Genomic DNA, 57,671 nt, shown 5'->3' with positions numbered 1-57,671 from the left:
TTGTTATCGCTTACGCATAAAATATATATTGCAATAATAATTAAAATAATCCATAAAGTATCATTGTTTCTATTAGAAGAATTATTACAACCACAATTATTAAACATATAAAAACCTCCTGTTATCTTAAACAACACTTACATTCTTTATGACATTCGCAATCAAAGTTGTTTGAACTGTTGCAACCACAATCATTGTTATTATTGCAACAGTTATCGTTATTGTTATCATTACATGAGCAGATTAAGATTATAAATAAAACTATCACCCAAACCCATGTATCATTTCTGCTACCAAAAAATGACATATACTTCACTCCTTAATATATAATATACTTCTGCAAACAAGTAAACTTATTTACAGTTGAAAGGGAAAATATATGTAATCCCCTTCATTTTCAGTATTCAATAATAATTTATGTGCAAATTAAAAAAGTGTTACTATTTGACTTTATATGTTTTTTATGGTTTAATATAGTAAAAGATAAATATACTTCTTAATAAGATAAAAAAGGTGATTTAATGAATATATTGATTCTTACCATAACAACGGGGCATGGGCATAATCAGGTTGCCGCTTCTGTTAACCAGTATGCTAAAGATAAAGGGCATAATGTGGATGTACTTGACGCACTTCTTCATATTAATCCATTTTGCCAGAAGGCACTTGATAAAGGCTTTTTGCTTTCTTCTTCCCTTACCCCTGCGGCATATAACACAGTTTATAATTTACTTGATAAAAGAAAGCCTAAAATAAAAAAATATATGCCATATTCTCTAACATATCAGGAATTTGACAAAAAGATTGTAAACTATATCAAAGAAACAAAGCCTGATGCTATAATCTGCACTCATGTTGTTGCGGCGCATTTTGTATCAAACCTTAAAAAAGTAGGCATAAATATTCCTACATTCGGTATTGTTACAGATTATACTATTCATCCTTATTGGAACAGAACTGATATTGACTATTACATTATCCCGAATGAAGAGTTAATTTCTGAGGCTGTAAACAAAGGCATAGATAAAGAAAAAATACTGCCTTTTGGAATTCCTATAAACCCAAAATTCAATACTTCTACTGATAAAAAAGAGGCAAGAAAAATTCTTGGTTTAGAAGACAAGCCAACTATTCTTATGATGAGCGGCTCAATGGGATATGGAAATTTATTTAAACAACTGGAAAATTTATGTGAATCTTCTTATGATTTCCAGATTGTTACCATATGCGGAAATAACAAGCGAATAAAGAAAAAGATTGATGAACATTCTTTTTCCAAAAAGATATACAATATAGGCTTTAGTAAGAATGTTCACTTATATATGGATGCATGTGATATTGCAGTTACAAAACCTGGTGGAATTACTGTATCCGAAGCGCTTGTTAAGTGCTTACCTATAATTTTAATAAACCCTATTCCAGGGCATGAAATTAAAAATATGGACTTTCTTGTAAAAGGTCAAGTTGCTTATGCAGTATCAAAAGATATCAGTATATGCGATATAGTAGATAAACTTTTTAAATTTGATGATGAAATAAACTGTATGAAGGAAAAGATAAACTTAATCAGAAAGCCTGATGCTTCAAAGGATATAATTGAGTTTATTGAAAAATTCAGATGATTAAAGGCGCAGAATATATAATAAAAAAACTTAATGAAAACGGGCATAAAGCCTATCTTGTTGGTGGATGCGTAAGGGATATTATAATGAATAATATCCCTTTAGATTATGATATAACAACATCGGCTACACCTTACGAAGTTATAAGCCTTTTTCCTCACACTATTCCCACAGGTTTAAAACACGGCACGGTTACAGTTAATGAGAACGGGAATTTTTTTGAGGTTACAACTTTCAGAATTGACGGAGAGTATGAAAATTTCAGGAAGCCAAAAAATGTTAAATATTCTTCCTCTCTTTTAGATGATATAAAAAGGCGAGATTTTACTATTAACGCTATTGCCTATCACAAAGACTCTGGCTACATAGATTATTTTAACGGAATAAATGATATTAAAAATAAGATTATAAGAACGGTTAATGACCCATATGATCGTATAAGCGAAGATGCTTTAAGAATACTTAGAGCAATAAGATTTTCTTCAAGGTTTGATTTTATAATTGAAGAAAACACATTAACTGCTATAAAAAAACTTATGCATCTTACTCTTAATATTTCAAAAGAGAGAATATTTGATGAACTTAATAAGATGTTTTTAACAAACCCTTACAGTGCAGTTTTAATGCTTTATGAAACAGGTTTTTTTGATATATATAAAATACCTGTATATAAAGAAAAAATTAAATATTTAAAAAATCTTAAGATAAAAAGATTTGAAACTGTTTTTGCTATTATTTTAAAAGACAGTGATGTTTTAAAAGATATAAAATGTTCAAATAAAATAAAGAGTAATATTAAAAAAATAAGAGAATCTTTTTCATACAGTTTGGATGATGAAACTTCTATTAAAAAAATGCTTTACAATTTAAAATGTCAGGATATTATAGATTTGATTTTTGACACACATATAGTTTGTGGTTTAGCTAAAAATGACATTTATAAAATATATGAAGAGATAGAAAAAAACAAAGAATGTTATCTTTTATCGCATCTTGCTATTAACGGAAATGATTTAATTAATTTGGGAATAAAAAAAGAAGAAATAAGTAAAGTGTTAGATTATCTTTTAAATCTTGTAATTTCTGATAACTCGCTTAACAAAAAAGAAATTTTAATTAAAAAAATACAAACTCTATAAGAGTTTGTATTTTTTTATTTTAGTCTACTTTAATTGATTTTATTATTACTTTATTAAGAGGTCTGTCAGAAAAGTCTACTCTTTCTGCGGCAATTCTGTCGACTACTTCATAGCCTGATACAACCTTACCAAAAGCGGCATACTGACCGTCAAGATGAGGAGCATCAAGATGCATAATAAAGAATTGAGAACCTGCAGAGTCATAACTCATTGCTCTTGCCATGGAAATAACCCCTCTTAAGTGTTTAAGGTTATTTTCAACTCCGTTTGCCAAAAATTCTCCTTTTATATTATATCCTGGGCCACCTGTACCTCTTCCCTCAGGGCAACCACCCTGAATCATAAAGCCTTCTATTACTCTGTGAAAAATAAGTCCGTCATAAAAACCTTTATTGGCAAGGTATTTAAAATTAGAAACTGTTATAGGCGCAATATCAGGATAAAGTTCTAATGTTATAACTTCATCTGTATCAAGCAAAATTTCACAATTTATCTTTTCTTTTGTTGTAATTATTTCAAAAGGATAATTCATACTTTTTTCTCCTGTTATTTTATAATAATAGTTTTAATAACTATATCTTCTAATGGCTTATCATTTGAATCGGTCATAACACTTGCAATTTCATCAACTACATCCATACCCTCTGTTACTCTGCCAAATGCTGCATATTGCCCGTCAAGTGATGGATAATCTCTATGCATTATAAAAAACTGAGAACCTGCAGAATCGTATGAATTTGATGTTCTTGCCATTGAGATTACGCCTCTTGTATGATTTAGAGGATTATTAACGCCATTATCTTTAAACTCGCCCTTTATTCTGTAATTAGGGCCACCTGTACCTATTCCGTTAGGGCAGCCACCCTGAATCATAAAGCCACTGATTACTCTGTGGAAAATAAGCCCATCATAAAAGCCTTCATTTGCAAGATACATAAAGTTAGATACTGTTACAGGTGCAATTTCAGGGTACAACTCAAGTTCAATTACCTTATCGTTTGCAAGTTGAATCTGCGCCTCGATAATATCCTTACTTGTTAAAACTTCAAAAGGATAGGATAAACTTAAATCATCTTTAGCACCTGAGCAACCTGAAAGCATCAAAACTATAAGCAAAAGAATGGATATTAGTTTTTTATTCATATATTATCTCCCTGTACTTCCGTATCCTCCGGTTCTTTCTCCTTCGGCTTCGTCTCCGTCTGCTATTAAATATTTCTGGAATATTCCCTGACCTATTTTATCCCCTTTTTTAATTGTTATATCAAAAGGATAAAAATTATAGAATGCAAACATAATATGCCCGTCATTATCAGGGTTTTCAAAATAATCACTGTCAATAACACCAACGGAATTTGCAAGTACAATACCCTTTTTCATAGGGTTGGATGAACGGTTATAAATATATAAAACTTCGTCATCCGGCATATAAGATTTTATACCGGTTTTTACAAGGGTTGGTTTAACAGGATTTTCTTCTTTATTTGTAATTAGTTTTATCAGTTTTTTAAAATATGATTCAATAACTGTATCTTCTGCAGCACAAAAATCATAACCTGCGCTGTTTTTTGTGCTTCTTTGAGGTAATGTAATGCCCTGGTCTTCAAAGCCTTTACATACCATAAATCCTCTGATCTTCATTTTTATTTCTCCCCTGTTACATACATTTAGACCAACCACAAACACACTGAACGCAACCTGCTTCATGACGAAGTTTTTCGCCACATTCAGGACAGTTTGTCAAAGTTGAAACATCATCTTCTAAGTTGAAAGAAACCTGGTCTTTATCTTCTTTTGGCTCATTGTCTTTACCTTTTCCGCCAACAAAAAGTTCTGTATTATATTCTTCTTTTAATGCTTTTGCAATAATATCAGGACAAGAAATACCGTCTAAGTATTCTCCCTTTGTTTTATATCTTACACATGCAGGGCAAGTGATATTTGTCAACTGGTCAATAATTTCGTCAACAAGCACTCCACCTCTTAAGCAAAGTGAAATCATTCTGTTAAGACCGTCGATATTAGATTTACAGATACCGTTTTTAGAAGTGTTAACGAAAGATTCAACTATATTACCGTTTTTATCTCTGTTGATAGTAACATAAAGATTTCCACAAGCAGTTTTATACTTGGTAGTTGTTCCGTATGTTTTACCTAAAACAGCACGACTGATAGGTTTAACAGAGTCAAATTTAAACTCGTCTTTCTTTTCGTCTTTTGGCATACTATTAACCAATATTCCGCTTCTTCTGCAGTTATCTCTGTAAATTGTTATACCTTTAAGACCTTTTTCCCACGCTTTGATATATAAGTCAAATACATCTTTTGTAGTGAATTCTTCAGGAACATTAACAGTTGAACTGATAGATGCATCAATATGTTTCTGCCATACTGCCTGCATATTGATTCTTTCTTTATAATCAAGAGTCATAGCAGTAACAACATATGGAGGAAGATTTTCTTCGTCTTTTATTTCTTTCATTTCCATAAGTTCAGAAACGATAGGTGTATATACTTTATAATATCTGTCTTCCCCGTGAAGAGACTGTGTTCTTCTCATATAGGAAATATTATATATAGGCTCTATACCACCACTTATTCCAAGCATTGTTGAAATAGTACCTGTTGGTGCTATTGTTAAAAGTTGGCTGTTTCTTAAACCGTTTTCTTTAACTGCTTTTTTAGTCGCTTTAGATGTGTTTGCTATAAAGTAAGGAGAATTCATAACAGCGTTTTCATCATACATTGGGTATGTTCCGAACTTTTTAGCAAGTTTTGCACTTGTAAGTATCGCTCTGTCTGCCATTACAAAACCAATTTTATCACATATTTCTACTGCAGCATCAGTACCATATTTTATACCTAACTTAATAAGACAGTCGCCAAGACCCATAATACCAAGACCGATTTGTCTCCAGTTATTAACGCTTTCTCTTTGTTCTTTCAAAGGATGAAGTGGTAAACCTTCTTCTAATACTTCGTTAAGGTATATAACTGATTGTTCAACTGCTTCTCCAAAACCTTCGTAGTCAAATTCAGCACTAACCTGATATGCATTGTCAACAAATTCTGCAAGGTTGATACTTCCAAGTAAACAACTACCCCCTGCAGGAAGTGGCTCTTCTGCACATGGGTTAACCCCTGCAAATTTAAAACGGTCATCTTCGCTAAGAAGATTCCAGTTTTCTATTCTGTCCCAGAACAGTGCACCAGGTTCTGCCATATCCCAGTTATTAAATACAAGTTTATTGAATAAATCTCTTGCTTTAACTTTCTTTTCGATTACTTCTTTTGTTTCATCTCTTACATATGACATTGTCCAGTAATCGTCAGTTTTAACTGCTTCCATAAAAGCATCTGTAATTCTTATTGAAATGTTTGCTTTTGTAACTTTATCAAGGTCATTCTTTATATCTATAAATGATTCAACATCAGGGTGGGAACAGTCAAGAGAAATCATAAGCGCTCCTCTTCTTCCAGACTGGCCTATAAGTTCGGTTACAAGCGAATAAAGGTCCATAAATGAAACACTACCTGTAGTTTCTTTGGCAGCATTGTTTATTTTAGCACCTGCAGGAGAAAGTTTGGATATATCTATACCACAACCTCCACCGTATGAAAATGTTCTTGCAAGTTTAGATGCACATTCAAAAATACTTTCTATATTATCCTCAGGCGGAGTAATAACATAACAGTTTGAATATGTAATCTTTCTGTTCTTTTTATTAAGTCCGCGGCTTGCTATAATTCTTCCGCCAGGAAGGAATTTTTTTGCCATCATAAATTCTTTGATTTTTTTGTTTCCACCGCTTACTCTTTCAAAAAATTCGTCAAATGATTCGTCATTATGCTGATACTTTTTAAGCCAGATATCTCTTTGTAAATCGGTACTGAACCAATTTTCCATTGTGTAGTTTTCCATTTTTTTCTCCCTTTCCCTTAATTTATTCCTTTTCATTCGTATAAATAGTGTTAAAAAGTGCTTGGTTATGCGATTTTCCCACAGAACCAAAACACAATATAAGCGTCAACATTGAAGATTATACACCATATATAGTGTTATGTCAAGGGGAATTAAGTATATTTGAAAAAAATTTTTTATTTGGTTTGTAAGTGTTGAAATTCAGGGAAAAATAAGGTATAATGCATAGTAGATTATTATGTATAAAGGAATGATTTTAGTATGAAATTAGGTATAGTAGGCTTACCTAATGTTGGTAAGAGTACACTATTTAATGCAATAACAAAAGCAGGTGCTGAATCTGCCAACTACCCTTTTTGCACTATTGACCCAAATGTCGGAATAGTTACTGTTCCTGACGAAAGGCTGGATGTGCTTACTAAGATGTATAACTCTAAAAAAACTATTCCTGCTGCTATTGAATTTGTAGATATTGCAGGGCTTGTTAAGGGTGCATCAAAGGGCGAAGGCCTTGGAAATAAATTCTTATCTCATATAAGAGAAGTTGATGCTATTATTCACGTTGTAAGATGTTTTGAAGACCCTAACATTGTTCACGTTGAAGGAAGCATTGACCCTAAAAGAGATATTGACACAATCAATATAGAACTTATACTTTCTGACCTTGATATAGTTGAAAAAAGGATAGACAGAACAAGAAAAATGTTAAAGGGAGACAAAAAGTATCAGGCAGAACTTGATGTTCTTTTAAAAATTAAAGAAGCGCTTGAAAACGAAACCTGTGTTCGTCTTTTAGATTTATCAGCTGAAGAAAAAGAGGCTATAAAAGAGGTTGCACTTATTACTGCAAAACCTGTTATATATGCTACAAATGTTTCTGAAGATGATTTTATTGACGGAATTGACAATAACGAACTTGTTAAAAAGGTAAGTGAAATTGCAGATAAAGAAAATTCTTTGGTACTCCCTATTTCTGCAAAGATAGAATCTGAAATTGCAGAACTTGACGATGAAGAAAAGAATGCATTTTTAAATGAACTTGGAATTAACGAATCAGGTCTTGACAGACTGATTAAGGCAAGTTACAAATTACTTGGTCTTATGAGTTTTCTTACTGCAGGTGAAACTGAAACAAGAGCGTGGACAATTAAAATAGGAACAAAAGCACCTCAGGCAGCAGGTAAAATCCATTCAGATTTTGAGAGAGGATTTATCCGTGCAGAAGTAATTTCTTATAAAGATTTAATAGAATGTGGAAGTATGGCTAATGCTAAAGAGAAAGGGCTTGTTCGTTCTGAAGGAAAAGAATATGTATTCCAGGACGGAGATGTAGTTTTATTCAGATTTAATGTGTAAAAAATTTTAAAAAACTATGGACAAGTATACTAATTTTAAGTATAATAAAATTTGAAATAATTAACTAAGGAGGATTATCATGAGCGAATTAACACATGAAGTTCAAAATATGATATGCCTTGCAAAAGGCGTTAATCATGGTCCTGCTCCTATTCCTGAAGAAGGCAAATGGGTTCAGGCAAAAGAAATCAAAGATATTTCCGGTTTTACACACGGTATCGGCTGGTGTGCACCTCAGCAGGGCGCATGTAAGCTTAGCCTTAACGTTAAAGACGGTATTATCAAAGAAGCATTGGTTGAAACAATCGGTTGTTCCGGTATGACTCACTCTGCTGCTATGGCTGCTGAAATTTTAGCAGGTAAAACTTTACTTGAAGCAGTTAACACAGACCTTGTTTGTGATGCTATAAATACTGCTATGAGAGAATTATTCCTACAGATTATCTACGGTAGAACTCAGACTGCTTTCTCTGAAAACGGTTTACCTATCGGTGCTGGTTTGGAAGACTTAGGTAAAGGGCTTCGTTCTCAGGTTGGTACAATGTATTCAACTACTGAAAAAGGTCCAAGATACTTAGAAATGGCTGAAGGTTATGTTACAAAACTTGCTATTGACGATAAAGATTTAATTATCGGTTACGAATTCATCAACTTCGGAAGAATGATGGATATGATTAAAGCAGGTACAGATCCTAAAGAAGCTATGGATAAGGCTACAGGCAGATACGGTAGATTTGACGATGCTGTTAAATATATCGATCCAAGAAAAGAATAATCAGGAGGTGAGTTGTTATGCCATTATTTGAAGGTTACGAAAGAAGAATTGATAAAATAAATGTTGTTCTTAAACAATATGATATTGCAAGTATTGAAGATGCAGTTAAAATCTGTAATGACAAAGGCATTGATGTTTTAAAATTAGTTAAAGACATTCAGCCAATCTGTTTTGAAAATGCTTGTTACGCATACGCACTTGGTGCTGCTATTGCAATTAAAAAAGGTTGCAAAGTTGCTGCTGATGCTGCTGAAGCAATCGGTGAAGGTTTACAGGCATTCTGTATTCCTGGTTCAGTTGCTGAACAGAGAAAAGTTGGTTTAGGCCACGGTAATCTTGCTGCTATGCTTTTAAGAGAAGAAACAAAATGTTTTGCATTCGTTGCAGGACACGAATCATTTGCTGCTGCTGAAGGTGCTATCGGTATCGCAAGATCAGCAAACAAAGTTAGAAAAGAGCCATTAAGAGTTATCTTAAACGGTCTTGGTAAAGATGCAGCTCAGATCATTTCAAGAATTAACGGTTTCACATACGTTAAAACTGATTATGACTATGCTACAGGCGAACTTAAAGTTATAGAAAAAATTCCTTACTCAAACGGAGACAAAGCAAAAGTTAACTGCTATGGCGCAAACGATGTAAGAGAAGGTGTTGCTATTCTTCATCTTGAAGATGCAGGCGTTGGTATCACAGGTAACTCTACTAACCCTACAAGATTCCAGCACCCTGTTATGGGCACATACAAAAAAGAAAGAATTGAAATGGGTAAAAACTTCTTCTCCGTTGCTTCAGGCGGAGGTACAGGAAGAACTCTTCACCCAGACAATATGGCTGCAGGTCCTGCTTCTTACGGTTTAACAGACACAATGGGAAGAATGCACTCTGATGCTCAGTTTGCAGGTTCATCTTCAGTTCCTGCTCACGTTGAAATGATGGGACTAATCGGTATGGGTAATAACCCAATGGTTGGTGCATCTGTTGCAGTTGCTGTTGCTGTTGAAGAAGCGATGAAATAAATTGCAATAAGCAATTTATTTTAATAAAATTTGCACAACTAATATTGAAATGATTAAACAAAAATGCACTGTGAAGATTATCTTCACAGTGCATTATTTTTTATTATATATTAGTTTTCCTGAATACTGTTTGTAATTGCTTTTTTCTTCCATCTACCTGCTTTATAGAAAAGTAAAGTTATAATTGCATTCATAACCCATGATATAAGAAGAGAAATCTGGATACATTCTTTTACACCATATGGAAGAAGGGGTGTTCTTGTCATATATGATATACCATATGCAAGAGGAACACGCAGAAATACGATTGTAATAAGAGAAATCCACATAGGGGTTAATGTATCCCCTGCTCCTCTCATAATACCTGACAAGCTTTGTGTTACAGCCATAGCAATATATCCAACTGCAAGAATCATCATAAGATTATAACTCATATCAACAAGTTCTTTGGTATCTGTAAATAACATCATAAGGTATTTACCGAATATTAAAATAACAAGTGTTATAAATGTTGAACATAAAACCGCAAGAAGTGTTCCCTGCTTTGCACCTTTTGTAACCCTTTCATAATTACCTGCGCCTACATTCTGCCCTGAATAAGTTGTAAGGGACATTCCGAAAGAGAAGTTTGGCATCATGGCAAAACCGTCAACACGCATTATAATTACATTGGCTGCAATAAAAAGTTCGCCAAAACAATTTGTAAGCGATTGAACAACAATCATAGCAGAAGATACTATTGCCTGAGTTACTCCTGACGGAATACCAAGCCTTATTATAGTTTTTAAATATGTGCCGACAGGTTTTATATATTTTAAGCCAAAGTCAAAATATTCGTTCATTTTAGAAAGTTTAATAAGACATAAAGAAGCAGAAACAACCTGTGAAATTACAGTAGCATATGCAACACCTGCTACCCCCATTTTTACATAGGCAACAAAAACTATATCTAAAACAATATTTATAACTGTTGCAACCAGTAAATAAATCAGGCAGGAAAAAGAATCTCCCATACCTCTTATAATACCACTTAAAATATTATAAAAAGCCATACCCGCAATACCTATGAGAGAAATTGTAAGATAACTTGTACAGTCATTAAGTATAGACTGCGGAGTATTTAACATTATAAGAATAGGCCTGATAAAAGGTGTTGCAACAAGGATAAGACCTATACAGCAAATTATGGTTATTGTTATAGAGTTACCTATTGTATAAGAAAGGGCATCCCTGTTTTTAGCACCGTAATACTGGGACACCATAATATTAGCACCTGCAGATATACCGATAAATAAAACAAGAAGCATATTAAGAATAGGCATTGCACTGCCGACTGCGGCAAGGGCATTATCCCCTATATATTTACCAACAACAATACTATCCACCGTACTGTATAATTGCTGGGCTATATTACCAATTAACATTGGCAGAGTAAACATCAATATACCTTTCCACGGTGTCCCTTTTGTTAAGTCTGTGGGAGCAGAAAGTTTTTTTACCATTAAATCACCTCGTAATAAATATACATCTTTTTTATTATAATACAAAGTGATTAAAAAAGCAAAATATTTTTTATATTTTTACAAATTAAAAAGGATGCAAAATAAATTTTGCATCCTTTTAGTTTAATTTATTTTTTGGACTCTGCAATTATTTTTTCTGCTACCATATTTGGTGCTTCTTCATATCTTTCAAAGTCAAATTCAAAACTTCCTCTTGCATGAGTCATTGAACGAAGGTCAATTGCGTATTTGTGCATTTCAGCCATAGGCACTTCGGCAGTAACTTCCTGCAACCCGTCGCCTATTGGGTTCATACCAAGAATTCTTCCTCTTCTCTTATTAACATCGCCCATAATATCGCCCATATAATGATCAGGAACTATAACAACAAGTTTACCGATTGGTTCTAATAAAACTGGGTTTGCCTGTTCCAAACCGTTTTTATATGCTATATGCGCTGCCATTTTAAATGCCATTTCAGAAGAGTCAACTGGATGGTAAGAACCGTCAAGAAGTGTTGCTTTTAGGTTAACAACAGGGTAACCTGCAAGAACACCGTGTTCAATACTTTCCTGAAGACCTTTTTCAACTGCAGGGAAATAGTTCTTTGGAACGCTTCCACCAAAAATCTGTTCTCCAAATTCTAATCCTTCGCTATGTCCAGGTTCAATTTCGATTTTAACATGACCATACTGACCATGACCACCTGATTGTTTCTTATGTTTACCTTCTGCAGTAACCTTTTTCTTAATTGTTTCTCTGTATGGAACTTTTGGCTCTGCTAAAGTAACTTCTGCACCGTATCTTGATTTTAATTTACTGATAATAACATCAATATGCTGTTCGCCCATACCTGAGATTATAAGCTGATGAGTTTCTGTGTTATTATAGAAGTTAAAACTTGGGTCTTCGTGTCTTAATTTTGAAAGACCTGAACTGATTTTTTCTTCATCGCCTTTTTCTTTTGGAAGAATTGCTAATGATAATGCAGGTTTAGGGAAAACAAGTTTTTCAAATTCTACAAGACACTTACTGTCAGAAAGTGTATCCCCTGTTTTTGTGATATTAAGTTTATTAACTGCACCTATATCCCCTGCAGAAAGTTTTTTAACTTCAATCTGTTTTTTACCACACATTGTAAAAATTCTTGAAATTCTTTCATCTTCATTTTTTCTAATGTTTTTAAGAGTTGTATCAGGAGTTAATGTTCCTGACATAACCTTAAAGTAACTTAATTTACCAACATATGGGTCAACCAATGTTTTAAATACAAATAGTGATAAAGGTTCTCCATCTTCAGTTTTAACTTCGATAACTTCTTCTGTACCAGGTTTATATGCTGTTCTTTGTTTTATTTCGTTTGGTGCAGGGAAATATTCTGCAACTGCATCAACTAATGCTTTAATACCGATATTTTTAAGAGCAGAACCGAATAATACTGGAACGATAGAACATTCGTCAATACCTTTTCTAACTGCGCCAAGTATTTCTTTTTTAGTGAATTCTTCGCCGTTAAAATATTTTTCCATAAGTTCATCGCTTGTTTCAGCAACAGCTTCGCTTAACATATCAGTATTTTCTTTAACTTCGCTCTCATACTGAGCAGGTAAGTCCATTGCCTCGTTTCCGCCTGTAACATATTTTCTTGCTTCGGCATGGATAACATCATAGAAACCAACTACTTTACCGTTATCTCTTATAGGAATATATAAAGGAGCGATAGATTTACCGAATGTTTCTTTCAGACTGTTAACAACTGCAGTAAAATCAACATCTTCTTCGTCAATTTCATTAACGAATATTATTTTAGGGATATTATTTTTTTCTGCAACTTTCCATGCTTTTTCTGTACCAACCTGAACACCTGATTTTCCGCTTACCATAATGATAACACCGTCAGCAACAGATGTTCCTTCTATCATTTCGCCGACGAAATCAAAATATCCCGGTGTGTCAATTATATTTATTTTACAATCGTTCCATTCAAAACTTGCAAGTGCAGTATTGATAGAAATTTTTCTTTTTACTTCTTCCTGGTCAAAGTCCATAACGGTATTTCCGTCAAGCACTTTACCCTGTCTGTCGATAAGTTTAGCATTGTAAAGCATTGCTTCTGCTAAATTAGTTTTACCTGTTCCGCCATGGGCAACTAAGGCAATATTTCTGATTGAGCCAGTAGTATAATCTTTCATTGTGATTTATCCTCCATTTTTTTACTGAACTATTACGATAGTTGAAGCCTGGAATGCTCCGTTAACCATTCTGCCGATAACAACAACATAATCATCTACATAGATGTTTTTAATTGTTTTTGTTGCAGTAACTGCACCATCAGCAGTAATTTTTGTTGATGATGAAACAAAAATCTGTTTAGACTCACCATTTGCAGTTTTAACATTTATAAAACCGTAAGACGGATTAACAACTTCTACAACACCAGAAATCTGACTTACTTCTTCAACTGTTGAAACTCTGATTTCGGAAACCGCACCACTGTCTGTTGTGATTTTCGCTGTCATATCAAGTCTTAAATCATAGATTTCACATTCTTCATCGTCTAAGAATACTTTAATAGAATTGGTAAGAGGGTATCTTTCATCATCCCCGTCTTTAGTAACAACGATAGAAGATTGTTTTGCAATTAAAATTTCAGTAATTGTACCAGATAAACTACCGATTTCACTTGTTACCTGTAATTTACTGATCTTATTATATCTTACGATAACCTTAGATACTTTATCTCCAACAATAAGATTTGCTAAAGTTGAATCTTTACCATTTCTTATAACTGCAATTTCGTCTGAAACAAAATATGTTTCAATTATACCGTTTTTTCTCTGGATAACAACTTTTCTCTCATCGAAAGAAAGTTCTTTAATAACTCCGTCTGTAAATTCGTCTGTTGCGTCTAATACATCAATTCTAAATACTTTGTTATCTTCATCAAGATATAACTTAGCGTTATCTTTTGTTCTTAAAACTGAAAGTGTAGCATAAGAACCGTCAACATAAACTTCACAAGTTGGAAGAACAGAATAAATTTCTACTTCCCCTGTCTGACTGTTATCAATTTTAACAGTTTTAACTGATGTTAAAACGATTTCTTTAATTTCTCCTAAAACTAAAGTATGTACTTCTGGTTCAAAATAGATTGCTTCAACTCTTTTTAAGGTTGTGTCTTCAAATACCAAGATAACATCTATGCCTTCTTTTAATTCGTCGCTTTCTATTTCTTCTCCGTTTAGATAAAATACTGCATCGGAAACATCATAATCTCCGTCGCCACTTTCAAGTTCAACTGTTATTTCATCATTTCTTATTCTGTCATATTTACCTTCAACAAAAAGAAGTTCTGAAAGACCCATAACTCTGTAAAGCATAACTGCCATCTGGGCTCTGTTAACCTGGAATGAAGGCTCAAATGTTGTTTCGCTCATTCCCTGCATAATATTTTTGTCTTTTACATATTTAACAAATGCTCTTTTACCTGCAGGAATTTTATTTTCATCTTCATATCCTGTATCATCATCTGACAAATCAACTTCTCCGCCTAAAACTTTTGCTAAATATTCTGCTGCTTCATATCTTAAAAGAGGTTCATTAAATTCATCATTATCGGCTATATCTAAAATTTCGTCTAATGAGAATACACCTTTATATATTAAGAAAGCAACTTCGTTTTTATACTGAAGGTCTAAATCTTCAAGGTCATCTTCGTATATATCATATATATCCTCAAGTTTATCAGAATATACATCATTTTTAATTCCTAAAATTCTGGATATAAGAAGCATTGCTTCTACTTTTGTAATACCTTTATCAGGCTTAAATGTACCGTCAGGATAACCTGTGATAATTCCTTTATCTGCCATTTCGCTGATCTGACTTACTGCCCATGAATAATCTTCTTCTGATACATCAGAAAAAGCATTGGCAGCAAAACTAACTGCAGATAGGCTTAAAAACATTGTGATTACAAGTGTAATGGAAATTAATTTCTTCAACACTTTAAATTCCTCCTTGGTATATATATTTTTTATAGTTACATTTTAACATATCCTACAAAAAATATCAAGAAATATTATCATATATTTATGAATTTTTTATAAAAAATACACTACAAATTGTGTTTTTTTATAGAAAGTATATAAAATATACAAAAAAGACCAAAGTACATAATAAACTGCACTTTGGTCTTTAAATTAGTAATTAAAACCTGCTTCTATTGCTTTTGTATTTATTTCAAGCATTTCTGCTCTTTTTGGTGGAATAAGTTTTGATAAAGCAACAGATACATCTTCTAAGTTGAACATTCCTGTTTCTTTTAAAACTTTACCTGTTATAATCATATTGGCAAGTTTTGATGCATTCATATCATATGCCATTGTTGTAGCAGGTATACCCACATATTTTATATCATCTCTTTTATGCTCATTATCACAAAGAGAACTATCATAAAACAATGTTCCGCCCGGAAGAATAGAATTTTCAAATTTATCAAAAGACGGTTTGTTAAGTATTACTGCTTCGGTAGGGTTAACAACATATGGGGAACCAACTGAAGAATCATTTATAATAATATGACAGTTACAAGTTCCACCTCTCATTTCAGGCCCATATGAAGGAAGCCATGAAACTGCTTTGTCAAATATCATTCCTGTATATGCAAGTAGTTTTCCGGCAAACAGTATACCCTGACCGCCAAACCCTGCAAGAATTATTTCGTGATTCATAATTACACATCCTCCCTATCTTTATATACACCAAGAGGATAAACAGGCATCATATTTTCTTCCAACCATTTTAGCGCTTCCTGTGGAGAAAGCCCCCAGTTTGTAGGACAGGTTGAAAGAACTTCTACAATGGAGAATCCTTTTTTGTTTATTTGATTTTCGAATGCTTTTTTTATAGCCTTCTTAGCATTTCTTATATTTTTAACATTATTTACTGCAACTCTTTCTGCGTATGTTGTACCGTCTAAAGTAGAAAGCATTTCACATACCTTTATAGGATAACCCTGTGTTTCAGGTTTTCTTCCGAAAGGAGTTGTCTGGGTAATCTGGTCAACCAATGATGTTGGCGCCATCTGACCACCTGTCATTCCGTAAATAGCATTGTTTATAAATATAATTGTTATATTTTCGCTTCTACCTGCTGCGTGAACGGTTTCTGCTGTACCAATGGCTGCTAAATCCCCGTCTCCCTGATATGTGAAAACAATATTGTCAGGGTTGGCTCTTTTAACTCCTGTTGCAACTGCAGGTGCTCTTCCGTGAGCCGCTTCAACCATATCACAATTAAAATAGTTATATGCAAATACTGAGCAACCAACAGGTGCGATACCTACTGTTTTGCCTTCTATACCAAGTTCGTCAATAACCTCTGCAACAAGTCTGTGAACTATACCGTGAGTACAGCCCGGGCAGTAGTGAAGAGGAACATCTGCAAGGGCATGTGGTTTTTTAAATACTATACTCATTATTTTATACCTCCTGCAACTTCTCTTATTTTTTCCAATATTTCTTTAGGTGTAGGAATAACTCCGCCTGTTCTTCCTGTGAAGTCAACCTTTGCTTTTCCGTTAACAGCAATCATTACATCCTCTACCATCTGACCTGTACTCATTTCAACAGAAATAAATGCTTTGGCTGTATCTGCCGCTTTATTTATTATTTTAGTTGGGAAAGGCCATAGAGTAATCGGTCTTATAAGACCTACTTTGATGCCTTCTTCCCTTGCCATTTTTATAGCATTTTTTACTATTCTGCCGATTGTTCCGTATGCTACCATTATAATATCAGCATCTTCGATACCTTCGGCTTCATATTTAACTTCGTTTTCTTTGATTTCTTCATACATTTTATCTCTTGCAAGAACTGTTTTTTCCAATGTATCAGGATCTATGTATAAAGAATTGACAACATTATGTTCTCTTTTTAAACCTGTACCGTTTGTTGCCCATGTTTTTTCTTTTAAATCTCTTCCTTTATATTCGCCGAATGCAACAGGCTCCATCATCTGACCAAGCATACCGTCGCCCATAATCATAACAGGCATTCTGTACTGGTCTGCAATATCAAATGCTTCTAAAGTTAAGTCAACACATTCCTGAATAGAAGAAGGTGCTAAAACAACTAAATTAAAGTCTCCGTGTGCAAGACCTTTTGTAGCCTGGAAATAGTCAGACTGAGCAGGTTGAATACCACCTAAACCAGGGCCACCTCTAACTATATTAAGAATAACGCAAGGTAAATCTGCACCTGCCATATATGATATACCCTCTGCTTTTAAACTTATACCAGGGCTTGAAGAAGATGTCATAGCACGAACGCCTGCAGCAGCAGAACCGTAAACCATATTGATAGCGGCAATTTCGCTTTCTGCCTGCATAAATAATCCGCCTACTTTAGGCATATTTTTTGCCATATAGGCTGAAACCTCTGTCTGAGGTGTTATAGGATAACCATAGAAATGTCTGCAACCGGCTCTGATAGCGGCTTCAGCAATCGCTTCGTTACCTTTCATAAGAACTTTATCCATTATAATCAATCCTTTCTCACTTCTATTACACAATCAGGACACATTGTAGCACAAAATGCACAGGAAATACATTTTGACTCATCTGTCATTTCTGCAGGATGGTAGCCTTTAGAGTTAAGTTTATCCTTTGATAATATAAGTAAGTTCTTAGGACAAACTGTTGTACAAAGACCGCAACCTTTGCATAATTCTTCATTAATAGTAATCTTTGCCATTTTTTATAACCTCCATACTTAAATCTATAATTGCCATGGCATATTAAGATATTTCTTTATAGGAAACAACTTAGCAGATGACATTTTCTTATATTCTGATACATTCTCTTCTAAAAGAGATGTAAAAATAAAAGGCAGTTTTAATTCGTCGCACACAGTTTTAACAATTTTTTCGCCCTCTAATATATCGGCACATTCTGTTTCATACGATAAATTTGTATTATTTATAAGACCTGTTATTTTAAGCCTCGAATTATAATTTATTTCCTCTGTCATAATTATAATATTTTCCTTGTTGTCAGTCAATGGTCTTTTAGTATTTATTACTGAGTACATTTGGTAATTTTCTTGTGAAAAATAACCAAAAAATCTTCCAAGAGCAGTTGCTCCTGCATCGTCTCCCCCTACATCAAACACTATTTTCTTTGATTTATCGGCAAACACCTTAATTAAATGAGGTGGAAGCGACGGAATATCCACATTGGTATTTGCATAGGTTGGGGATATTACTTCAATGCCCATATCGTTTAGCATTTTTTCGTTATCTTTTGTTCTGTAATACGCATTTACAATGTCAAGGTCAACAATTATAACATCATTTCCCTCTTCTTTTAACTTTATTGCATAGTTGACTGCTACTTCAGTTTTACCGCTTCCGTAGTGGCCAACAAAAATCGTTATTCTTTCTTTCATTTAAATCAACCTTTATCTTTTTTATAACTTAAAGACTGAGAAAGCATTTCCTCCGCACTCTTTAGTGTATTCTGGGTTATTTTTACTCCGCCTATAATTCGCGCTATTTCGTTAGTCTTTTCTTCGTCATTCATTTTGATAACTTTAGTTTTAGTAGAATTATCATACACATTTTTTTCTATTAAAAAATGTGTGTCTGCCATTGACGCAATCTGCGCAAGGTGGGTAACACATAAAACCTGCCTATTTTTTGAAACATAGTAAAGTTTTTCTGCTATTTTCTGCGCTGCTCTTCCACTTACACCTGTATCAATTTCGTCATAAATCATAGTTGGAATATCATTAGTATCAAGAAGCGCACAATTTATTCCAAGCATTATTCTTGAAAGTTCGCCGCCTGATGCTATTTTTGTAAGTTTACCAGGCTCAATTCCTGCATTTGCACTTATTAAAAATTCGACTTTGTCAGTACCGTCTTTTAAGAATTTTTCTTCTTTTACAATATCAACTTTAAATATGCAGTTTTTCATATTAAGTTCGTTAAGATGCGCCATAACTTCTTTTTCAAGTTTTTTACCCGCAATTCTTCTTTTTTCGCCAAGTGCATTGCTTAAATTTGTAAGTTCTTCTTTTTTTAATGATAGTTCCTTTGTAAGAGTATCAATATATTCATCAGTTGACGATATAGTTTTAACTTCTTCTTTAATTTTTAAATAGTAAGACATAATATCATTATAATCTTTGCCGAAACGCCTTCTTAAATCATTTATCTCGTCTATTCTTTTTTCAGTTTCGTAAACATCATTTTCATTAAAAGAAAAGGAAGAAAGATAGTTTCTAAGAGAGTCTCCCACATCTGACAGATTATAGTATATTTCGTTTATTCTGTTATACATTTCTTCTATTTCGCCATCAAATGATGAAACTTCTGCGATCTGTTTTAATGATGATGATAAAAGTTCTTCTATCGATTCTTTACCATTACCTTTTTTTATCATATTATAGGCATAATAAAGATTATCGGATATCTTTTTACTGTTTGCCATCATCTTTCTTCTATCTAAAAGTTCTTCATACTCGCCCTCTTTTAGATTAACATTTTCTATCGTTTCAATTTCGTATGTAAGAAGACTTAGTTTTCTTTCTTTTTCGTATGAATCAATTGTCATCTTTTCTATTTTTTCTTTAATTTCTTTTGCTTTGTTAAACACTTCTTTGTATTCAGCCAAAAGGGTATCACACCCTGCAAATTTATCAAGAAGTATAATATGTTTATCAGAATTTGTTAAATCCTGATTATCGTTTTGCCCATGGATATTTATAAGTTCTTTACCTATTTCCTTAAGAATGGAAATGGTGGAAAGTTTACCATTAATGCGTATATTATTCTTACCGTCAACGCTTATTTCTCTTGAAATTAAAAGTTCGCCGTCTTCTATGTCTATTCCGTATTCTAAAAGCAAATCGGAAATATTTTTACAAACATCAAACAAAGCTTCAACTTTTGCACTGCTTTCCCCTGTTCTTACAATGTCTTTAGAAGCTCTGTTTCCAAGTATTAAATTTAAAGAATCAATTATAATAGATTTACCTGCGCCTGTTTCTCCTGTGAGAACATTAAGCCCTAAGTCAAAATCTATCATTGCCTGTTCAATAACTGCAATGTTATTTATGGACAAACTCTTAAGCATTATTTATTCCTCTTATTTATTATTTATCTTGTAAACAAGTTTTCTTGCGTGTTCTTCGGTTTTGGTAACAATCATTATGGTATCGTCTCCTGCGATAGTTCCCATTACTCCGTCCTGATGCAGATTATCAATAGCAAAGGCAACACCCTGAGCCATACCCTGAATAGTTCTTATAATAACAATATTGTTCGCATAATCAACACTTGAAACTGCTTCGTTAATAATAGTAAACAGTTTCATAGTGCTTTCTGACGAGTTTTTAGAAATTTCAGATGCTACTCTGCTGTACTTATTACCCTTTTTATCCGAATGCACTTTTATAAGTTTAAGTTCTTTAATATCTCTTGAAACTGTTGCCTGAGTTACCTTAAACCCTGCATTCTTTAATTTAAGAGTAAGTTCCTCCTGAGTGGAAATTTCTTCTTTTTCTATAAAGTCAAGAATTGCCATCTGCCTTTTCTGCTTCATTATTTAACACCCCTTTGAGACAATTTGTTATTTAGTATGGAATAAAAACTCTTGTTATTTATTCTTATAAGTTTAGTTTTATAATCTGATTTTTTAATAAAGATGCTTCCCTTTATTTCTATTGATTCCTGCCCGTCAGGAGATACAAAAACTTTCTTATTGTATTTTTCATTAACAGTTATTTCAAGTTCCCTGTCTGATGAAAATAATATAGATTTATTTTTTAAAGAATGAGGACAGATTGGGGTTGCAATTATTACATCAACACCAGGCTCAACTATCGGGCCTCCCGCAGACAGAGAATATGCAGTAGAGCCTGTGGAAGTTGCAATAATAAGCCCGTCGGCAGTATAGTTTTCTACATTTTCACTGCCTATCATTAAATTGATGTCTATCATTCTCGGATATGACCCTCTTGAAATAATAACATCGTTTAAACAGTTATAGTTTAGTTTATTGCCTGATATATCTGTAATGGCACAATTTATCATCATTCTTTCATCAATGGTATAATCTCCCAAAAGAAGTTTATTTAAGGTTGAAAGTTCATCCTTTTCCATTTCAGATAAAAAGCCTAAATTACCAAGATTTATTCCCATTACAGGCTTGTTGTATATTGCACAGTTTCTTGCTGCTTTAATGAGTGTTCCGTCGCCGCCAAGGGCAAGAATTATATCGCTTATCTTATATAACTCTTCGTTGGAACAGAATATAACAGGAATATTCTCAATAAATTTTTCGTATTTTTTATGAATAAAAACTTTTATATTTTTATCCGAAAGAATTTCGTATATTTTTTTTATAATATCAAGATTGATTTCTTCTGCGTTTTTAAGGACTATCCCTATATTTTTAATATCCATATTACAACTCCGAATGAGAAGCAGAAACAACATTTTCTATTATTTCGTTACCTACTTCAAAATCACTTTCTTTCTTTATATGCATAAGATATTCAATATTTCCCTCAGGCCCTTTTATAGGCGAATAATCAAGGTCTACTATTTTAAAGCCCATTTCTCTTGCAAATGAGAAAACTGTATATATAACTTCTTTATGAACATTTATATCTCTTACAACACCCTTTTTACCAACCTTTTCTCTTCCTGCTTCAAACTGAGGCTTTATAAGGGCAACACAGTCTCCTTTATCTATAAGTAATTCGCGTACCTTAGGGAGAACAAGTTTTAAAGATATAAACGAAACATCTATTGAGATAAAATCAACAGGCTCGGTAATAAGCGAATTATCAAGGTGGCGTATATTAGTTCTTTCCAAATTACAAACCCTGTCATCACATCTTAATTTCCATGCAAGTTGACCATACCCTACATCAACAGAGAACACCTTTTTTGCACCGTTCTGGAGCATACAGTCGGTAAACCCTCCTGTTGATGCACCGATATCCATACAAACCTTACCCTCTAAGTTTAAATCAAACTTATCCATTGATTTTTCAAGTTTCAAACCCCCGCGGCTTACATATTTTAAACCCTGGCGGACTATGATATTTGCATCGGTTGGTACATTTGTTCCAGGTTTGTCAATTTTTTGCTCGTCAATATATACCACACCTGCCATAACAAGGCTTTTTGCCTTTTCTCTGCTTTCGGCAAGACCTTTTTCAAAAAGCAACAAATCTATTCTTTGTTTTTGTTCACTCAAAAACCAAACACCTCTTTAATTTCACTGTAAATACTTTCAGAGTCTAACTTCAAATGTTTTAAAAGTTCATTATAACTGCCATGTTCAACAAACTGGTCTTTTATGGCTTTACTTAGGAACTTATATTCTACATCGTTAAGCAGGGCATTTATTCTGTCTCCAAGACCACCGTTTTGAATTCCCTCTTCTATAACAACTAATTTTTTAGTTTTAAGAACTGAAGTTTTTATAAGTTCAGTATCTATCGGTTTTACAAATCTTATATTTATAACATCTGCCTTAACACCAAAGTCCAAAAGCAATTTAGAAACTTTTAAAGCAACACCAACCATTCTGCCCTCTGCAACAATGGTGATATCATCTCCGCTCTTTAAAAGTGATGCTTTTTTATATTCGATAGAAGGAGGACTCTCAAGTTTAAAAGTTTCTCCCCCTCTCGGATACCTTATTGCAACAGGACCGTTATGTTTATTTACTGCATATTGAAGCATAAGTCTTAACTCGCAAAAATCGGCAGGAGATAAAACAGTCATATTAGGAATTAAGTTAAGATAAGACATATCAAAAAGGCCCTGATGAGTTTCTCCGTCTTCCCCTACTATTCCTGCACGGTCAATACAAAATACAACATGAAGGTTCATTGCACATACATCTGTAATAATCTGGTCAAACCCTCTTTGAAGAAATGATGAATACACTGCAAATACAGGAGTTAAACCTGACTGAGCCATTCCTGCACACATAGAAACTGCATGTTCTTCACATATTCCCACATCAAAAAATCTTTTAGGAAATTTCTTGGAGTATTCTATAAGCCCTGTTCCTGATGGCATTGCCGCAGTTAAGGCAACTATATTTTCATTAGTTTTAGAAAGTTTAATAAGTTCTTCTCCAAAAACCGAAGAAAAGTCTGCCTGTTTTACTTTTGTTTCCCCTGTTGTGATATTAAAGGAAGAAACTCCGTGGAATTTTTCAGGATTTTCTTCAGCAGGCTTGTACCCTTTTCCTTTTTGTGTAACCGTATGAATAACAACCGGCTTATTTATATTTTTACATACTTTAAATACTTCTATTAATTCTTCAATATTATGACCGTCATACGGGCCATAGTATTTTATTCCAAGATTTTCAAAAAATTCGCCATTGGAAACTGCTTTTCGTAATATTCCTTTGGCACCTGATACTATACTTTTAAAAATCGGGGTTTTATTAATTATTTCTCCCCATTTTTCCTTTGCGTCTATATAAGAACTGTTTATTCTTAATTTAGAAAGGTATTTTGAAATACTGCTTTGATTTTTGGATATAGACATTTCATTATCGTTTAGGATAATTATAACATTATCGTTATCCATATCCTGACCTATATCGTTCATCGCTTCATATACCATTCCGCCGCCAAATGCACCGTCTCCTATAAAGGCAATTACCTTACAGTTTTCGCCTTTGATTTCTGCGGCTCTTGTCATTCCAAGTGCAACAGATAACGAGTTTGAACTGTGGCCTGTATTAAAAAAGTCATACTCACTTTCTGCTACCTTAGGGAAACCTGAAATGCCTTTATATTTTCTTAAATTAAAAAACTCGTCTTTTCTGCCTGTTATAATTTTATGAACATAACTCTGATGCCCTACATCAAAAACTACTTTATCATAAGGAAAATCAAACACCTTATGCATTGCCAAAGTAAGTTCTACAACTCCTAAGTTTGATGCAAGATGGCCACCAGTTTCTGACACGGTTTTTATAAGATGATCTCTTATCTCACCAGACAGAGTTTTTAATTCTTCGATATTTAGTTTTTTAATATCATTGGATGAATGAATACCATCTAACAACATTTTTATCTCCTTTATTTATACAGGGAAAAATCCACCTACAAGACATCCTAAAATTGCGCCTATAATAACTTCAAACGGAGTATGACCTAAAAGTTCTTTTAAGTTTTTATCCATTTTAATATGTTCTTTTTCTTCCCATTCTTCTATAATAATATTTATTATTCTTGCGTGTTTACCCGCTTCCTGTCTTACATTTGCAGCGTCATACATTACTATAAGTGCAAAGGCTAATGTTATTGCAAACAATATACTTTCCACGCCCTCAATTCTTCCTACCATAATACAAAGGGTACATACCATTGACGAGTGAGAACTTGGCATTCCCCCTGAACCGAACATTCTTGAAATGTCAAACTTTCTGCTGGTAACAAGCACAAGAATTGTTTTTATAAACTGAGCAACAAACCAACTTAATAGGGTGGCAACAATTACTTTATTCATAAAAAAACTGTTTAAAAAATTCATCAGACACCTCTATTTATTTCTTACAATAAGATAGTTTATAAGGTCTTTTAAAAAATGGTTTTTACCTTCAAATCTATCTAAAATTTTATCGGCACGGGCAGTAAGATTTTTAATAATATCTTCACATTCTTCTATGCTCTTATAAGTAAGATATGTAGTTTTATTATTCTTTTCATCACTGCCGATAGGTTTTCCTAAATCTTTGGCATCCCCTGTTTTATCCAAAATGTCATCCTTTATCTGAAATGCCATTCCTATAAGGCTTCCGAACTCTGCCATAAGTTCTATAGTTTTATCATCTTCCCCTGCAAGTATTGCGCCTAATGCACAGGATGCTTTTAAAAGCGCACCAGTTTTTAGGGAATGAAGTGTATTAAGCAGGTCTTCAGATATTTTTTTATTTTCATTTTCTATATCTATAACCTGACCGCCAATCATCCCGTCTTTACCTGCACAGTTTAGGATATACCTTGCGCCTTTTAAAGTATCAGGCAAAGTGCAGGAAAGCATTTTTTCGTACGAATAATTAAGAAGCGCATCCCCTGCAAGTATTGCCATTGCTTCGGAATACTTCTTATGACAGGTTGGTTTCCCTCTTCTTAAATCATCATTATCCATAGCAGGAAGGTCATCATGAATGAGCGAATAGGTATGAATATACTCTATACCTGCCATAAAGGGCAAAATACTTTCATAATCACTTTTAAAAAGTTCATACACACTCATCATAAGAACAGGTCTTATTCTTTTCCCCCCTGCATTTACGCTGTATCTCATAGCAGAGAGTAGAGTTTTATAAGGAAGGTTATCTTCCTTTATATCTTCTTTAATATAATTTTCTATTATATTTTTTCTTTTCTCATACTCAATATTAAAAGTATTCATATATACACTTTCCTACTCTATATTAAAGTCTTTTAAGGATGAGCCGGTAACAATTTTTATCTTACCTTCTGCTTCATCCAATGTTTTTGAAAGAGTATTGGCAATTAAAACTCCTTCTTCAAACATTTTGATAGACTCTTCTAAAGGAGCGTCTCCCTTTTCAAGTTTTGAAACTATATTTTCTAATTGTTTAAGATTTTCTTCAAAGGTTGCCATCAATATTCCTCCCTGGATATTACCTTACATCTTGCTTTACCGTCTGCAAATTTAAGGTTTATAATATCTTCACTGATAATATTTTTTACACTGTCTAAAACTTTGCCATTATCGTCTTCGACAAATGTATATCCCCTTTTTAAAACTTTAAGGGGACTTAATCCGTCTAAAAGTGCAACATTCTTAATATATCTTTCTTTAAACTTTGAAATCGCATCAGAATATGTTAATAAAAGTTTATCCGAAAAGTTTGAAACATCCTGCTGATATTTTTCTAAAATTCTTTCAGGGTGTTTTAAAACATTGGAATTTTTATACATATTTATTTTATCATTTAAAAACTCTATCTTTTTTAGCAAGGATAAATACATTCTTTTTTCAGATGAGTTAATAAATTCCATTACTTCATATACAGATGGAACTGAGAGTTCTGCTGCTGCAGACGGTGTAGGTGCTCTTAAGTCTGCCACAAAATCTGATATTGTATAATCAGTTTCATGCCCTACTGCAGAAATTAAAGGAACAGTTGATTTAAATATTTCTCTTGCAACTTCTTCTTCGTTAAAACACCATAAGTCTTCAACCGAGCCGCCACCCCTGCCGATAATAATAACGTCAACTTTATTTTCGTTAAAATACTTTATCCCGCTTATAATGGATAAATGTGCATCTTCCCCCTGAACTTGCGCAGGATATATTATTATATCGACATTTTTCCAACGCCTTTTTAAAACGTTTATTATATCTCTTATCGCTGCACCTGTCGGCGAGGTTACAACCCCTATGGTTTTAGGAAAACGAGGAATCTGTTTTTTATACCTTTCATCAAAAAGGCCTTCTTTTGAAAATTTTTCTTTCAACTTTTCAAATTTTATATGAAGTGCTCCGATTCCGTCAGGCTGCATTTCGTTAACATATAACTGATAAACACCGTCTCTCTCATAAGAAGAAAGACGGGCATTAAGAATAACCTTCATACCGTTTTCCGGCTCAAATTGAAGGTTATATGCATTAAATTTAAACATCACTGCTTTTATAACGCTTTTTTCATCTTTTAGACTAAAATAGCAGTGCCCTGATGAATGCTTTTTAAAATTTGAAATTTCCCCTTTGACATAAAGGCTTGTGAACACAGGGTTTAAATCAAAATACTCTTTAATAAGAGAATTAAGCTCGGTAACCGAAATAATCATAGTTTATTTTTCTTCCTTATTTTTATTAACAAGATTGCCAAGCACTCCGTTAACAAATCTGGCAGTATTTTCTTCATCGTAGAGTTTAACTATTTCTATGGCTTCGTTTACAGAAACTTTATCAGGAATATCGTCTCTAAAAAGAATTTCATAAATACTTACTCTAAGAGCAGCAAGTGCCACTTTTGATATTCTTGAAATTTCAAAATCTTTAGAATACATAGAAATTGTATCGTCTATAACACCTATATTTTTATTGATACCGAATATTATATCACGAACAAACTCTAAATCTTTATCTGAAAATTTACCATTTTCTTTTTCGTAATCTTCCTTAAAGGACTCAAGATAATTCCCCAATGCTTCTTCAGGCGTATCAAAACTAAGAGACCTGCCAAATGTTATAAGAAAAGCATATTTTCTTAAATCCTGTCTTTTCATAGCGTACCTCCGATATATACTTTTGTAAATCTTATTCAGCAATAACCCCTTCGATAAACACATCAATATCAAGAACGTGCATACCTGCAATGCTTTCCACAGCATCTTTTATTTTTTCCTGAATAACTTTGGAAACCGAAATAAGATTTGTACCGTATTTTAAAACAACAAATACTTCAATATTAAGTTCATTATTTTCTTTAAACTCTACTTTAATGCCTTTATCTTTACCTGTTGCTTTATCGGAAATCATATCAAGAAAACTTTTGGAATTAGAACTTTCTCCAACAACGGAGTGAACTTCCTCAATTTCAGAAAGGGCATTTTTTGCAATAGATGCAATAACATTTTCGGAAACTGTAATATCACCTGTTTCTACTGTTGTGTTAATGTTTTCTTCTTCGTATTTTTTCATTGTTGTTGCCTCCTTAATTTTTCATAATTGAATTATATTATATTTTATCATTTTTTATAATATATTTCAATATATTTTGTAAACTTTATGCATTATTTTTCCCTGAAAATGCAACTTTTTTCATTAAGTTGAAAATTATTTTAAAAAAGGCAGTTTCACACTGTGCGAAACTGCCTTTTAAAATTAGTATAATGGATATTTATCAGTTAATTTTTTAACCTCTTCTTTGATTTCTTCTTTCTTATTTTCAAAATCTTCGCCTAAAGCCATTCCAATAAGTTTTGCTATAACTTTCATATCTTCTTCTAAAAATCCACGGGAAGTAGTCGCAGGTGTACCAATTCTTATTCCACTTGTAACAAACGGACTTTCAGGGTCATTAGGAATTGCATTTTTATTAACTGTAATATTAACTTCGTCAAGTCTTTTTTCTGCTTCTTTACCTGTAATCTTAAAGTTTCTTAAATCAACAAGCATAAGATGGTTGTCTGTACCTCCGGATACTAAGTCAAACCCTTCTTTACAAAGACCTTCTGCAAGGGCTTTGGCATTTTTAACAACCTGTGTCTGATAAGCCTTAAACTCATCTGACAGCGCTTCTTTAAAGCATACTGCCTTACCTGCTATAACATGCATTAAAGGACCACCCTGAAGACCAGGGAAAACTGCTTTATCAATAGCCTTGGCATACTCTTCTTTACACATAATCATACCACCTCTTGGACCACGCAATGTCTTATGAGTGGTAGTGGTAACAAAATCTGCATAAGGAACAGGGTTTGGATGAAGCCCTGCAACAACAAGACCTGCGATATGGGCAATATCAACCATAAGATATGCACCCACTTCTTTGGCTATCTGAGAGAATTTTTCAAAGTCAATAATTCTTGGATATGCACTTGCTCCGCAAACTATCATTTTTGGCTTATGCTCTAAGGCAAGTCTTCTGACTTCTTCATAATCTATTCTGTGAGTATCGTCATCTATACCGTATGGAATAACATTATAGTATTTACCACTGATATTTACAGGGCTACCGTGAGACAGATGCCCTCCGTGAGCAAGATTCATACCTAAAATAGTATCGCCAGGATTTAACATAGCAAAATAAACTGCAGTATTCGCTGCTGCTCCACAGTGAGGCTGAACATTAGCATGGTCGCAACCAAAAAGCATTTTTGCTCTTTCTCTTGCAAGGTCTTCTGCTATGTCAACACATTCACAACCACCATAGTATCTTTTACCAGGATAACCTTCTGCATACTTATTGGTAAGTGGTGTGCCAACTGCTTCCAAAACTGCTTCGGATACAAAGTTTTCCGATGCGATAAGTTCTATATTTCCTCTTTGTCTTGCAACTTCTTTGGAAATCGCCAAGGCAAGTTCAGGGTCAACTTTTGAAATTTTTTCTGTAAACATCTTGAATTTCTCCTTTAAATCATAATAATTTATTATATTATATACTATATTGTAGGTTATTGCAATGGTTTTTTACCTTTATTGACAAAAAATAAGGATATTTGTATAATATTAATGAGAGTTTTATTCTTAAGGAGTATAAAAATGACTAAAAAAGAAAGATATAAAAAGATAAAAGAAATATTTGATATAGAATATTATGACGCAGTATGTTCGCTGAATTTCAAAAAGCCTCACGAACTCTTAATTTCAACCATTCTTGCTGCACAATGCACAGATAAGAGAGTTAATCAGGTAACCGTTTCTTTATATAAGAAATATCCTGATATCTATGCTTTTGCAAATGCCGATTATGATGAACTTTGTATGGACATAAAATCCACAGGTTTTTATCATTCAAAGGCAAAAAACATAATTCTTGCCGCTAAAAAAATAACAGAGGAATTTGGCGGAGAAGTACCAAATGATTTTGATAAATTAACATCACTCAACGGAGTAGGAAGAAAGACTGCAGGAGTTGTTATGGGGGACGCATTTGGTAACCCTCATCTTGTTATTGATACTCATGCAAAACGTCTGGCAAAAAGAATGGGGTTTACAAAATTTGACGACCCGTACAAAGTTGAAATGGACCTTGCAAAGATTGTTCCCAAAGATGACAGGGCTACCTTTTGCCACCAGTTGGTTTTTCACGGAAGGGCTGTTTGCAACGCAAGAAAACCTAAATGCGATATATGTAAGATAAAAGATATATGTTTAAAAAAGATATAACAAAAGGCTTTATTTAAAGAGTTAAACTTTTTAAATAAAGCCTTTTCTTGAAGGGATAGGTAAAAATGTTTGGAATGGACAAACTTAGCCAAAGCATTGCTTTGGGTTACCCGACGCTGTATGAGATACAGCGAGTGTGTAACCATTAAGGTATTATACAAACTCGTTTTGGAATTACAAATTTCTGATATTATGTCGTTAAAAGCCTTGAGAATATAAAAATATTCCCAAGGCTTTTGCCTAATTCTATCTAAAAATTTGTTAATTCTAAAATTCTATGAACCTTATAAACCTTTAAAAATAAGATTTTTCAAGGCGAAAGATTTCGATAATACGAGGTATATCGAAATTGACAACGAAGAAAAAGCCAGTTTTAAAGGTTTTAAGGCGTGTTTGCATAATACTTTAATGGTTATGTTTGTTCATAGCAAAAAGTTTTAAATTTCAAAGATTTTTATTTTTAAAAATCTTTACCTTGTTACTGTTATTCTTGTATATTGCGAACATCTCAATAATTTACATTATTAACTTTTTGCGATCCAGACTTTTTTAACATCCCTTCCCTAAAAAAAATAGTTTGGAAAATGTTTTCCAAACTATCAAAAATCATATAACAAAATATACTGCAATTATTTAAACTTTCTTTTTCTTGCAGCTTCGGATTTTTTCTTTCTTTTTACACTTGGTTTAACGTAGTGTTCTCTTTTTTTGATTTCAGTTAACACTCCTGCTCTCGCACACTGTCTTTTAAATCTACGAAGAGCGTTATCTAAAGATTCGTTTTCTTTAATTCTGATTTCTGACATTTGTTTCCCTCCCTCCGCTAAAGCAAATGCTTTGGGTGCTTAAAAATTATTTAAGCGATACATAATACTTCTTCCGAACATAATATGCTATTACATTATACATAGTTTTTGGTATTTTGTCAACAAATTTTGTAAAAAATATTATTTTTATATGCATCTTCCACATTATTTTAACAATGTCGAAACATTTTTGTATTCCCCTCTTTAGTTTTGACATTTTTTTCCATATGTAAGTTGTATAATATATTTTACTTACATAAACTACAAAGTATTAAAGAGGAGATTTAAAATGGAATTACTTAAGAAAAACTCAACCGTGATTAAAAAAACTAAATTCAGTTTCTCTTTTATAATATCAAAATATAAGGAAACAGCATTGATTTGTCTGATATCTTTTTTTATTGGAAGAATAAATTTAACACCAGGCATATCCCCTTTTGCACTTCCCTTTTTACTTGCATCAGGTAAAAATCCTGTGGTAAGTTTATCTGCTCTGTTGGGCTTATGGAGTATGGGAAGCAGTAATTTTACAAGATATCTTCTTGCTGTTTTATTCGGCCTTACCCTATCAACTCTTATTAAATGGATTTTTCCAAAGATTGATGAAAATAAGGTAAACCCCAGCATTTGCCTTATTTCATACTTTATCTTCGGCTTATGCTTTACCCTTTTTAAAGATTATTTTATATATGATATTTTAGTTGTTATATTTGAGGCAGTATCATCCTTTGCACTATACTATGTCTTTAAAAAAGGCACTGACTCAATTATTAAGATTTTTGACAAAAAATATTTTACATTAGATGAAATAATAACCTTTCTTTTTGTTATTGCATTATTTATTGCAGGAATGGACGAAATTACACTTTCAGAACATATAAAGTTAAAAAACATTGCTGCAACATATATCGTATTTCTCGGCGCTGCATCAGGGAATTTAGGGCTTGGCGCACAGATAAGCACATTTGCAGGAATAGGTGCAGGATGCGGAAGCGATATGGCAGGAATTTACATAGCATCTTACTCAATTAACGGTCTTTTATCTTCTGTGTTTTACAAGTATGGAAAAATTATTACCGTTATGGGATTTACCTTAGGAAATGTTATTTTGAATTTAATAACTGTTACTGAAAATTATATGGTAATTTCCTATCTTGAAATTGCAATAGCAGCACTTATTTACATAATTTTTCCTGACATTTTATTTAAAAAACTGTTTATGACAGATGAAAAAAACACATTTGAGAACAGTTCGGCAATGACTATAAAAAATGTTGCAACGGTTAAACTGGACAGGCTCAGCATTGCATTTAAAAAACTTGCAGACACCATAACCGAAACCCTTTCCAAAAAGGAAAAAGTAACAGTTGATTACAGAAACGAAATATGCGAAGAATTAGCAGAAAGAGTATGTAAAAACTGTGCTTTAAGATTTTACTGCTGGCAGAAAGATTACAATAAAACTATTGACTCATTATTTGTTGCCATTAAAAAAATAAATACAAAAGGTAAAATAAAAAAAGAAGATTTACCTGAAGCGTTTAAAAACAAGTGCGTTAAATTAAATGATATATTACTTCACATAACTTCTCTTTACGAAATTTACAGATTAAATTCGGTATGGCAAAATAAAATGAACGAAAACACCAGAATTTACAAAGAACAGTTTACAGAACTTTCAGATATTGTTTCTAACTTAAAAAAAGAGATAGAAAAAAACCCATATTTTGATAAAAAACTATCCCTTGATATATCATCGGCACTTGAAAATGACGGAATTAATATAAAGAGCATAAATGTATTAAAAGACTCAAATGAAAACACCCAGATTGAACTTACTCTCTTTCCCTGCCAGAAAAAAGACAAGTGCTATAAATTTATAGAAAAAAGGCTTACTGAAATACTTGAAATTCCATTTATTAAAGTATCGGGAAAATGCTCTTTTAAAGAATGTATACTACGCTTTAAAGAGGGGGAAAATTTCTTTTTAAATTCAAGTGTTAAGCAGAACACCAAAACAAGTTCTGAAAAAAACGGAGATAATTACTCTATAAAAACTCTTGATAATTCCACAAGATATATTATCTTATGCGATGGAAGCGGAAGCGGGAAGGTTGCATCTTTTTATTCAAAAAATACCATTAAACTTATGGAGGAATTTTTAAAGACAGGCTTTTCCAAAACAACCTCTGTTAAACTTATAAATTCTTCCCTTATGTGCAGCGGAGAAAGTGATTATTTTTCTACTATTGATTTAAGCATACTCGATTTAAAGAACGGAGAACTTGAAATATTAAAAAGAGGCGCTTGTCCTACATATATAAAGAAGGCTGACGGAGAATTTATAGTTATTAAAAACAACTCATTCCCTGCCGGAATTGTTGAAAACAAAGATGATATAATAAATAAAATAAAACTTTCTAAAGATGATATGATAATTATGCTAAGCGACGGAATTTACGATTCAATAGATAAGGAAGACTGGATAGTAGATGCCTTAAAGGCTATTAAATCAGACGACCCTGATATTATCTCGGATACTTTATTAAAAATTGCAAGAACAACAAAAAACAAAGACAAAGATGATATGACAGTTATAGTAAGCAAAGTGTCAAATTTGTAAATTTATGTATATTTTCTTTTTTTATGGGAATTAATTTATTAGAAGATATTTTTTAGAAAGGATGTTTAAATGAATACTAACAACGATATTATTATGATAAATAATACCGATTCTGAATATATAGATAAGGTTATTCTCATTTTAAACGGTAATAAAAAAAGAATAGTTCCAGAGGAACTACTCTTAAAACAAGCAGAAAAAATTATATACGAATATGAAAATAAAAATGTTAAAAAACGCTCTTATTCACTGCTTAAAATTTCAGGTTTTATATTAGGATGCATAGCCATATCCATTATTACTTGCTTTGTAGGTATGCACTTATTTTCCTAAGGTTATTATCTTCTATAAAATTATCGACATTGTATATAAAAAGAACGTCTTTTATATTATTTTCACGAAGATATGAAGGAATATTAAGATTATAATATCTTAAATCGAATACAACGATTTCGCTATAATGATTTGCTAAAAACGGTATTATACTGTGGGAATACGAATCTTTAATTATTGCTATTTTTTCACCGTTTTCTTTACTAAGTTTTTCTCCACCCCTATAATTTGTTCTTATAGTTGTAATACCGTGGTTGCCATCAAGATAATAGGTATATTTATCTTTGATGGCAATATTTTTTTCTGAATATAATGAGTCTGACTCATTAGTCATATCATAATTCACTTTATAGCTTATATCAAATTTTGGTTCGTATTTAATAATTTCGTCTCCTTTTACATTAACGGTTGCTTTAGACCATGTTGTTCCAAAAAACGAAGAAGACATTACTTTTATATCAAAATTATCTTTACCAACAGGCTCTTTTCCAAGAGATTTAATAATATCCGAGTACACTAAATAACTCCCATGTGCAGTCTGATGATGGTCAGTTCTAAAGTAAAGATAGTCATCTTTATTTTCATTAAGAGTATTTAGATGATTTATAAAATTAACATTTTCAAGGTTTAATAAAACCTCATCCATTACATCTATCTGATAGTCATTATAGGCATATTTTGGAAGTTTATCCTTTAAAATTTCATATGCAGTTGGAATAAGAGAAAAACTTACATTAAAATTTTTATCTTTTGCAAGTTGGTTTATAGCATCTATATTACCTAATAAAATCTGTGAGTAGTCTTTATTATCATAAGTTTTTATAAGATAACCGTCATCACAAAAATATACACCGTTATTATCTTTTTTTCCTATAAGTTTTTCACTGTTACTCTTTAGAGATACAAACTTATCTCTGAATGCTGTTTTATCTGTTATATACCCCTCATAATCTGATGTATATGTTCCTTTAAAAAGGTTTTCAAAGGAAAACTCAGGGCTTTTTTTTGCGTACCTGTTTTCATTTTCCAAAAATTCTTTTGCAGGAACTAAAAAGTTGTAAATACTAAAAGACAAGTAAAAACAGGCAAATATAATTACAAATATTTTTTTCATACTATCTCCTAAAATCTGAAATATAAAAACGGATTATATGTTGAATCTACTATATATGCAGTTGAAAGTATAAAACCTAATATACATAAAACTGCAAGAACATATTTATTAAATCTTATTTTTTTCATTGCCGGTGTTGATGAAATAACAAGTATAATCAATAATGGAATATAAGACATAAGTTGATATAACCCTAAGGAATTTATAAAAGGCACTCCTCTTCCAAACATACCTGATAAATATAATATTCCGTCTTTTAAAGATTCAAAAGCAAATAACACCCAGCCTATAATTACAAAAAACAATGTGTAAAAATGGGAAAATACCGAAGGTAGTTTTTCAAGGTATTTCTTTAATACAAATTTTTCTATAACGAGTAAAAGTCCGTAATAAAGTCCCCATGCTATAAAATTATAACTTGCTCCGTGCCATAGGCCTGTTGCGCCCCATACAATAAGAAGGTTTAATATATTTTTAGATATTTTAACCCTGTTACCGCCAAGTGGAATATAAAGATATTCTTTAAACCATGTGCCAAGGGAAATATGCCATCTTTGCCAGAACTCAGTTATTGATTTACTTATATAAGGATAGTTAAAGTTTTTTGGAAAAGTAAACCCGAAAATTTTTCCAAGACCTATTGCCATATCAGAATAGCCTGAAAAGTCAAAATAAATCTGGAATGCATAGGCAATTATACCAAGCCAGTAAAGTAAAACTGACATTTCACTCTCAGGAAGAACTTTTATAGTATCCCATAAAATACCGATATTATTTGCAAGTAAAACTTTCTTGGAAAGTCCGCAGATAAAAAGACTTATACCGTCGTATGTTTTATCAAATGTTTCTTCCCTTTTATTAAGTTCTTTGCTTATTGTGTGATACCTTACAATAGGCCCTGCAATAAGTTGCGGAAACATAGCAACATAGCACCCGAAATCTATTATACTTTTTTGTGCTTTTGCCTTTTTAAAGTAAACATCAATAGAGTATGACATAGTCTGGAAAGTATAAAATGAAATTCCTATCGGCAATGCTAAATTAAGTAGTTTTATATCAAGATTAAAAAGCGAATTAACCGACATAATAAATAAATCGGAATATTTAAAGAACCCTAAAATTAAAAGGTTAACAACAACAGAAAGTATTAGATAAAACTTTTGTTTTCCTTTATCACCCTCATTTTTTTCAATCATAAGACCATTGAAATAATCAAAAAATGTTGAAAACAACATTATAAGAATATATATCGGCTCACCCCATGCATAAAACAAAAGACTTACAACAAAAAGAGCAAGATTTCTCGCTCTTTTTGGCAAAATAAAATATAGAATAAGTGTTAAGGGTAAAAAGTAAAATAAAAATAATACACTTGAGAAAACCATAATATCTCCTATTTGGTAAGTTCAATAAATTTGTTTGCTACATTATCAACTTCAGGCGAAATTATAAGTGCTGCGTAATTACCGTTAGTTTTAATAACGCCTTTTTTTACCATTTCAAACTGGTCAGGTAAATACTGCTCCCATGTTTTATAAACAGTATCTTTTCTTTGATTTAAAACCGAAACTGCTTTATCTAATTCTTTTGAATTTTCGGCTTTTATAACTATAATTTCGTTTGCTTTTACGCTTATCATTGTGCCATAGATTTTAACGTCTTTAAAATCAGCACTGTTTACTCCGTATACATCTTTGTATAACTCTTCGGGAATCTCTTCTAATGTATGCTCATCTTTTGGGATAACCTTTATCATCTCTTTTACAACTTCGCTTAAAGTAATATTTTTTTCTTCTTCCTTTTTATCAGTATTATTTTCAGGTTTTACTGACTCCTGAGGTTTACTTTCGCTTTCTTCTTTATTACTTATGTTATCTTTATTCTCGCTTTCTTCAACCTTTTCATCAGCAACCTGATTTTCATCAGACTGATTAACTACCACATCATTATTTTCTTCGTTACTCACTTTATCAGTTGCACATCCTGCCATAACTGATAAAATCAACATACCAACTACTATTAAAGATAAAAATTTTTTCATAGTTTGTCCACTCCTTTTCATTTATTAGACACCTTAATATATAAAAAGTTCCCTGATTTTAAAAATAGATGCAGAAAAAAGCATTCTGCATCTATTCATTTTAAGTTTTACAACAATTATTACTCACTGCATTCTTTTTTTCTTTTAATATACATTTTTATAAGCATGGTCATAAAAATTATGGTAAACACTAAAATAACCGAAAGAATAATTATTGTGCCTATAATATTTAAAACATTGGATGTTAAAAGTTCAACACTTACATCGGTTATTTTATCAGGAAGAAGCACCCATTCTGCAATTTTATCATCTTTTGAAATAATTGCCGCTTCATCCGTTTTGGTAATAGAACCGTTTTTAGATGTAACAGAAAATCTTAAGTGAGAATCTTTAATAAGTTGACTTAGTTCTTCGCCGCCTACAACCTTTCCTTCCCCGTCAGTAACAGATTTTATTTTGGAAACATCTGTAATATCTATTTTAGGGTTTAAAACATATTTATTGGCAAAAAAGCCTTTGGAAAACTGATAATTTTCAAGTTCTGTAAGTTTGATATTTATGCCGTACTCTTTTATATAATAAGATGTTAATATTTCTTTTAAATTAACATCATTTAATTCTAAAGAAAAACCACGCATACCATTTTCATCAATATCTTTAACTAAATAACCAAGGCTTGTAAATTCATCCTTTACATTTTCAATAGACTGATTATTATACTTAAAGTTACTGTCAGTATAAAATACTTTTGCCTTAATGTCTGCCTTATCATTATCTAAAAATTTAATATTACAGGTAACATTTACACAACCTGACAACATTAACATAACTAAAGTTAAAACTAAGATGAGAACTACCTTTTTTGGTTTCATATGTATTCCTCCGTATACTTGGATAATTCCTTTTTTACATTGGTAATAATTTAAACTTTCCTCTACATTTTATCATATAAAAACCAAAATTTCAATAAAAAACTTAATTTTCTTTTCTTTGGGCTTCCCCCTCTAACTCTTTTATCTTACTTTCAAGTTCTTTTATCCTTATTTCAAGTTTTGATACTGCTATATTCAAAGGATTAGGGATTTGTGGTGTTTCGGAGGATATTTCATTTAAAAATATATGGCTGTTTTTAAAATCGCATATATTTTTATACAGTAACAGTTCAGGCTTAAAATCGGCTACACTTCCAAAACAGGTTTCGCATTTTATATCCTTATCGTGAATTGCAAGAGAAATATTTTTTATTTCCTTATCGCAAAAGAAATTATATGATGGAGAAAAGGAAACATCTTCTTTATTTATTTTTTTGCCGAATGTAAAATTATAGCGTTTAACAGTTATCCATAAATTATTATTCTCAATAAGTAAATTGACTTCGTCAAAAAGGTTTATAAAATCAAGAGGATAATCACTTTCTTCCCCTTCTTCGCTTTCCCCTTTTATAATTTTTAAATAACATTTATTTTCTTTCATATATACAAGATAATAATTGTCATTAAAATCATTTATAACGCTTAAAAGTTCTCCGTCGTCAAGTTTTTTATACCCATCAAAATTTTTCTTGGACCATCTGAATATTTTAATACCAAATTCGTTATCTTTATTATAAAAAAACACTCTGTTAAAATCAGAATCTACAAAAGAAAAATATTTCTTACCCAATATATAGTCTACTGCCATAGGAGGTTCGTTTTCGTTATCTATTATCTGGTAGGAAAGAATATTTTTACCGTTATATTCTATTATATAACTTAACCCTAACCAGTTCCCCTGAAGTTTTAAGTGGAAATATTTATCATAATATACTTTACTCTTGTTTTTTAAAAGAATGGTTTTGGTATATCCATTATCCTCTTCTCTTATAAAAACTATACTTCCCTCGTTATTCTGGCATACTATTGAAACTTTGCCAAAGCCCATATCCTCTACTGCAAAGTCTTTTACTGCATCTTCATATATAACCGAATATTTATTATCAGATTTTAATAAATTCTTAACACATAGCCCTTTATGTAAAAAGAAATATAATGTTCTTTTATCATATGTTTTAACTATAAAATCATACATAATATCACCCTTAATATAAATATATGAAAAGATGAGGGAAAATTCCCTCATCTTTTATAATTGGTTATATAATTTTTTTATAGTTTCATTATCCGTTTCTTCAAAATCTTTCATTAAAAACGGTATTTTAAGTTGCTCATATTTTGAAACACAAAGTTTTCTAAAAGGCAGAAGTTCAATTTTTTTAACATTTTTATTTTTCTTAAGTTCCTTTAAAAATGAAATGTTTTCATTGTTATCGTTAACACCTTTTATTATAACCTGCCTTATCCATACATCTTTATTTATTTTAACAAGATAATTAAAAAAGTCATACGGTTTATTTATATCAGAGCCGGTAAATTCCATATATTTTTTATCAGTCGGCATTTTCATATCGAGTAAAACAAGGTCAGTATATTCCATTAAAGTTTTAACATCATCATTTAATATACTTCCGTTAGTATCAAGCGCTATGTGATACCCCTCGTCTTTTAAAGTGCGAAAAACATCTATAAGTTTTCCTGCCTGTAATAGAGGCTCTCCGCCTGAAAATGTTACCCCGCCTTTATCAAAAATATAATTTTTAACCCTGTTAACCTTTGATAAAATATCTTTGGCAGAATATAAATTTTCTTCTTTTACATCCAATGTTTCAGGGTTATGGCAGTATTTACATCTTAAATTGCAGCCCTGAAGAAAAACAACAAATCTTACTCCCGGCCCATCAACTGCCCCCATTGACTGAAATGAATTAACACTTATCATAATTAAATGCTTCCATGGAATGTTCTTTTAATTACTTCCTGCTGCTGCTCTTTATTAAGTTTGTGGAAGTTTACTGCATAGCCTGAAACCCTTATTGTAAGATTAGGGTATTTTTCAGGGTTGTTATAACAGTCAATAAGAACATCACGGTTTAAAACATTGACATTTATATGATGGGCTTTACTTTTAAAATATCCTCCAAGAATTGTAACAAGATTATCAATTCTTTCTTCTTTTGATTTTCCAAGTGCTTCTGGAACTATTGAGAAAGTATTTGATATACCGTCCTGACAGTAATCGTAACAGATTTTGGAAACAGAATTAAGTGATGCCAATGCTCCGTTTGTTTCCCTGTTATGCATTGGGTTCGCCCCAGGCGCAAAAGGTTCGCCTGATTTTCTTCCGTCAGGTGTTGTTCCTGTTTTTTTACCGTATACAACATTTGATGTTATTGTTAAAACTGAAAGTGTATGTTTTGCATTTCTGTATGTTTTTGTTTTGCAAAGTTCATTATAAAAATCTTTTAATATATCACATGCAATAGAATCGACTCTGTCATCGTCATTTCCGAATTTAGGGAAATCACCCTCAACTATAAAATCACACACAATTCCATCTTCGTTTTTAACAGGTGTAACCTTTGCATATTTTATTGCACTCAATGAATCACATAAAACGGAAAGACCTGCAACTCCAAAGGCCATAAATCTGCCTATCTCGGTATCGTGAAGCGCCATCTGCACCTTTTCATACGCATATTTATCATGCATATAATGGATAACATTCATTGTGTTAACATACAGTCTGCATAGCCATTCTTTATAGAAGTTAAACTTTTTCATTACATCAGAGTAATCTAAAACATCACAAGAAACAGTTTCTCCAACAGGGCCTACCTGATCGCCTGTTTTTTCATTTCTTCCTCCGTTTAAAGACATTAATAAAAGTTTTGCAAGGTTACATCTTGCACCGAAAAACTGCATCTGTTTACCAACCTGCATACCTGATACGCAACATGCAATAGCATAATCATTACCGTAAACAGGCTTCATCACATCGTCATTTTCATACTGAATTGAATCGGTATCTATTGACACTTTGGCAACATATTTTTTGAAATTTTCAGGAAGATTTTCGGACCATAATATAGTTATATTAGGCTCAGGTGCAGTTCCTAAATTATAAAGAGTATGCATAAATCTGAACGCTGTTTTTGTAACGTGAGATTTTTTATCATCACGCATACCACCGATGCTTTCAGTTATCCATACAGGGTCTCCGCCAAATAAATCGTTATATTCAGGTGTTCTTAAATGACGCACAATTCTTAGTTTTAAAACAAACTGGTCGATAAGTTCCTGTGCCCCTTTTTCGTCAAGAATTCCTGCATCCATATCCCTTTTAATATAAATATCCAAAAATGCTGTATTTCTGCCAAGGCTCATCGCCGCACCGTTTTGCTCTTTTATAGCACCAAGGTATGCAAAATAAAGCCATTGAACTGCTTCTTTTGCATCTTTTGCAGGTTTGGAAATATCAAGCCCATATAATTTTGCCATTTCTTTTAACTGATTTAAGAATTCTATCTGTTTAAAAAGTTCTTCAGAAAGTCTTATATTATCTTCCGACATATCGTTCTTTCCAAGAAGAGCCTTGTCCTTCATTTTTTCTTCAATAAGACGGTCTACACCATATAAAGCAACACGACGGTAATCGCCGATAATTCTGCCTCTTCCGTATGCATCAGGAAGACCTGTTAAAATACCTGCTTTTCTGACCTTTCTCATTTCATCAGTGTAAACTCTGAACACACCGTCGTTATGGGTTGTTTTATATTTAAAATTCATTTCAACCTCATCAGACAGTTTATAGCCATATGCTTCACAGGCACTTCTTGCCATTCTTATACCACCGAAAGGATTAACCCCTCTTTTAAGCGGCTCGTCAGTCTGAAGACCTACTACAACTTCATTATCTTTATCAACATACCCTGCATCATAACTTACAAGAGATGTAACGGTAGACACATCAACATCAAGAACGCCTCCATTGTCATGCTCTTTTTTAAACAGTTCTTTAGTTTTTTCTAAAATTGCAGTCGTTTTATCAGTTTTGGATGCTAAAAAACTGTCATCTCCTGTATATTCAGTATAGTTATTATCAATAAAATCGGCAACATCGATTTCATTTTTCCATTTTTCGCCTTTAAAATTATTCCAGAAACTCATAAAAACACTCCTTTTTGGTTTGTATAAAAAAAGGGCATTTCTTTTCTAAGAAATGCCCAGACGGTCGGCTCCATATACAACATACCGCATTATGGTTAATTCCATAATAATCCGTCAGCGGCATATCTAAAATTATAATACATTATTTTTTAAATATTGTCAATAATCAAAACAGTTTTTCTAAATTTTTTTCGTCGCTGTCTATCTCCCATATATCGTCAAAAAATATTTCTTCTTTTACAACTGTAAGTTTCTTTGTGTCAAAATCAATTTTTGACACAATGCCTTCTTTTTTTATATATTCGTTATCTAAATAATAGATAACCTTTATCATCATTCCCTTTTCAACCTGATTTATTCTGTATGATAAATCACTTGCCTTATCTTCTAATATTTCATGGCGTGGAACAATTATTTTTTCTTTATCAAGAATTTTTGAGTAAAACCCTTTAAGGGGAGAAAACGGAGAAAATTGCTTTGCTCTGTCAATCACCGTTATGACCTCCTACCAATGTATTTCTCGTTTTTGCAGTTGATTTTTCCTTAAAATTCATACCTTTTAGTATTGCGTTTTTACCGTATTTTCTTTTAATATCAATAATTGCTTTCTGCTTTTTTCTTTCCTTTTCGTCTTCAATATGCTCACTGAAAAAATCAAGGTCAACAAACTCTTCAAATATAAGATTATTAAAACCTATGGTTATTTTTCTTATCAGTGCATCTTTATTTGTTGTTTCGTCAAAAAAGGAAAGGAACTCTTCGGTAAGTCTCTTTTGAGAATTAGTATATCTTGCCAATTTCCTTGTGCCGCCTGTTGACTTAACCTGATTTTTTGAATAACCTATATGAAGTGTTACAGAATTTGTAACAAGGTTTTTATCTACCATTTCAAGCACAAGACTATCTACCATTTCTTTAAGTATTAAACGGGCATTTAAAAATTCATAATCTTCAAATAAAATCTGACTGTTGGATAAAGATGAAGACTTTGCCTGATAATTTTTAATATCACAAATTCTGCACGGCTCAATTCCTTTTGAATGATCTATAAGATATTCGGCATTTACTCCGAATTCTCTATATAAAATTCTCTCATCCATTAAGGATAGAGATTTTAAATCGTATACCCCATACTGTTCAAGCCTTTTTGCAATACCCTTTCCTATATTCCATATATCCGTTATAGGTCTGTGAGTCCATATTTTTTCCTTAAATTTTTCCTCATCAAGAAAGCCTATAAAATCATCGGAATTTTTCGCAGTTATATCAAGCGCAACTTTGGCTAAAAAAAGGTTTGTACCTATACCAACAGAAGCGCGGATTCCAGTTTTTTCATAAACTTCTTTAATTATCATCTTCGCAAGTTCTTTGGGTGTTTTATCATACAGTTCAAGATAATTGGTTATATCTAAAAAACATTCGTCAATGGAATAAATATGAATATCATCTTTTGATACGAATTTAAGATATATTTCGTAAATGTTTGCAGAATATTCTATATATAAATTCATTCTTGGCATTGCAGTTATATAGTCTATACTTTTTGGTATTTCATAAATTCTGCACCTGTTTGCAACTCCTTTGTTTTTAAGCGCCGGAGAAACTGCAAGGCAAACAGCCCCGTTACCTCTGGAAGCATTTGCTACCACAAGGTCAGTTTCAAAAGGGTCAAGCCCTCTTTCAACACATTCTACCGAGGCAAAAAAACTTTTAAGGTCAATGCAAAGATAATAATTTTCCATATTATTTATAATTCTTCCAAAATTCGTTTAATAAATTTCCATACTCTTTCTACCGACTTAATATCAATACGCTCTTTAGGTGTATGAATATCAAATATATCAGGGCCAAAAGCAATAGCGTCAAGATTTTCTATTTTTTCGCTTAACACTCCACACTCTAACCCTGCATGAATTGCTTCAAAGGTGGCTTCTTTATTAAAGAGTTCTAAATATACTTTACTTGTTACTTCTCTTAATAAAGACTCTGATTTATATTCCCAAGGCGGATATTCTCCCCCAACTTTTGCAGTTGCTCCTGAAAGAGAAGCAATACTTAAAAGTTTATCAATAAGCGCTTCTTTTTCACTCTTTAGAGAACTTCTTACCGATACTGTAAGGTTAAGAGAATTTTTGTCCATATTTAATATGCCCATATTAAGAGATGTTTTAACCAGGCCTTCGATTTCCAGATCCATATTTATAACTCCGTTTGGAAAGGCAAGTAAAAAGCAGGATGCTTTTTTGGTAGACTCTGTTGTTAAAGCAAGGCAATCTGATTTTTCTTTTGTAAAATCTATTTTTATATTGTTATCAGAAACCCTGTACTCTTTTTTTACATCTTCATAAAAAGCATTAATAATGTCGTCAATTTCTTTTTCACATATAACTTCAAGGTAGGTTAAATTAGGGATGGCATTATCCTTAAGACCACCCTTAATATTTACAAGGTTTGTTTTATTAAACTTTATAATTTTACTTAAAAGCCTTGCAGATATTACATTTGAATTTGCTCTTAATTTATCTATTTCTACCCCTGAATGTCCGCCTAAAAGCCCATGAATTTTTATGTTATATTTAATACCTGATGTATTCATATACTCAACAGGCAAAGAAAAGTCAATTTTTCCTCCCCCTGCACAACTTACGGTAAATATCCCCTCTTCTTCGCAGTCAATATTAAGAAGAAGTTTACCTTTTAAGGAAGATAAATCTATAAACTGAGCGCCTAAAAGCCCTATTTCTTCATCAACTGTAAACACTGCTTCTATCGGAGGATGAGAAATATTTTTATCTTCTAAAAGTGCAAGAGCATATGCAATAGCAACTGCGTCATCCCCTCCAAGAGTAGTACCCTCTGCCTTAATAAAACCGTCCTCAATTTTCAAAATAAGAGGATCGCATTTAAAATCAAATGAAAAATCTTCTTCCTTTTCGCATACCATATCAAGATGCCCTTGTATGATAACTGTATTGTTACTTTGAGAATTCTGTTTATCTTTTTTTATAATAATATTATTCTTTTCGTCCTGAATAAACTCTAAGCCCTTTTCTTTGGCAAAGTCGGCACAAAAATCACTTATTCTTTTTGTATCGCCCGACCCGTGAGGAATTTTAGAAAGTTCTTCAAAATAATAAAATACTCTTTCAGGCTCCAAACCTTTTAAAACGCTCATTTAATCTCTCCTTTTAATAAGTAAATTTACTGTTTTGCAGTTTATAAAGAAGTTTACAAAGCATTTTTTCAGAAAGAAATCTTCTTAAAAACACAGCAACTTTATATAAAAAGCCCGGTATTATAATAAGTTTTCCTTCAAACATTTTTCTTACTGCATAATCAGCAATTTTTTTACTTGGCAAAATTACCAAATCTCTGCCTTTTTCATTACCTTTTCCGAATTTAACTTTTGCTACACTGCCAAACTCGGTATCAGACGGACCTGGGCATAAAACGCTAATTTTAACATTTGATTTTTCCTGCCTTAATTCTTCGTAAACTGCCTGAGTCAGTCTTAAAACATACGATTTTCCTGCATAGTAGGCGGCAAATAAAGGCCCTGGAAAAAATGCTGCAATAGATGCCACATTTAAAATATGCCCCCTGTTTTTTTCCTTAAACTTTTTAACTGCAATTTTTGTAAGAGTATGTAGTGCGTAAACATTGGTATCAAGCATTCTTAATTCGTCTTGCAAGTCATTATCGGTAAACTTTCCGAAAACGCCAAACCCTGCATTGTTAATAAACACATCACATTCGTCAAGCAGTTTTTCAATTTCTTTAATACCCTCTTTTGTTGTAACATCAAGGCATTTAATTATAACTTCTGTTTTTAGTTCATTTTTAAGTTCAATAAGTTTATCTTCTCTTCTGGCAACTGCAATTATATCATATCCCATCTGAGAAAGTTTATAAGCCATATCTTTTCCAAAACCGGAACTTGCGCCTGTAATCAATGCTTTCATTATAGCATCCCTTTCTATGTATCTTTATGTTTTTATTATATACTTTTTACTTGTTAAAATCAACAAATTTAAAAAGCATAATTTCATAAATTAAAAATCAGGATCATATACTGTAATAAAAAAACGGAGGTAATTTATTTGAAGGGAAATATTGAAGAACGCGCCTGTGAAATTGCAGTATACATAATAGAAAAAAAGGAAACTGTACGAAACGCCGCCAAGGTTTTTAACATAAGTAAATCAACAGTTCACAAAGATTTAACCGAAAGACTTAAAAAAATAAACAAGGAACTTTTTATAAAGGCAAGAGATGTACTCGACCTTAACAAAGCAGAAAGGCATATAAGAGGCGGAGAAGCAACAAGAAAAAAATACAAATGACCTTAAAACTATTGACATAAACCTGATTTTTCGATAAAATGAATTGATAAGAAAGGTCAGGTTTTAATTATGAGTAATGATAAAAAATTTGTTGAAGAAATAACATCAATGGATGTTGATTTTGCCAAATGGTATACTGATATCGTTAAAAAGGCAGACTTGATTGAATATACATCAGTTAAGGGTTGTTGCGTTATCAGACCTTATGCATATGCTATCTGGGAAAATATGAAAAATGTTTTAGACTCTATGTTTAAAGATACAGGGCATGAAAATATTTATATGCCTATGTTTATCCCTGAAAGTTTACTTCAGAAAGAAAAAGACCATGTTGAAGGTTTTGCACCTGAAGTTGCATGGGTTACACACGGTGGCTCTGAAAAACTTCAGGAAAGATTATGCGTAAGACCTACATCTGAAACACTCTTTTGCGAACATTATAAAAATATAATTGAATCTCACAGAGATTTACCTAAATTATACAACCAATGGTGTTCAGTTGTAAGATGGGAAAAAACTACAAGACCGTTCCTTCGTTCTGCAGAGTTTTTATGGCAGGAAGGCCATACTGCCCATGCTACACCTGAAGAAGCACAGGAAGAAACAATCAAAATGCTTAATGTATATGCAAAATTCTGCGAAGATTATCTTGCAATTCCTGTTGTTAAAGGAAGAAAAACAGATAAAGAAAAGTTTGCAGGAGCAGTTGCTACATATACAATAGAAAGTTTAATGCATGACGGAAAGGCTCTTCAGTCAGGAACTTCTCATAACTTTGGAGACGGTTTTGCTAAGGCTTTCGGCATTGAATATACAGATAAAGACAATAAAAAACGTAATGTATTCCAGACATCATGGGGTGTTACAACAAGACTTATCGGTGCACTTATAATGGTTCATGGGGATGACAGCGGTTTAGTGCTTCCTCCTAAAATTGCTCCGACTCAACTTGTTATAATTCCTATTGCTATGCATAAAGAAGGAGTTTTAGATAAGGCTAATGAACTTAAAGAAAGACTTTCTTCTATGTTTAAAGTAAAAATTGACGATTCAGATAAATCTCCAGGATGGAAATTCTCTGAATATGAAATGAAGGGCGTTCCTTTAAGACTTGAAATCGGTCCTAAAGATATAGAAAACAATCAATGCGTTCTTGTTCGCCGTGATACAAGAGAAAAGATTTTTGTATCCCTTGATGAACTTGAAGTTAAAGTCAGCGAACTTCTAAGCGACATTCAAGATTCTCTGTTTGCAAAGGCACTTTCTCACAGAGAAGAAACTACAAGCACAGCCCTAACTTATGATGAATTTAAAGAAATAGTTGCAACAAAACCTGGTTTTGTTAAGGCAATGTGGTGCGGAGATGTTGAATGTGAAAACAAAATTAAAGAAGACACTACTGCTACTGCAAGATGTATGCCTTTTGAACAGGAAGAACTTTGCGATACCTGCGTTTGCTGCGGTAAAAAAGCAAAGAGTATGGTATATTGGGGCAAAGCATACTAAAAAGGATACCAAAAAAGTCTGAAACATAAAAAATTTCACTTATCCTTTTAAACTAAAAAATTAAAGGCACACTTTTTAAGAAAGTGCGCCTTTATTTTTATACTGTTATTTATTTTTATCAATAAACGCCTGTGCATTTTTTATTGACTCTATTATTGCCTTTTCGGACGGGCCACCGTAAACGTTTCTTTCGTTAACGCAGGTGTCAAGGGATATTGCAGTGTAGAAATCTTCTTTAATAACGCTTGAAAATTCCTTTAATTTATCCATTTTAATTTCATCAAGGGAAATATTATTTTCTAAAGCGTATGCTACCATTTCCCCTATCACTTTATGAGCATCCCTGAAAGGCATACCGCATTTAACAAGATAATCTGCCGCATCGGTTGCATTGGTAAACCCTTTTTTTGCGCCTTTTTCCATAACATCTTTTTTAAACTTTGCTGTGTCCAACATATTTGTAAATACAGGAAGACACATTTTTAAAGTATCAACTGCATCAAATGTTGCCTCTTTATCCTCCTGCATATCTTTATTATACGCAAGTGGCAGACCTTTCATAACAGTTAAAAGAGTCATTAAAGAGCCATAAACTCTGCCTGTTTTACCACGGGTAAGTTCAGCCATATCAGGATTTTTCTTCTGAGGCATTATGCTTGAACCTGTAGAAAAACTGTCATCAAGTTCAACAAATGAATATTCATTTGTGCACCATAAAATAATCTCTTCCGAAAATCTTGACAAGTGCATCATTATCATTGATGCCACAAAGGTAAACTCAATCGCATAATCTCTGTCTGACACCCCGTCAAGACTGTTTTCAGTAGGGCCGAAAAACCCTAATTCCTTTGCAGTAAAGAACCTGTCAAGAGGGTATGTGGTAGTTGCAAGAGCACCTGAACCTAAAGGGCATAAATTAAGACGCCTAACACAGTCAGAAAGTCTTTCGGTATCTCTTAAAAACATCTGGAAATATGCCATCATATGATGCGCAAGAGTAATTGGCTGTGCTTTTTGAAGATGTGTATACCCAGGCATAACTGTTTTGGTGTTTTCTTTTGCAATCTTTAAAATCACTTCTAAAAGATTTATAAGAAGAACTTTAATCTCATTGCATTCTTCCCTTAAATACATTTTAAAGTCAACTGCTACCTGGTCATTACGGCTTCTGCCTGTGTGAAGTTGCTTTCCGATATCGCCAAGGCGTTCAATCAATATAGTTTCTATATTCATATGAATATCCTCAGCATTAACCGAAAACTCTATCTTCCCATCTTCTATATCCTTTAAAATATTTTCTAATTCTTCTTTGATTTTTAGTGCATTTTCCAAAGGTATTATATGGTTTTCTCCAAGCATTTTAACATGTGCAATACTTCCCTTTATATCTTCCTTGTAAAGCCTTTGGTCAAACTTAATTGAAGAATTGTAGTCATTGGCAAGACTGTCTGTATCCTTGGAAAAACGCCCACCCCATAATTTCATAAACGGACTCCTTATTTTTTGTTTTCTTTTTCTTTTAAGGCTCTTACCTTAAGAGGTAAACCGAATAAATTGATAAATCCTTCAGCGTCTTTGTGATTGTACACTTCGTCTTTTTCAAATGTTGCAAAATCTTCAGAATATAATGAATAAGGAGATTTTGCACCTGCAGGTGTAACCTGACCTTTATATAGTTTAAGTCTTACTGTACCTGTAACATTTTTAGCACATACATCAACAAATGCATCAAGCGCTTCTCTTAATGGTGTAAACCATAATCCGTCATATACAAGTTCTGCATATTTAGAAGAAATAAGTTCTTTATAATGCATTGTCTGTCTGTCTAAACATAAATACTCAAGTTCTTTAATAGCAGCATATAAAATTGTTCCACCCGGAGTTTCATACACACCTCTTGATTTCATACCAACAAGTCTGTTTTCTACCATATCTGCTATACCAACTCCGTGTTTTGCGCCTAATTCGTTGGCTTTTTCAACAATTTTTAAAGGTGATAATTTTTCACCGTTTATTTTAACAGGAATACCCTTTTCAAATTCAACTTCAATATATTCACATTCATCTGGTGCTTTTTCAGGAGTTGTCATAAGTTGAAGAATTTTATCATATTTAGGCTCATTCCATGGGTCTTCCAAATCTAAACCTTCGTGAGATAAGTGCCATACATTTCTGTCCATAGAATAGTTATCTTCTTTTGTAACAGGAATAGGAATATTTCTTGCTTCGGCATATTCAATTTCATCTTCTCTTGAACGGATATCCCAGATTCTCCATGGAGCAATTATTTTAAGATGAGGAGCAAGTGCTTTAATTGTAAGTTCAAATCTTACCTGGTCGTTCCCCTTACCTGTTGCACCGTGGCAGATAGCAACTGCGCCCTCTTTTTCTGCAATTTCAACAAGTCTTTTTGCAATACAAGGACGAGCGTGAGATGTACCTAAAAGATATTTACCCTCATATATTGCCCCTGCTTTTAGAGTAGGGAAAATATAGTTTTCAACATAATCTTCTTTTAAATCTTCTATGTATAATTTAGATGCGCCTGTTTTTAATGCTTTTTCCAAAAGCCCGTCAGTTTCTTTCCCCTGACCTACATCTCCGCATACTGCTATAACTTCATAATCATAATTTTCTTTTAACCATGGAATTATAATGGAAGTGTCAAGACCTCCTGAATAGGCTAAAATAACTTTTTCTTTTTTGCTCATTATTTATTCCTCCACAAATATAAATTTTATTATTGTTAAATATAAAAAAATATGTTATTATATATACAACGTTTAGTATTATACTACAAAAAAACAAAAAAAGCAAGTATTTTTATAAAAATGCAAGAAAATGTATTTTTATGCATTATGAGGTTTTAATTATGAGAATTCTTGGTATAGACCCGGGGTTTGCAATCGTGGGAATTGGCATAATAGAATATGTGGGAAATAAGTTCAAAGTTATTGAATACACTAAGATTACTACTGAGGCGCACACAAATTTCCCCGAAAGGCTTAAGAAAATATTTGATGAATTAAATTGCATAATTAGTGAATATAAGCCGGATGTTATTGCCATTGAAGAATTATTCTTTAACAACAACGCAAAAACTGCTATAAATGTTGGGCAAGGGCGAGGAGTTTGTCTTCTTTGCGGTGCTTATAACAACATACCTATATATGAATACACTCCCCTGCAGATAAAACAGGCAGTTGTAGGATACGGACGAGCAGTTAAAGAGCAGGTGCAGCAGATGGTAAAAGTTCTTCTTAACTTGGAAAAAGTGCCTAAGCCAGATGATGTTGCCGATGCTTTGGCAGTTGCAGTGTGTCATGCACATTCATATAAGGTAATAAGTAAAACAGGAGGATATTAAATGTTTTATTATATAAAAGGCATAGTTACACTTAAAGAAAATAATTTTTTAGTTCTTGATGTTTCAGGGGTTGGATATAAGATTTATACATCATATACCACTTTGGAAAAAGCAGAAATAAACAAAGAATTATTATGCTATACATACACTCATATAAGAGAAGATATGTTTGATATTTACGGTTTTTACAGTCGTGAAGAGTTAAAAACCTTTGAACTTTTAATCACAGTTTCAGGAGTTGGCCCAAAGGCTGCTCTCTCAATTTTATCTTTTATGCCTACCGATGTTTTCGCAGTTTCGGTTATTAAAAACGATGTTAAAGCGATTACACAGGCGCCTGGAATAGGCAAAAAAATCGCCGAAAGAATTATACTTGAATTAAAAGATAAGATTGCAAATTCTTCAAATATAAGCGAAGAAGTTATTAAAAATAATGAACTTCCTGATTCTGCTATTAAAGAAGCAGTTGATGCACTTATGGTTCTTGGTTATTCAAATCTTGAAGCAAAAGGTGCAGTTAAAAATGTTAAAGACAGTTATAAAGATGTGGAAGATATTATAAAAAATGCTTTAAAACTTTTAATGAACTAAAAAGTGAGGATATATGATGGAAGATAATGAAAGAATAATATCTGCAAGAGAACTTTCAGAAGATAAAGACTATTCCTTAAGGCCGAAGTTTTTATGCGATTATGTCGGACAGGAAAAATCAAAAGAAAATTTAAATATCTGTATTCAGGCTGCAAAGCAGAGAGGCGAATCATTAGACCATGTTCTTCTTTACGGTCCTCCTGGGCTTGGGAAGACTACTCTTTCCCAGATTATAGCCAATGAACTTAATGTTAACATCCGTGTTACATCAGGCCCTGCAATAGAAAAACCAGGCGACCTTGCTGCAATTCTTACAAACTTATCAGAAAATGATGTTTTATTTATTGATGAAATTCATCGTCTGTCAAAAAGTGTGGAAGAAGTGTTGTATCCTGCTATGGAAGATTATGCTCTTGATATAATTATAGGTAAAGGCCCGTCTGCACGAAGCATCAGACTTGATTTGCCTAAATTTACTTTAATCGGTGCAACCACCAAGGCAGGTAATCTTACTGCCCCTTTAAGAGACAGATTCGGCGTTCTTCTTCGTCTTGACCTATATTCAGGCGAAGAATTAAAGCAGATTGTAAAAAGGTCGGCAGGAATTTTAGATATAAAAATTGAAGAAGACGGAGCAAAAGAAATAGCGTCCCGTTCAAGAGGTACTCCAAGAATTGCCAACCGCCTTTTAAAAAGAGTGAGAGATTATGCTCAGGTTATGGGCGACGGAGTTATTACAAAAGACATTACTGACAAGGCTCTTAAGATGATGGAAATTGACGAAATAGGTCTTGATAAAACTGACAAAAGAATGATTCTTGCTATTATCAATGCTTTTAACGGCGGACCTGTGGGTCTTGATACATTAGCGGCTACAATAGGCGAAGAGGCTACAACTATCGAAGATGTTTATGAGCCATATCTTCTTCAGTTAGGCTTTTTAAACAGAACTCCAAGAGGAAGAATGGTTACACGACTTGCGTATGAGCATTTTGGAATTGTATCCCCTCTGACTGATTTAAAAGAGGACCAATTATCATTTTAGGCATATTTTTTATTCTTACTTAATATTATTTAGTATAATATTAAATAGGAGATAAAAATTATGTTTTTAAAAGACACAGAAAACAACTACTGCACAGTTTGTGGCGAAGTGTTTAGCGAGCCAAAATTAAGCCACGAAATTTACGAAGAAAAGTTTTACTCCTTTTCTTTAAAATCAAAAAGGCTTTCAGATTCTTACGATATAATAAATATCACTGCATCCGAAAGACTTTTATGCGACAATATAAGTTTATCATTTGGTGCAAGGCTCATTATTACCGGTCAGTTTCGTTCGTATAATAACTTTTCTGATGTTGGCAACAAACTTATTCTTACACTTTTTGCAAAGGATATAGAGCCTGTTTATAACGAATGTTACGATAAAAACGAAATATATCTTGACGGTTATATATGTAAGACTCCTGTGTACAGGGTTACACCTTTCGGAAGAGAAATAACGGATATTTTACTTGCAGTTAACCGTATACATAATAAATCAGACTACATTCCTTGTATTGCGTGGGGAAGAAATGCCAAGTTTGCATCAAATTTAGAGGTGTCAGACAGAATTAAAATTTGGGGCAGAATTCAAAGCAGAGAATATCAGAAAAAATTAGATGATGAAACAGAAATTACAAAAACTGCTTTTGAGGTATCAATAGGTAAAATAGAATATATAAAAAATGATAATGTGTAATCACATTATCATTTTTTATCGAGTGCCTGTTTTGCAAGTTTATCTGCCATTTCGTTATATTCTACTCCTGAATGTGCAGGAACTTTTATAAATTCAATCTCTATTTTTTCTCTCATTTTATCACAATATTCTTTATACTTAACAGTACTTAAAAGATTGGTTTTCCACTCTCCCCTTGCCCATTTTCCTATCCCCTCATAATCGTGATAAATCTTTATCTTTTCATAACCGTTCTTAACTGCATAATTTATTGCGTTCATTGCTCCAGATAATTCCCCTGCAACATTACGCATTGACGCTGCATCTTTATTTTCGCCAACTGCACAAAGTTTTTCTATAACTTCATTATTAAAAATACAAACTACCCCGTATGAATACCTCATAGTATCCACGTCAAAACTTCCGTCAACATATGCTGTAAGCGTTTTATCATCTTCAAACGAAAGTTGTTCTATATCAAGTCCGTAAAGGTAATCGTTTGCATCTTTTTCATTTTTAAAGCCTTTGTACTCAGCACCTGAAAAACCTGAAATAAGTTCTTTAACTTCATCCCAGTTATAAAAAATGCCTGTTTTCTTGCCTTTTTTTACTGCATATACTTTCTTCATACTAACCTCAATATAATCCTAATGATTTTATTAAAAATAGGCCTAAAAATAAAGTTATAATACTAAGACCTGTTGTGCAGACAACAATGCCTGATGTAAGTTCACTGTCCGAACCCATTTCTTTTGCCATTATGTAACTGTTAATAGCAGATGATGAACCCATATATATTAAAATTATCATAAGTTCAGCACCTCTAAAACCGATAAGATAGCCTAATGTAAGGCCGAATATAGGAGCAACAACTACCTTAAGCATTGATGAAAAAAAAGTTAATTTAATATTTTTTGTAAATTTCTTAATATCAAAGGATGCACCTAAAACTATAAGCCCAAGACCTAAAGCAGTGTTCCCTACATAACTTATTGTTTTAGATATAGAAACAGGGATATGAATATTAAACACAGAAAACACAAGACCACTAAGTGCACCTATTATAAGAGGGTTAGTTACAATGTTTTTAAACATTTTCTTATAGTCCCCTTTTCCCTGGGACCAGTATGCAAGGCATACCACAGCACAGATATTAAATAAAGGCACACCAAACGCAAGAAGAAGTTCTGCTTTTGCTACTCCCACAGAGTCAAGTACATTTTTTGCCAGAGGTATTCCTAAAATAGCAAAATTAGACCTGAAGGAGCAATGAATTATAGCACCTGTCTTTACCCTGTCTTTAACAAATATTGGCACAAATATCCATAAAAGTATAATATATGCCACTATAATTCCCAAACCAACTAAAATAAATTTAATATCAAATGTCTCATTAAAATCAACCGATGCGGTATCTGAAAAAAGAAGCGCAGGTGTGGCTATAAGAAACACAAATCTTGATGCATTATTATAAAATTCTTCTTTTAATATGTTTTTATATTTTAAATAACAGCCTATTGCCATTACTAAAAATATAGGCAATACTCCGTTTAATGCAAAAAAGAAATTCTCCATTTTTATCTTACCTGTCCGTTTCCGTATATTATATATTTTATACTTGTTAATTCTGTAAGCCCCATAGGCCCTCTGGCATGAAGTTTCTGAGTGCTTATACCTATTTCTGCACCAAAACCAAACTCATACCCATCGGTAAACCTTGTTGAAGCATTCACATAAACACAAGCAGAATCTATATCATTAAGGAATTTCTCCGAGTTAAAATAATTATCAGTTATAATACATTCAGAATGGCCGGTAGAATGTTCGTTGATATGTTCTATCGCCTCATCTATTCCTTCAACTATTTTAACCGATATTATAAGGTCGTTATACTCTTTATAAAAATCTTCATCAGTTGCTTTTAAAATTTCGGGGCATATTTTTAAAGACTCTTCACAACCCCTTACTTCAACATTTTTTGCTTTTAATTTTTCTACTATATAAGGCAAAAATTCATTTGCTATTTGTTTATTTATTACAAGGCTTTCACAGGCATTACACACAGACGGTCTTTGAGTTTTTGCATTTATTATTATATCTTCTGCCATTTTAAAATCAAATGAAGAATCAATATATGTATGGCAATTTCCTGTGCCTGTTTCAATTAAAGGAACGGTTGCATTTTCTACAACTGTTTTAATAAGCCCTGCTCCCCCACGAGGAATAAGCAAATCAAGATATTTATTAAGTTTCATAAATGAAAGGGTAACTTCCCTGTCAGTATCTTCTATTATATTTACTGCATCCTGCAAAACTTCGTTTTCAGAAAGTGCAGATTTAATAACATTTACAAGAGCAATATTGGAGTTAATTGCTTCTTTTCCGCCTTTTAAAATTACAGCATTGGATGTTTTAAGACATAAAAGAGCCGCATCAACAGTAACATTAGGACGCGCTTCGTAAATTATCCCGATAACACCGATAGGAACTCTTTTTTTACCTATTTTAATACCATTAGGTCTTTCCCACATTGAGATTATCTCTCCAACAGGGTCGTTAAGACTTATAAGATTTTTCCCGCCCTCTATAATATCGTCAATTCTTTCATCTGTAAGGGTTAATCTGTCTATCATTGTATCTTTTATTCCGTTTGCACGTGCATTTTCTATATCTTTTCTGTTTTCTGAAAGGATATAGTTTCTGTTTTTATCAATACTGTTTATTATGCTTTTTATTAAATTATTCTTATCATCTTTATTTAATGTTCTAAGATAGGAGGATGCTTTTTTAGTTGCCTTCCCTTTTAAAATAAGTTCTTCCATTTTTATTTCCTTCCTGTAAAAATTGTACCTATTTCTTCCCCGTCCAATATATCATATATAATATGAGGATCACATCCGTTAGCAATTACAACATCAGTTCCTGTTTCAGTTGCCATTTTTGCTGCAGTGATTTTTGTTATCATTCCGCCTGTACCACGGTTACTTCCTGCACCGGATGCCATTTCTTCTACGCTATTGTCAATTACATCTATCTGTCTTATAATTTTTGCATCTGAATATTCTCTCGGATTTTTATTATACAAACCGTCAATATCAGATAAAATTATAAGAGTATCTGCGTTAACTATTTTTGAAACTATGGAAGACAAAGTATCATTATCTCCAAACTTAATTTCGTCAATGGATATAGAGTCATTCTCGTTAACAATAGGAACAATGCCTTTATCTAATAATACATTAAATGTATTTATTATATTATCATTTCTTTCTTTATTGGTAAGAACATCTTTTGTAAGAAGAATCTGCGCCACAACTGTTCCGTATTCTGCAAACAGTCTGTCATAGATGCTCATAAGTTCACATTGGCCGACAGCAGCAATAGCCTGTTTCTCCTTAACTGATTGAGGTCTTTGTGTCATCCCAAGTTTTGACATTCCCACACCAATAGCACCTGATGATACAAGAACTACCCTCTTCCCTGAATTTTTTAAATCAGAGATAATTCTTGATAAGATATCAAGCCTTTTTAAATTAAGTTTTCCTGTTTCATATGTTAATGTGCTTGTTCCAACTTTTATAACAATGATGTCAGATTTTATATTGCGTTTTGACATACTAATACCCCCATTATCAACATACATATTATTTTACATTAAAAGAAAGATTTTTTCAAGGGTTTTGTTTTAGGGGAAGTGAAGAGTTAAGAAGTAATAGGTAAAAAAATATCCCAAACCTTACGGCTTGGGAATTTTTTAAGATATGAATGGTTTAGATGACATATAAAAATACCGTAATTATTAATTATTCATAAGCACAGCGTCTTCATTATTCATTATTCATTAAAAAATCCTGTCAAGTTTAATGAATGATGAATATTGAATAATGAAAAATGAATAACACAAAAGAAAAATCCTATCTTTCGACAGGATTTTT

At 32.6% G+C, this 57,671-nt stretch carries 57 protein-coding genes; 14 read left to right on the top strand and 43 right to left on the bottom strand.

Going from position 1 to position 57,671, the window contains the following annotated elements; translation table 11 throughout:
- Positions 1-121: 121 nt before the first annotated feature.
- Positions 122-307 carry a hypothetical protein gene (locus IKZ35_02580; protein MBR4892849.1) on the bottom strand — a complete coding sequence of 62 codons (186 nt, stop codon included), beginning with the start codon at positions 305-307 and terminating at the stop codon, positions 122-124.
- 214 nt (positions 308-521) lie between these two features.
- On the opposite strand from IKZ35_02580, the gene IKZ35_02575 reads away from it, so the two are divergent.
- Together IKZ35_02575 and IKZ35_02570 are read left to right on the top strand one after the other, a co-directional pair.
- On the top strand, positions 522-1,622 hold the full coding sequence (locus tag IKZ35_02575) for a glycosyltransferase (GenBank protein ID MBR4892848.1): 1,101 nt from the start codon (positions 522-524) through the stop codon (positions 1,620-1,622).
- A complete protein-coding gene (locus IKZ35_02570) occupies positions 1,619-2,761 on the top strand; it encodes a CCA tRNA nucleotidyltransferase (protein ID MBR4892847.1) in 1,143 nt (380 codons plus the stop codon). Before IKZ35_02575 ends, IKZ35_02570 begins: the two co-directional genes overlap by 4 nt.
- Positions 2,762-2,780: 19 nt before the next feature.
- Here the strand turns inward: IKZ35_02570 and IKZ35_02565 are convergent, their stop codons facing one another.
- The 4 genes from IKZ35_02565 to IKZ35_02550 are packed head-to-tail and all read right to left on the bottom strand — an operon-like array spanning position 2,781 to position 6,719.
- Positions 2,781-3,293, bottom strand: a complete 513-nt coding sequence (locus tag IKZ35_02565; GenBank protein ID MBR4892846.1) for a peptidylprolyl isomerase — start codon at positions 3,291-3,293, stop codon at positions 2,781-2,783.
- Between the two features lie 14 nt (positions 3,294-3,307).
- Positions 3,308-3,904 carry a peptidylprolyl isomerase gene (locus IKZ35_02560; protein MBR4892845.1) on the bottom strand — a complete coding sequence of 199 codons (597 nt, stop codon included), beginning with the start codon at positions 3,902-3,904 and terminating at the stop codon, positions 3,308-3,310.
- Between the two features lie 3 nt (positions 3,905-3,907).
- Positions 3,908-4,408, bottom strand: a complete 501-nt coding sequence (locus IKZ35_02555; protein ID MBR4892844.1) for a dUTP diphosphatase — start codon at positions 4,406-4,408, stop codon at positions 3,908-3,910.
- Between the two features lie 10 nt (positions 4,409-4,418).
- On the bottom strand, positions 4,419-6,719 hold the full coding sequence (locus tag IKZ35_02550; GenBank protein ID MBR4892843.1) for an adenosylcobalamin-dependent ribonucleoside-diphosphate reductase: 2,301 nt from the start codon (positions 6,717-6,719) through the stop codon (positions 4,419-4,421).
- Between the two features lie 225 nt (positions 6,720-6,944).
- Between IKZ35_02550 and ychF the strand changes: the two genes are divergently transcribed.
- The 3 genes from ychF (at position 6,945) to IKZ35_02535 (ending at position 9,830) form a co-directional block, all read left to right on the top strand.
- Positions 6,945-8,039, top strand: coding sequence for a redox-regulated ATPase YchF (ychF, locus tag IKZ35_02545; GenBank protein MBR4892842.1), 1,095 nt, complete (start codon positions 6,945-6,947; stop codon positions 8,037-8,039).
- Positions 8,040-8,118: 79 nt separating this feature from the next.
- Entirely contained in the window at positions 8,119-8,814 is a 696-nt protein-coding gene (locus tag IKZ35_02540; protein ID MBR4892841.1) for a hypothetical protein, read from the top strand.
- A gap of 17 nt (positions 8,815-8,831) precedes the next feature.
- Positions 8,832-9,830: a GGGtGRT protein gene (locus tag IKZ35_02535; protein ID MBR4892840.1), complete on the top strand. Its 999-nt coding sequence runs from the start codon at positions 8,832-8,834 to the stop codon at positions 9,828-9,830.
- Between the two features lie 110 nt (positions 9,831-9,940).
- Here the strand turns inward: IKZ35_02535 and IKZ35_02530 are convergent, their stop codons facing one another.
- The 20 genes from IKZ35_02530 to IKZ35_02435 form a co-directional block, all read right to left on the bottom strand.
- Complete coding sequence (locus IKZ35_02530; GenBank protein ID MBR4892839.1) at positions 9,941-11,332, bottom strand: MATE family efflux transporter; 1,392 nt, start codon at positions 11,330-11,332, stop codon at positions 9,941-9,943.
- Positions 11,333-11,460: 128 nt separating this feature from the next.
- A complete protein-coding gene (gene fusA, locus IKZ35_02525; protein MBR4892838.1) occupies positions 11,461-13,524 on the bottom strand; it encodes an elongation factor G in 2,064 nt (687 codons plus the stop codon).
- Between the two features lie 21 nt (positions 13,525-13,545).
- Positions 13,546-15,339, bottom strand: a complete 1,794-nt coding sequence (locus IKZ35_02520) for an S-layer homology domain-containing protein (protein ID MBR4892837.1) — start codon at positions 15,337-15,339, stop codon at positions 13,546-13,548.
- Positions 15,340-15,534: 195 nt separating this feature from the next.
- Positions 15,535-16,065 carry a 2-oxoacid:acceptor oxidoreductase family protein gene (locus tag IKZ35_02515; GenBank protein ID MBR4892836.1) on the bottom strand — a complete coding sequence of 177 codons (531 nt, stop codon included), beginning with the start codon at positions 16,063-16,065 and terminating at the stop codon, positions 15,535-15,537.
- Between the two features lie 2 nt (positions 16,066-16,067).
- Positions 16,068-16,811 carry a 2-oxoglutarate oxidoreductase gene (locus tag IKZ35_02510; GenBank protein MBR4892835.1) on the bottom strand — a complete coding sequence of 248 codons (744 nt, stop codon included), beginning with the start codon at positions 16,809-16,811 and terminating at the stop codon, positions 16,068-16,070.
- A complete protein-coding gene (locus tag IKZ35_02505; GenBank protein ID MBR4892834.1) occupies positions 16,811-17,872 on the bottom strand; it encodes a 3-methyl-2-oxobutanoate dehydrogenase subunit VorB in 1,062 nt (353 codons plus the stop codon). The genes IKZ35_02510 and IKZ35_02505 overlap by 1 nt, the downstream gene beginning before the upstream one ends.
- 5 nt (positions 17,873-17,877) lie before the next feature.
- On the bottom strand, positions 17,878-18,087 hold the full coding sequence (locus IKZ35_02500) for a 4Fe-4S binding protein (GenBank protein ID MBR4892833.1): 210 nt from the start codon (positions 18,085-18,087) through the stop codon (positions 17,878-17,880).
- Positions 18,088-18,111: 24 nt separating this feature from the next.
- Entirely contained in the window at positions 18,112-18,780 is a 669-nt protein-coding gene (locus IKZ35_02495) for an ATP-binding protein (GenBank protein MBR4892832.1), read from the bottom strand.
- A 5-nt stretch (positions 18,781-18,785) separates the two neighbouring features.
- Positions 18,786-20,471: a DNA repair protein RecN gene (recN, locus tag IKZ35_02490; GenBank protein ID MBR4892831.1), complete on the bottom strand. Its 1,686-nt coding sequence runs from the start codon at positions 20,469-20,471 to the stop codon at positions 18,786-18,788.
- Positions 20,472-20,483: 12 nt separating this feature from the next.
- Positions 20,484-20,939 carry an arginine repressor gene (gene argR / locus IKZ35_02485; protein MBR4892830.1) on the bottom strand — a complete coding sequence of 152 codons (456 nt, stop codon included), beginning with the start codon at positions 20,937-20,939 and terminating at the stop codon, positions 20,484-20,486.
- Positions 20,939-21,802, bottom strand: coding sequence for an NAD(+)/NADH kinase (locus IKZ35_02480; GenBank protein ID MBR4892829.1), 864 nt, complete (start codon positions 21,800-21,802; stop codon positions 20,939-20,941). The genes argR and IKZ35_02480 overlap by 1 nt, the downstream gene beginning before the upstream one ends.
- Before the next feature lies 1 nt (position 21,803).
- Entirely contained in the window at positions 21,804-22,604 is an 801-nt protein-coding gene (locus IKZ35_02475) for a TlyA family RNA methyltransferase (GenBank protein ID MBR4892828.1), read from the bottom strand.
- Positions 22,601-24,445, bottom strand: coding sequence for a 1-deoxy-D-xylulose-5-phosphate synthase (locus tag IKZ35_02470; protein ID MBR4892827.1), 1,845 nt, complete (start codon positions 24,443-24,445; stop codon positions 22,601-22,603). Before IKZ35_02470 ends, IKZ35_02475 begins: the two co-directional genes overlap by 4 nt.
- Before the next feature lie 15 nt (positions 24,446-24,460).
- Positions 24,461-24,910 (bottom strand): divergent PAP2 family protein, encoded by a 450-nt coding sequence (locus tag IKZ35_02465; GenBank protein ID MBR4892826.1) that lies wholly within the window; start codon positions 24,908-24,910, stop codon positions 24,461-24,463.
- Positions 24,911-24,919: 9 nt separating this feature from the next.
- On the bottom strand, positions 24,920-25,795 hold the full coding sequence (locus IKZ35_02460; protein MBR4892825.1) for a polyprenyl synthetase family protein: 876 nt from the start codon (positions 25,793-25,795) through the stop codon (positions 24,920-24,922).
- Between the two features lie 12 nt (positions 25,796-25,807).
- Positions 25,808-26,011 carry an exodeoxyribonuclease VII small subunit gene (gene xseB / locus IKZ35_02455; protein ID MBR4892824.1) on the bottom strand — a complete coding sequence of 68 codons (204 nt, stop codon included), beginning with the start codon at positions 26,009-26,011 and terminating at the stop codon, positions 25,808-25,810.
- Positions 26,011-27,204: an exodeoxyribonuclease VII large subunit gene (locus IKZ35_02450; protein ID MBR4892823.1), complete on the bottom strand. Its 1,194-nt coding sequence runs from the start codon at positions 27,202-27,204 to the stop codon at positions 26,011-26,013. Before IKZ35_02450 ends, xseB begins: the two co-directional genes overlap by 1 nt.
- Positions 27,205-27,207: 3 nt before the next feature.
- Complete coding sequence (nusB, locus tag IKZ35_02445) at positions 27,208-27,645, bottom strand: transcription antitermination factor NusB (GenBank protein ID MBR4892822.1); 438 nt, start codon at positions 27,643-27,645, stop codon at positions 27,208-27,210.
- A gap of 31 nt (positions 27,646-27,676) precedes the next feature.
- Positions 27,677-28,060, bottom strand: a complete 384-nt coding sequence (locus IKZ35_02440; GenBank protein ID MBR4892821.1) for an Asp23/Gls24 family envelope stress response protein — start codon at positions 28,058-28,060, stop codon at positions 27,677-27,679.
- 183 nt (positions 28,061-28,243) lie between these two features.
- Positions 28,244-29,479, bottom strand: a complete 1,236-nt coding sequence (locus IKZ35_02435) for a serine hydroxymethyltransferase (protein ID MBR4892820.1) — start codon at positions 29,477-29,479, stop codon at positions 28,244-28,246.
- Positions 29,480-29,623: 144 nt separating this feature from the next.
- Here IKZ35_02435 and nth point away from each other — a divergent pair, with 144 nt between their 5' ends.
- Positions 29,624-30,250 carry an endonuclease III gene (gene nth / locus IKZ35_02430; GenBank protein ID MBR4892819.1) on the top strand — a complete coding sequence of 209 codons (627 nt, stop codon included), beginning with the start codon at positions 29,624-29,626 and terminating at the stop codon, positions 30,248-30,250.
- Positions 30,251-30,879: 629 nt separating this feature from the next.
- On the opposite strand, the gene IKZ35_02425 is transcribed toward nth, so the two are convergent.
- Positions 30,880-31,056 carry a 30S ribosomal protein S21 gene (locus tag IKZ35_02425; GenBank protein MBR4892818.1) on the bottom strand — a complete coding sequence of 59 codons (177 nt, stop codon included), beginning with the start codon at positions 31,054-31,056 and terminating at the stop codon, positions 30,880-30,882.
- Between the two features lie 289 nt (positions 31,057-31,345).
- Here IKZ35_02425 and IKZ35_02420 point away from each other — a divergent pair, with 289 nt between their 5' ends.
- Together IKZ35_02420 and IKZ35_02415 are read left to right on the top strand one after the other, a co-directional pair.
- Positions 31,346-33,679, top strand: a complete 2,334-nt coding sequence (locus IKZ35_02420) for a SpoIIE family protein phosphatase (GenBank protein ID MBR4892817.1) — start codon at positions 31,346-31,348, stop codon at positions 33,677-33,679.
- 69 nt (positions 33,680-33,748) lie between these two features.
- Entirely contained in the window at positions 33,749-34,012 is a 264-nt protein-coding gene (locus IKZ35_02415) for a hypothetical protein (protein ID MBR4892816.1), read from the top strand.
- Here the strand turns inward: IKZ35_02415 and IKZ35_02410 are convergent.
- The 11 genes from IKZ35_02410 to IKZ35_02360 form a co-directional block, all read right to left on the bottom strand.
- Positions 33,978-35,126 carry a hypothetical protein gene (locus IKZ35_02410; protein MBR4892815.1) on the bottom strand — a complete coding sequence of 383 codons (1,149 nt, stop codon included), beginning with the start codon at positions 35,124-35,126 and terminating at the stop codon, positions 33,978-33,980. The two genes, IKZ35_02415 and IKZ35_02410, sit on opposite strands and share 35 nt — an antisense overlap.
- Before the next feature lie 8 nt (positions 35,127-35,134).
- Complete coding sequence (locus IKZ35_02405; protein MBR4892814.1) at positions 35,135-36,511, bottom strand: MBOAT family protein; 1,377 nt, start codon at positions 36,509-36,511, stop codon at positions 35,135-35,137.
- Positions 36,512-36,519: 8 nt separating this feature from the next.
- Complete coding sequence (locus IKZ35_02400) at positions 36,520-37,167, bottom strand: DUF4358 domain-containing protein (protein ID MBR4892813.1); 648 nt, start codon at positions 37,165-37,167, stop codon at positions 36,520-36,522.
- A gap of 119 nt (positions 37,168-37,286) precedes the next feature.
- On the bottom strand, positions 37,287-38,039 hold the full coding sequence (locus IKZ35_02395) for a hypothetical protein (GenBank protein MBR4892812.1): 753 nt from the start codon (positions 38,037-38,039) through the stop codon (positions 37,287-37,289).
- Positions 38,040-38,142: 103 nt separating this feature from the next.
- Complete coding sequence (locus IKZ35_02390; GenBank protein ID MBR4892811.1) at positions 38,143-39,234, bottom strand: hypothetical protein; 1,092 nt, start codon at positions 39,232-39,234, stop codon at positions 38,143-38,145.
- 54 nt (positions 39,235-39,288) lie between these two features.
- Entirely contained in the window at positions 39,289-39,981 is a 693-nt protein-coding gene (gene pflA, locus IKZ35_02385; GenBank protein ID MBR4892810.1) for a pyruvate formate lyase-activating protein, read from the bottom strand.
- Positions 39,982-39,983: 2 nt separating this feature from the next.
- Positions 39,984-42,209 carry a formate C-acetyltransferase gene (gene pflB / locus IKZ35_02380; protein ID MBR4892809.1) on the bottom strand — a complete coding sequence of 742 codons (2,226 nt, stop codon included), beginning with the start codon at positions 42,207-42,209 and terminating at the stop codon, positions 39,984-39,986.
- Between the two features lie 166 nt (positions 42,210-42,375).
- A complete protein-coding gene (locus tag IKZ35_02375; protein MBR4892808.1) occupies positions 42,376-42,702 on the bottom strand; it encodes a hypothetical protein in 327 nt (108 codons plus the stop codon).
- The gene (locus IKZ35_02370) at positions 42,695-43,951 is read right to left on the bottom strand and encodes a DNA repair protein (GenBank protein MBR4892807.1); all 1,257 of its coding nucleotides are present in this window, start codon (positions 43,949-43,951) and stop codon (positions 42,695-42,697) included. The genes IKZ35_02375 and IKZ35_02370 overlap by 8 nt, the downstream gene beginning before the upstream one ends.
- 5 nt (positions 43,952-43,956) lie before the next feature.
- Positions 43,957-45,384 carry an aminoacyl-histidine dipeptidase gene (locus tag IKZ35_02365; protein ID MBR4892806.1) on the bottom strand — a complete coding sequence of 476 codons (1,428 nt, stop codon included), beginning with the start codon at positions 45,382-45,384 and terminating at the stop codon, positions 43,957-43,959.
- 13 nt (positions 45,385-45,397) lie between these two features.
- A complete protein-coding gene (locus tag IKZ35_02360) occupies positions 45,398-46,171 on the bottom strand; it encodes an SDR family NAD(P)-dependent oxidoreductase (protein MBR4892805.1) in 774 nt (257 codons plus the stop codon).
- Positions 46,172-46,309: 138 nt separating this feature from the next.
- Here IKZ35_02360 and spoIIID point away from each other — a divergent pair, with 138 nt between their 5' ends.
- Positions 46,310-46,552, top strand: a complete 243-nt coding sequence (gene spoIIID, locus IKZ35_02355; GenBank protein MBR4892804.1) for a sporulation transcriptional regulator SpoIIID — start codon at positions 46,310-46,312, stop codon at positions 46,550-46,552.
- A gap of 69 nt (positions 46,553-46,621) precedes the next feature.
- Entirely contained in the window at positions 46,622-48,058 is a 1,437-nt protein-coding gene (locus tag IKZ35_02350; GenBank protein MBR4892803.1) for a proline--tRNA ligase, read from the top strand.
- Between the two features lie 105 nt (positions 48,059-48,163).
- On the opposite strand, the gene argH is transcribed toward IKZ35_02350, so the two are convergent.
- Both argH and IKZ35_02340 read right to left on the bottom strand, forming a co-directional pair.
- Entirely contained in the window at positions 48,164-49,543 is a 1,380-nt protein-coding gene (gene argH, locus IKZ35_02345; GenBank protein MBR4892802.1) for an argininosuccinate lyase, read from the bottom strand.
- A gap of 11 nt (positions 49,544-49,554) precedes the next feature.
- Positions 49,555-50,769 carry an argininosuccinate synthase gene (locus IKZ35_02340; protein MBR4892801.1) on the bottom strand — a complete coding sequence of 405 codons (1,215 nt, stop codon included), beginning with the start codon at positions 50,767-50,769 and terminating at the stop codon, positions 49,555-49,557.
- Positions 50,770-50,930: 161 nt separating this feature from the next.
- Here IKZ35_02340 and ruvC point away from each other — a divergent pair, with 161 nt between their 5' ends.
- From ruvC to IKZ35_02320, 4 genes are read left to right on the top strand one after another with little or no spacing between them, the layout of a single operon-like run.
- The gene (gene ruvC / locus IKZ35_02335) at positions 50,931-51,425 is read left to right on the top strand and encodes a crossover junction endodeoxyribonuclease RuvC (GenBank protein MBR4892800.1); all 495 of its coding nucleotides are present in this window, start codon (positions 50,931-50,933) and stop codon (positions 51,423-51,425) included.
- Positions 51,426-52,016, top strand: a complete 591-nt coding sequence (gene ruvA, locus IKZ35_02330; GenBank protein MBR4892799.1) for a Holliday junction branch migration protein RuvA — start codon at positions 51,426-51,428, stop codon at positions 52,014-52,016.
- A 16-nt stretch (positions 52,017-52,032) separates the two neighbouring features.
- A complete protein-coding gene (gene ruvB, locus IKZ35_02325) occupies positions 52,033-53,061 on the top strand; it encodes a Holliday junction branch migration DNA helicase RuvB (GenBank protein ID MBR4892798.1) in 1,029 nt (342 codons plus the stop codon).
- A gap of 60 nt (positions 53,062-53,121) precedes the next feature.
- Entirely contained in the window at positions 53,122-53,757 is a 636-nt protein-coding gene (locus IKZ35_02320) for a single-stranded DNA-binding protein (protein ID MBR4892797.1), read from the top strand.
- 8 nt (positions 53,758-53,765) lie between these two features.
- On the opposite strand, the gene IKZ35_02315 is transcribed toward IKZ35_02320, so the two are convergent.
- Genes IKZ35_02315 through proB form a run of 4 tightly spaced genes read right to left on the bottom strand, consistent with a single transcriptional unit; the run spans position 53,766 to position 57,352 of the window.
- A complete protein-coding gene (locus tag IKZ35_02315) occupies positions 53,766-54,365 on the bottom strand; it encodes a ribonuclease H family protein (GenBank protein MBR4892796.1) in 600 nt (199 codons plus the stop codon).
- Positions 54,366-54,372: 7 nt separating this feature from the next.
- Positions 54,373-55,311 (bottom strand): AEC family transporter, encoded by a 939-nt coding sequence (locus IKZ35_02310; GenBank protein MBR4892795.1) that lies wholly within the window; start codon positions 55,309-55,311, stop codon positions 54,373-54,375.
- Between the two features lie 2 nt (positions 55,312-55,313).
- Positions 55,314-56,558 (bottom strand): glutamate-5-semialdehyde dehydrogenase, encoded by a 1,245-nt coding sequence (locus tag IKZ35_02305; GenBank protein ID MBR4892794.1) that lies wholly within the window; start codon positions 56,556-56,558, stop codon positions 55,314-55,316.
- A 2-nt stretch (positions 56,559-56,560) separates the two neighbouring features.
- The gene (gene proB, locus IKZ35_02300; GenBank protein ID MBR4892793.1) at positions 56,561-57,352 is read right to left on the bottom strand and encodes a glutamate 5-kinase; all 792 of its coding nucleotides are present in this window, start codon (positions 57,350-57,352) and stop codon (positions 56,561-56,563) included.
- Positions 57,353-57,671 lie beyond the last annotated feature (319 nt).

It is taken from the genome of Clostridia bacterium (assembly GCA_017554615.1).
In the GTDB taxonomy this organism is placed as follows: domain Bacteria; phylum Bacillota; class Clostridia; order UMGS1840; family HGM11507; genus SIG450.
The sequence above is the reverse complement of the archived record's forward strand: the minus strand, read 5'-3'. Positions and strand labels throughout refer to the sequence as shown.

Coding starts and splice junctions, on each gene's coding strand:
- IKZ35_02580 (MBR4892849.1), bottom strand. CDS start 307: ATGTCATTTTTTGGTAGCAGAAATGATACATGGGTTTGGGTGATAGTT.
- IKZ35_02575 (MBR4892848.1), top strand. CDS start 522: ATGAATATATTGATTCTTACCATAACAACGGGGCATGGGCATAATCAG.
- IKZ35_02570 (MBR4892847.1), top strand. CDS start 1,619: ATGATTAAAGGCGCAGAATATATAATAAAAAAACTTAATGAAAACGGG.
- IKZ35_02565 (MBR4892846.1), bottom strand. CDS start 3,293: ATGAATTATCCTTTTGAAATAATTACAACAAAAGAAAAGATAAATTGT.
- IKZ35_02560 (MBR4892845.1), bottom strand. CDS start 3,904: ATGAATAAAAAACTAATATCCATTCTTTTGCTTATAGTTTTGATGCTT.
- IKZ35_02550 (MBR4892843.1), bottom strand. CDS start 6,719: ATGAAAAGGAATAAATTAAGGGAAAGGGAGAAAAAAATGGAAAACTAC.
- ychF (MBR4892842.1), top strand. CDS start 6,945: ATGAAATTAGGTATAGTAGGCTTACCTAATGTTGGTAAGAGTACACTA.
- IKZ35_02540 (MBR4892841.1), top strand. CDS start 8,119: ATGAGCGAATTAACACATGAAGTTCAAAATATGATATGCCTTGCAAAA.
- IKZ35_02535 (MBR4892840.1), top strand. CDS start 8,832: ATGCCATTATTTGAAGGTTACGAAAGAAGAATTGATAAAATAAATGTT.
- IKZ35_02530 (MBR4892839.1), bottom strand. CDS start 11,332: ATGGTAAAAAAACTTTCTGCTCCCACAGACTTAACAAAAGGGACACCG.
- fusA (MBR4892838.1), bottom strand. CDS start 13,524: ATGAAAGATTATACTACTGGCTCAATCAGAAATATTGCCTTAGTTGCC.
- IKZ35_02515 (MBR4892836.1), bottom strand. CDS start 16,065: ATGAATCACGAAATAATTCTTGCAGGGTTTGGCGGTCAGGGTATACTG.
- IKZ35_02510 (MBR4892835.1), bottom strand. CDS start 16,811: ATGAGTATAGTATTTAAAAAACCACATGCCCTTGCAGATGTTCCTCTT.
- IKZ35_02505 (MBR4892834.1), bottom strand. CDS start 17,872: ATGGATAAAGTTCTTATGAAAGGTAACGAAGCGATTGCTGAAGCCGCT.
- IKZ35_02500 (MBR4892833.1), bottom strand. CDS start 18,087: ATGGCAAAGATTACTATTAATGAAGAATTATGCAAAGGTTGCGGTCTT.
- IKZ35_02495 (MBR4892832.1), bottom strand. CDS start 18,780: ATGAAAGAAAGAATAACGATTTTTGTTGGCCACTACGGAAGCGGTAAA.
- recN (MBR4892831.1), bottom strand. CDS start 20,471: ATGCTTAAGAGTTTGTCCATAAATAACATTGCAGTTATTGAACAGGCA.
- argR (MBR4892830.1), bottom strand. CDS start 20,939: ATGAAGCAGAAAAGGCAGATGGCAATTCTTGACTTTATAGAAAAAGAA.
- IKZ35_02480 (MBR4892829.1), bottom strand. CDS start 21,802: ATGGATATTAAAAATATAGGGATAGTCCTTAAAAACGCAGAAGAAATC.
- IKZ35_02470 (MBR4892827.1), bottom strand. CDS start 24,445: ATGTTGTTAGATGGTATTCATTCATCCAATGATATTAAAAAACTAAAT.
- IKZ35_02465 (MBR4892826.1), bottom strand. CDS start 24,910: ATGAATTTTTTAAACAGTTTTTTTATGAATAAAGTAATTGTTGCCACC.
- IKZ35_02460 (MBR4892825.1), bottom strand. CDS start 25,795: ATGAATACTTTTAATATTGAGTATGAGAAAAGAAAAAATATAATAGAA.
- xseB (MBR4892824.1), bottom strand. CDS start 26,011: ATGGCAACCTTTGAAGAAAATCTTAAACAATTAGAAAATATAGTTTCA.
- IKZ35_02450 (MBR4892823.1), bottom strand. CDS start 27,204: ATGATTATTTCGGTTACCGAGCTTAATTCTCTTATTAAAGAGTATTTT.
- nusB (MBR4892822.1), bottom strand. CDS start 27,645: ATGAAAAGACAGGATTTAAGAAAATATGCTTTTCTTATAACATTTGGC.
- IKZ35_02440 (MBR4892821.1), bottom strand. CDS start 28,060: ATGAAAAAATACGAAGAAGAAAACATTAACACAACAGTAGAAACAGGT.
- IKZ35_02435 (MBR4892820.1), bottom strand. CDS start 29,479: ATGTTTACAGAAAAAATTTCAAAAGTTGACCCTGAACTTGCCTTGGCG.
- nth (MBR4892819.1), top strand. CDS start 29,624: ATGACTAAAAAAGAAAGATATAAAAAGATAAAAGAAATATTTGATATA.
- IKZ35_02425 (MBR4892818.1), bottom strand. CDS start 31,056: ATGTCAGAAATCAGAATTAAAGAAAACGAATCTTTAGATAACGCTCTT.
- IKZ35_02420 (MBR4892817.1), top strand. CDS start 31,346: ATGGAATTACTTAAGAAAAACTCAACCGTGATTAAAAAAACTAAATTC.
- IKZ35_02415 (MBR4892816.1), top strand. CDS start 33,749: ATGAATACTAACAACGATATTATTATGATAAATAATACCGATTCTGAA.
- IKZ35_02410 (MBR4892815.1), bottom strand. CDS start 35,126: ATGAAAAAAATATTTGTAATTATATTTGCCTGTTTTTACTTGTCTTTT.
- IKZ35_02405 (MBR4892814.1), bottom strand. CDS start 36,511: ATGGTTTTCTCAAGTGTATTATTTTTATTTTACTTTTTACCCTTAACA.
- IKZ35_02400 (MBR4892813.1), bottom strand. CDS start 37,167: ATGAAAAAATTTTTATCTTTAATAGTAGTTGGTATGTTGATTTTATCA.
- IKZ35_02395 (MBR4892812.1), bottom strand. CDS start 38,039: ATGAAACCAAAAAAGGTAGTTCTCATCTTAGTTTTAACTTTAGTTATG.
- IKZ35_02390 (MBR4892811.1), bottom strand. CDS start 39,234: ATGTATGATTTTATAGTTAAAACATATGATAAAAGAACATTATATTTC.
- pflA (MBR4892810.1), bottom strand. CDS start 39,981: ATGATAAGTGTTAATTCATTTCAGTCAATGGGGGCAGTTGATGGGCCG.
- pflB (MBR4892809.1), bottom strand. CDS start 42,209: ATGAGTTTCTGGAATAATTTTAAAGGCGAAAAATGGAAAAATGAAATC.
- IKZ35_02370 (MBR4892807.1), bottom strand. CDS start 43,951: ATGGAAAATTATTATCTTTGCATTGACCTTAAAAGTTTTTTTGCCTCG.
- IKZ35_02365 (MBR4892806.1), bottom strand. CDS start 45,384: ATGAGCGTTTTAAAAGGTTTGGAGCCTGAAAGAGTATTTTATTATTTT.
- IKZ35_02360 (MBR4892805.1), bottom strand. CDS start 46,171: ATGAAAGCATTGATTACAGGCGCAAGTTCCGGTTTTGGAAAAGATATG.
- IKZ35_02350 (MBR4892803.1), top strand. CDS start 46,622: ATGAGTAATGATAAAAAATTTGTTGAAGAAATAACATCAATGGATGTT.
- argH (MBR4892802.1), bottom strand. CDS start 49,543: ATGAAATTATGGGGTGGGCGTTTTTCCAAGGATACAGACAGTCTTGCC.
- IKZ35_02340 (MBR4892801.1), bottom strand. CDS start 50,769: ATGAGCAAAAAAGAAAAAGTTATTTTAGCCTATTCAGGAGGTCTTGAC.
- ruvC (MBR4892800.1), top strand. CDS start 50,931: ATGAGAATTCTTGGTATAGACCCGGGGTTTGCAATCGTGGGAATTGGC.
- ruvA (MBR4892799.1), top strand. CDS start 51,426: ATGTTTTATTATATAAAAGGCATAGTTACACTTAAAGAAAATAATTTT.
- ruvB (MBR4892798.1), top strand. CDS start 52,033: ATGGAAGATAATGAAAGAATAATATCTGCAAGAGAACTTTCAGAAGAT.
- IKZ35_02320 (MBR4892797.1), top strand. CDS start 53,122: ATGTTTTTAAAAGACACAGAAAACAACTACTGCACAGTTTGTGGCGAA.
- IKZ35_02315 (MBR4892796.1), bottom strand. CDS start 54,365: ATGAAGAAAGTATATGCAGTAAAAAAAGGCAAGAAAACAGGCATTTTT.
- IKZ35_02310 (MBR4892795.1), bottom strand. CDS start 55,311: ATGGAGAATTTCTTTTTTGCATTAAACGGAGTATTGCCTATATTTTTA.
- IKZ35_02305 (MBR4892794.1), bottom strand. CDS start 56,558: ATGGAAGAACTTATTTTAAAAGGGAAGGCAACTAAAAAAGCATCCTCC.
- proB (MBR4892793.1), bottom strand. CDS start 57,352: ATGTCAAAACGCAATATAAAATCTGACATCATTGTTATAAAAGTTGGA.